Source organism: Streptomyces sp. L-9-10, assembly GCF_004151105.1.
GTDB lineage: Bacteria > Actinomycetota > Actinomycetes > Streptomycetales > Streptomycetaceae > Streptomyces.
Genome location: NZ_PHRF01000161.1, coordinates 172113 through 227613 on the forward strand (window position 1 = coordinate 172113; position 55501 = coordinate 227613).

Here is a 55501-nt window from a genome sequence, read left to right on the forward strand (position 1 = left end):
ACGCCCGACGCGACCAGGCCCTGGGCGGCGAAGCCTCCGGTGCCGCCGAGGCCGAGCAGCAGTACACGGGCCGAGCGCAGCCGGGCCTGTAACTCCCAGGCGGTCGCGTGCGGTTTGAGATCCATCCACCGCAACAGCGTCACACCGCGGCTGTACCGCACGCGGTCCTCGTCGGTGAGGGTGTCCGGCGGCTCCGCCCCGGCGTCCTCCAGGAACCCGGCCTCGTACAGCTCGGCGATCGCCTGGACGACCGCGCCCCCTTCGACGGCCGGATGCCGGGCGAGCACCTCGTCGACCGACTCGGCCTGGCCGCGGGTCCCGTCGAGCGCCTCGGTCAGCGTCCAGATCCAGCCGTCGGGGTCGGCGACCTCGGCGCCGATCCCGTACACCACGCTCCCGATGCGTACGTTCCCGTCCACGGTGCGGTAGGCGCGGTGTTCGGGCTTGACCCGGGGGCGCCGTAAGCCGGAAACCGGCGGTGGCGGCCGGTCCGGTTTCACGCCCGTACCGCCCTCGGCTCCCTGAACCGGGCGGCCAGCTCGGAGGCGGCCAGCACGATTCTGAACTGATGCTCCACCTGGTCGTGGACCGGGATCCAGCGGGCGCGGCAGTCCGCTTCGAACGCGTCGCAGCGCCGGGTGAGGAACACGTCCAGGGAAGCGCGTACCTCGGTCGCCTCCGCAGCGCCGGCGCCGGCCGCACCGCCTGTGCTGCCGGGGTCATGACCGGGCTCCGTGCCGTGCCCGGCGGCGAGCATCTGGTGCAGCATCCCCGCCGTACGGACCACGAGCCGCCGGGCGGCGATCCGGAGCGCCATGATCCGCGCCCGGTTCAGCGGCGGCAGTCCGCCCGTCTCGCGCAGGGCCGCCTCCGGCGCCCATTCGTCCGCCAGCCCGCCGCAGATGGCGAGGTACTCCTCGACCGGTGCGAGCAGCGGTGCCACGGTGGCGGGCAGTCCCGGCCGCACCCGCTCCAGCAGTCCCGCGAGGAACAACGCGTCCTGCCGGAGCGTCCGGCTGATGGTCTCCAGAGCGCCGGACGGGTCGGGGTGGGCCAAGGTGTCACCGACCTCCTCGACCCCCCACATCGGTGCTTCGACGACGGCCGTGACAGTGCCGTACGCATACGGATGGAACCAGGTGGAGGTGGCGGTGGCGGCGGGCAGCGAGTGGAACTGATCCGCTTCCTGGGGCCGTGGCATGTCATAGACGCCCGGTCCCGGGCTCGGCCAGAAGAAGGCGTCGTACGGCCCCAGCTCCACCGGTATCCGCAGATCGGCGGCGGACCTGCCGAGCCGTTCCGGGAGGCCGGGCAGCCGGCGGGTCAGCTGGACGAAGCTGCCGCCCACGTCCACACCGTGCAGTGAGCACTGGAGGTAGGGGCGCAGCTCGTCCTGGAGGTCGAGCAGGGCCCGGGTCTCGGGCATCGGTTCCGCGCCGGGCTCCGTGGGCAGCCACTCGGGCTGCGCCGCGAAGCCGGGACGGAAGAAGTGGCGGTAGTGCTGGGCGAAGGTCATCGGGCCCTTGAGCCACCGCTCGTTGCGGCGGGCTCCGTCGGGATCGAGGCAGAGGACGAAGTGCCAGGTCGTGTCCATGGCCCGGCCCGGCCGCTCGGGGCGGGCGAGATACCGGGCCAGTCGCAGGGCCGTCATGCCGCCCACCGGTTCATTGGCATGCGGCCCCGCGACCACCAGCGCGTGCCGGCTCCCCCGCCCTATGGACAGCAGCCGTATCGGCTCCCCGGCCCGTGAGTAGCCGATACGCCGCAGGACGGCACGGTCCGGGTGCGCCGCGGCCAGGCCCCGGGCGCGGGAGGTCAGTTCGTCGACGGTGAGATAACGACCCGGCACAGCGGCCCGTTCAGGAACCGGTCGAGTTGCTGTCGCCCGTGGTCTCTCTCCGGTCGAGACGTCGGATCTTGATGGTGGTCGGCTTGGGACGGGATGTGCTGTCGCTCTTGGCCGTTTTCCGCATGGAACGATCCCCCTTCGACACCGCGGTGCCCAACTCCCCGTTGAACACCCTCATGTGATGGTCCGTCACGGATTAGGAGCACGTCAACAGCTGGGGTGACGTGGAATGTGATATGGGGATACCTGTCGGATGAACCCGTCCGACGAATACTCACTGTCCGTCAGCGAGCCCGTCAGGCAGATCCGTCGGGATCCGTCAACAGGGCCTCGATCGCGGCCAGTTCCGGTTCGTCGAGCGCGGTGGCGGTCAGCACTTCGAGGTTCTGGTCCAGCTGCCGGACGCTGCTGGCGCCGATGAGGACGGAGGTGACGCGCGGGTCGCGCAGCACCCAGGTGAGGGCCAGCTGTGCGAGGGTCTGTCCGCGCTCGCCCGCGAGCTTGTTGAGCGCGTGCAGCAAGGCCAGCTTCCGCTCGCTGAGCGCGTCCCGCTTCAGGAAGTGGCCCACGGCCATCCGCGAGTCGGCGGGCACACCGTTCAGGTAACGGTCCGTCAACTGCCCCTGGGCCAGCGGAGAGAAGGCGATCACTCCGGCGCCCGCCGCGGCGGAGGCGGCGATCAGGCCGTTGTGCTCGATGCCGCGGTCCAGGAGGTTGTACGGGTGCTGGTTGATCAGCAGCGGGGTACCGAGGTCCCGGAGTATCCCGGCGGCCCGCTCCATCCGCTCGGGCGGGTAGTTGGACAGCCCGGCGTACAGCGCCTTGCCCTGCCGTACGGCCGAGTCCAGCGCCCCCATCGTCTCCTCGAGCGGAGTGTCGGGGTCGAACCGGTGGGAGTAGAAGAGATCGACGTGGTCGACGCGCATCCGCGTCAGTGACTGGTCCAGGCTCGCCAGCAGATGCTTGCGCGAGCCGAACTCGCCGTACGGCCCCGGCCACATGTCGTAGCCGGCCTTGGTGGAGAGGAACAGTTCGTCGCGGTAGGGGCGGAAGTCCTGCGTGTAGAGCGTGCCGAAGTTCTCCTCGGCGCTGCCGTAGGGCGGGCCGTAGTTGTTGGCGAGGTCGAAATGGGTGACGCCCCGGTCGAAGGCGCGGCGCAGCACGGCGCGCTGGTTCTCCAGCGGCGCGGTGCCGCCGAAGTTGTGCCACAGGCCGAGGGAGACCTGCGGCAGCCGTACGCCGCTGCGACCGCACCGCGTGAAGCGCATGTCGTCGTAGCGGTCGGCGGCGGCGAGACAGGGAGGCTGCTTCAACGAACTCTCCTGCTTTCGTGTACACGGCGAAGGTCGAGGTCACGGCGTGGCCGGGGTCCAGACGTGTCGCGGTCACGACGTGTTGCCTATGATCGCGCGGCCCTGAGGGGCGGGATCCGGCCGGGTCTCGTTTCCGCCGCTCCGGCGCTGTCCGCCGCCGGCCCGTCACGCACGGTGGTGCGACGGAATCGGCACTTCCGGGCAGGTCACACGGTGGGGATACCATCTGAAGTATGGCCGTACGCGCCGTATGTCCCGTCCGGCCCGTTCATGACCCGGTCGACGGCCCGGTCACGCGGTTCGGCAAGGAGGTACCCCACCATGGCTCCCGCGACGCGTTGGTTGACGGTGCTTCCCACCGGCCACAGCGAACTCCTGATGCGACAGGCCCGCTATGTCTCCTTCCCCCAGGACACCAGGATCTTCGAGGAGGGCGATCCGGCGGACCGGTTCTGGGTGATCCGCTCGGGCGCCGTCTCCCTGGACATGTACGTACCCGGCCGCCGGCGGGTGATGGTCGAGACGCTCGGGGTCGGGGACCTGCTCGGCTGGTCCTGGCTGTTCCCGCCGCACCGCTGGCACTTCGGGGCGGAGGCGTTCAGTCCGGTGCGCACCCTGGAGTTCGACGGGCACGCGGTACGGGCCATGTGCGAGGCCGATCCTGCCCTCGGCTACGCGCTGACCCGCTCCATCGCGGAGATCCTCGCCCGCCGTCTTGAGGTGTCGCGTACGAAACTGCTCGACCAGTACATGCGCCATGGCGGCCCGGGGCTGTGAGCCGTCGCCGCAGCCGCGCGCGGCAGGGGCCGTCAGGGAGGGCCCGGGTCGGCGCCTCCCGGGCCCTGGCGCTAGCCTGGGAGCCGGTGGTGGCCCGGCGGGCGACCACGCGGCGGTGGGGCCCGCCGTACCCAACCGCGGAGAGCTTCCGCCAACGGTCCCTACTTGCGGAGGAGCGCGTCCGCGTACGGGCGCCCGGCGAGTAGGAGACGTATGCCCATGGGAAGCCCGCGGCCCCGAGTGGTGAACGAGCCCGAAGAACCCACCGGACCCGATTCCGGTACCGCCATGTCCGGAGCGGGCGCCGGAACCATGCCCGGGGCCGGGGCCGGGCGGCGGCGTGCGCGGGCCGGAGCGCTGTGGCCGGTGCTGGCCGTCGTGTCGCTCGGCGGTTCGATCGGCGCGGCGGCCCGCTACGGCGCGTCCCTCCTGTGGCCCACCGCGTCCGGCGCCTTTCCGTGGACGACGCTCACCGTGAACGTGGTGGGGTGCGCGGTGATCGGCGCCTTCATGGTGGTGATCAGTGAGGTGTGGGCCGCGCACCGGCTGGTGAGGCCGTTCTTCGGGACCGGCGTGCTGGGCGGGTTCACCACGTTCTCCGCCTACGCGGTGGACATCCGGCTCCTGGTGGCCTCGGGCAGGCCCGCCGCGGGCATGGCGTATCTGGGACTGACGCTGGTGGCGGCCCTCGCCTCGGTGTGGAGTGCGGTGTGGCTGACGCGCCGCGTAGTCGCGTGGAGGCGGACATGAACGGGCTGATGGGCAGTGCCCTGCGGCTGACGGTCCTCATCGGCGAATCCGATGTGTGGCACCACAAGCCCCTCTACACCGAGATCGTGCACCGCGCGCACCGGGCGGGGCTGGCGGGCGCGAGCGTGTTCCGCGGGATCGAGGGGTTCGGCGCGTCCTCCCTGATCCACACGCAGCGGCTGCTGTCGCTGAGCGAGGACCTGCCGGTGGCGATCGTGATCGTGGACTCGGAGGAGAAGATCCGGGACTTCCTTCCACGGCTGGACGAGCTGGTCCGCGAGGGGCTGGTCACGCTGGAGAACTGCGAGGTCGTCCGTCATGCCGGCCGGCGGGAGGCACGGTGAACTGGGTGCTGGTCGTGGCCGGGGCCGCCATCGGAGCCCCGCTGCGTTTTCTGACCGACTGGAGCGTGCAGCGCAGACACGACAGCGTCTTCCCGTGGGGGACGTTCGCGGTCAACATCGTGGGGTGTCTGGTCCTCGGGCTGCTGACCGGCGCGGTCGCCGCCGGGGCCGCCTCCTCGCGGACCCAGTTGTTCCTCGGCACCGGCCTGTGCGGCGCGCTGACGACGTACTCGACCTTCAGCTACGAGACGCTGCGGCTCGCCGAGGACGGTGCGAAGCTCTACGCCGCCGTGAATGTCCTCGGCAGCGTGGCGGCCGGGCTGGGCGCGGCCTTCGCCGGGGCCGCCCTCGCCGGGGCGCTGTGGGCGTGAGCCGCCACCGGTACGGTGCGGTGGTGGTCCCCCGGGACGGCCGGCGACGGCGGCTCGGCGGGTCCGCTCCGGACGGCCGATCGAGGAGTACGTACAGGCGATGCTCGAAGCAGACGACAAGGCGACGCCCGCGGCGGACGAAGCGCCGGTGATCCTGGGCGACGAGCCCGGCTCGTTCGCCCGGGGAGTACTGACCGACCGCCATCCGGCGCTGATCCAGCAGGTGCGCGACGCCTTCCCCTGCACCCCCGAGCGGCACCGGGCGCTCGACGCCCTGCTGCGCTCGGTCACCGACGGGGTGATCGAGCCGCTCGCCCCGGACGCGCACGACCGCGCCCAGTGGGAGGTCTGGGGGCGTGACGGCGCCGGGGGTTCCTGGTTCGGCCGGTCCTGGTTCGACGTGCCGTTCCTGTGGGCCGAGAGCTACTTCTACCGTGTGCTCCTCGACGCCATGGGCTACTTCGGCGACGGCCCCTGGCGGGGCGTCGATCCGTTCGCCCCCTTCAAGGACGCCGAGCTGCGCGGCCCGGCGGTGGACGACGAACTCGCCGCACTCGACGGGCTCGCCGGACGGCCCGCCGACGAGCAGGCGCTCGCGCTGGCGCACGCCTCGCTCTGGGGCAACCGCGCGGACCTCGGCTTCCGGATCGCCTCGGGAGCCGTCGGAGCCGACAGCGGTACGGACCCGCGCCTCGTCGCGGACGACGGCCCTCTGCTGTGGTCCCTGCTGCCCGTGGGCGCGGCGGCCACGGTGCATCTGATCGCCGACAACGCCGGCCGGGAACTCATCCCCGATCTCGTGCTCCTCGACCATCTGCTCCACACCGAACGCGCCTCTCGCGCCGTCCTGCACGTCAAGCCGTATCCGTACTACGTGTCCGACGCGACGATGACGGACGTCATCGACGGTCTGCGGCGGCTGGGCGCGGCGTCCGGATACGCGGCCGGGACCGGCGAACGGCTCTGGGCCGCGATGGCGGGCGGGCGGCTCGCGGTGCGCGCGCACGACTTCTTCCGCGCGCCGCTGCCGTACGGCGCGATGCCCGACGATCTGCGCCGGGAGCTCGCGGGCGCCACCGTGACGCTCCTCAAGGGCGACCTCAACTACCGGCGTCTGGTGGGCGACCGGTACTGGGCGCCGACGTCCTCGTTCGCCGGCCGTACCGCGTACTTCCCCGGCCCCGTGGCCGCACTGCGCACCCTCAAGTCCGATGTCATCGTCGGTCTCGACGCCCGCACGCTGGACGGCCTGGAGGCGAGCGGGAAGCCGTGGCGTACCAGCGGCACGCACGCGCTCGTCCAGGCCCGCCGCTGACAACCGCGCCGCCCTGTTCCGGAGCGGGAAAGGGCCGCCGACGGTGTCGGCGGCCCTCCTGACGGCCGGTCCACGGGTCAGCCGTGACGCGCGTCCCGTCGCCCGTCAGCGTGCCGGACCGGTACGGCGCGGGGTGACCGTCAGTGCTCCCAGACGGCCAGCCAGATGTCGTTGTCGGCGCCGGCGCAGGTGTACTGGATCAGGGCGTTCCCCTTGCCGACCCCGCCCTTGACGTTCAGACACTTCTGGCTGGACTTGACGACCAGTTCGTAGCCGATGCCCTTCCGTACGAACTTCCACAGGGCGTTGGCGTCGTTGCCGCAGGTCCATTGGATGACCTCGGTGCCGTTGGCGTTGCCACCGCCCTTGACGTTCAGGCACTTTCCGCTTTCCTTCGACGCGAACTGGTAGTAGCCGCCGCCCTTGGCGGTGGCCTCCCAGCGTTCGTTCGGGGTCCCTGACCAGGGCCACTGGATGACCGGCGTACCGTTCGCGCTGCCGCCGCCCTTGACGTTGGCGACCTGGCTGGGGTTGGCGGCCAGCCGCAGGCTGAGCTGCTGGACGGTGACCGCTCTGTCCGTCTCGGGCTGCGCCGAGGCGGTCGGCGTCATCGAGGCGACGAGCATCGTTCCCGCGAGAGCGGCGGCCGCGGCGGCCCAGTTCAGCTTGTATACCGACATGGCTTCTCCTGACACGATTCGGGCCGGACTGTCCGGCACCGGGAGGAGACTGCCGGATGCCGTCGCCATGGGAGCGGGGCGGCAACGCCAAACCACCTCTTCGGGTACTCGGTGTGGGCCGGACGAGTGAGGCGACCGTGTACACCCGCCCCAACCGCCCCAATCCGAACGCGTGTTGCCCGGTTCTCGTCCAGGAAGTTCACCGGGTACCGGTCAGCCGGGCCCTCACGAAGGGGTACGCCACGGCGTATCCGACGGCCACGCCAGCGGTCACAACGGACGCCCACGTCAGAGCGGTGCCCCACGTCTGCCCGAAGAGGTGCCCGAGGGAGGACAGCACCAGCAGCGACAGCACCGTCATGACGACCGCGGAGAGCACATACTCTCCGCGCGTCTTCACCTTGCCGGGCAGGAAGTTGGTCAGTAACTCGGCCAGCAGCAGCACGCGGTGAACTCCGTCTCCGAGACGTCACGGACTCCGGCCGGTGGCCCGGCCGGTCGTCGGAGTGTCCCAGCGCCGCACTCGCCCGCATAACCGGCGCGGCCGACGCGCCCAGGGCCTCGCCTTCCCTTAGGTATGAACCTTTGGCTCCATACGCCCTTGACCGGCCATGACACAGCTCCTACGGTCCCTCGGGAGCCCGAAGTCATTGTCAGGTGCTCGTCAGACACGGCCGGACACCCACGGGCCGTGTGACGTTCCAGCCGTACCGACTCCATCAGGAGGGCCCTCCCATGGCACGCCACCCCCACACCGCCCGAAGGCTCCTGCCCCCCGCGCTGACCGCCGTCGCCGCCGCGACCGCGGTGACCGCCGGTCTGCTCGCCTCCGCCGGCGCGGGAAACGCCGCGGCACAGACCGACAGCGGTATCGCGTCCGTCCCGTCGGCCATCCGGACGGTCTCGTCCGGATGGACCGTTCCCTGGGGCCTCAGCTGGCTCCCCGACGGGGCCGCGCTCGTCACCGAGCGCGACTCGTTCAAGGTCTTCAAGCTCACGCAGTCCGGCACGCGGACCCAGGTCGGCACCGTGCCCAACGTCGTGACCACCGGCGGCGAGGGCGGGCTCCTCGGCATCGCGGTCTCGCCGAACTGGAACACCGACCACTACATCTATCTGATGCACACCTCGTCCAGTGACAACCGCATCGTCCGGATGACATACGACGGCTCCTCGCTCGGCGGCTACACCGTGCTGGTCAGCGGCATCGCGAAGAACCGCTATCACAACGGCGGGCGGATCAAGTTCGGCCCGGACGGCTACCTCTACGCCACCACCGGCGACGCGCAGAACGCGAACCTCTCGCAGGACGCGAACTCCCTCAGCGGGAAGATCCTCCGGATGACGCCCCAGGGCAGGCCCGCGCCGGGCAACCCCTTCGGCACGCTCGTCTACTCCCTCGGCCACCGCAACCCCCAAGGGCTCGCCTGGGACGCGCAAGGCAGGCTGTGGGAGGCCGAGTTCGGCAACACCAGGTTCGACGAGCTGAATCTGATCGAGCCCGGCAAGAACTACGGCTGGCCGGTCTGCGAGGGCAACTGCACCACCGCCGGCATGACCAACCCCGCCCGGCAGTGGCCGACGAACGAGGCCTCCCCCAGCGCGGTCGCGTACGCCGACGGCGCGCTCTATCTGGCGGCGCTGCGCGGCGAGCGACTGTGGCGGATCCCGGTCACCGGTACGAGTACGGGCACGCCCGTCGCGTACTACGCCAGTCAGTACGGCCGGCTGCGGACGGTGGAGCAGATCCCCGGCTCGAACGCCCTGTGGCTGGCGACGACCAACGCCGACGCCAACGGCGGCGAGCCGGCCGGCGCGGACAAGGTGTTCCAGATCGATCTGCGGTAGCGGCTCGGACGTTCACACCTCCCTCGGCCGGGCGCCGGGCCGAGGGAGGTGCCCATGCCGTGATCACACGTGTGCTCCGCGCCGCTCGCGGGCCGGAGGGCGCGGCCCGAAGGTGGGGGGAGAGCCCGACGGTGAAGGGAGCGCGGTGTGGCCACCAGGGCCGACGAGCCTGCGGATCCGGACCGCCCCCGGGCACGCCGGCCGTCGAACGGTGCCGTACTGCTGTGGGTCGTGGGACTGACCGGGCTCATCCTGGTGATCGGCCTGCTGACCGGCACCGGCGTACGCCTGGTCAGCCTGCTCGTCTTCCTCCCCGCGTTCGCCGCCGCCTTCGCCGACGTCCGGCAGACCGTGTTCACCGCGTGCTGGTCCATCGCCGCGATGGCGCTGTCCCTGGCCTACCACCCGGCGCCGGACCAGGGCGACGACATCGCGGCACTGACACTCACCGTGATCTTCGGCGTGCTGAGCGTGCTGGGCTGCCGGTACCGGATCGGGCACGAGAACGAGATGCTGCGGCTGCGGTCGACCGCCACCGCCATGCAGCGGAGCATCCTCCGGCCGCTCCCGCTGCTCACCGACCAGGTGCTGATGGACGGTGTGTACGAGCCGCTCCAGGAGGACAAACTCGTCGGCGGCGACATCTACGACCTGGCGGCCTCGCCCTACGGCACCCGCGTGCTGATCGGTGACGTCCAGGGCAAGGGGCTGCCCGCCATAGGCACGGCCTTCGCCGTGATCGGCGCGTTCCGCGAGGCGGCGTACCGCGAGACGACGCTCCCCGGTCTCGTGAACGCCCTGGAGGAGGCCGTCGTACGGCACAACGCCATCGCCGCCGAGGCCGACGAGCCGGAACGGTTCGTGACCGCGCTCGTCCTCTGTATCGACGACTCCCCGACGGTGCAGGCCATCTGCTGCGGACACCCCCGCCCGTATCTCGTCGGACCGGGCGCGGCCGTCTCCGTACTCCTCGATGAGGCCGATCTCCCGCTCGGCCTCGGCTCGCTGGCGTCCGCGGCCCGCACCGTCGGCCGGTTCGACTTCCCCTTCGACACCACACTGCTGCTCTGCACCGACGGCCTGACCGAGGCCCGCGCCCCCGACGGCACGTTCTTCCCGCTGAGGAAGCGTCTCGCCGAGAACGCGGAGCTGCCCCCGAACCGGCTCGCCCGCTCCCTCCACACGGTTTCCCGGGCCTTCGCCGCGGGACATCAGCAGGACGACATCGCTGTGCTCGCGCTGCGCCGCGCCACCGCCGAGGGCCGGTCCCCGGCCGCATGACGCCGCGTGCCGCCGGCAGGGCGTCCAGGCCACGGTCAGGGCGTCCAGGGCGCGGTCAGGCCGGCCGGCTTCCCGCGCTCGCTTGCGCGGGCTCGGCCGCCGGGGTCGCCGCCACCGGTCCCGTACGCAGGATCCGGGCGGCCGACGCCGCGATCACACAGAAGACCACCGGCAGGAAGAAGGTCAGGTTCAGCGGGATGAAATGGGTCATGGGCCCGATGATCGCGGGCCCGGCGAGCATGCCCAGATAGCCGAGCCCGGCGACGCGGGAGACATTCACCCCGGCGTTCCCCTGATCCGCGTGGCCCGCGGCGCTGAAGAGCTGCGGTACGGAACCGGACAGCCCGATGCCGAAGACCGTCCAGCCGGCCAGGGCGAGGGGAATCCAGGGGGAGAGTGCGACGACCGTCAGCCCGAGCGCCCCCAGGGCCGTGCCGTAACGGACGATCGCGACCGGGCCGAAGCGCGCGGCCACCCGGTCGGTGAGCAGCCGTCCGATCGTCATGGCGGTGGAGAACGCGCCGTAGGCGAAGGCGGCGGTGGCGGCGGGCGCGTCGAGGACTTCCCGCAGGCCGAGCACGCTCCAGTCGTTGGCGACGCCCTCGCAGAGCATCAGCATGAAGGCGAGCGCGGCCAGCGCCCAGATCCGCGAGGGCGTCTTCACGCGCGGAGGCTTCCGACCCGCCGGGGACGACAACCGGTCCGCCGGGGACGGTTCCTGGTCCGCCGGGGACGGCTTGCGCCCCGCGCCGGTCTCGTCGGCCGTGCCGTCTCGGCTCTCCGGGGCGTGGGCGGGCTCGGGCCGCAGCAGCGCCGGGGTGAAGAGTACGGTGACGACCAGCCCGAAGACGCTGACCGAGGTGAGGGTCAGTGCCGCGCTCCAGTCCCAGCTGAGGGTCCGCGCGCCGACCAGCGCGGCCAGCACCCCGCCGACCGAGAAGAAGGCGTGGAAGGCGGACATGATGGGCCGTTCGTAGCCGCGTTCGACTTGGACGGCATGGGTGTTCATGCTGACGTCCAGACAGCCGTTGCCGAAGCCGAACACCAGCATGGCCACGGCCAGCGTCCACGCCTCGGTGGCGAGGCCGGGCAGGATCAGCGCGGCGCTGCACAGCGCCGCGCTCGCGGGTACCACCTTGCGCGCGCCGAGACGGTCGGTGAGCGGCCCGACCAGTTGCATTCCGGCGAACGCGCCGCCGCCGAGCAGCAGCAGGAGCCAGCCGAGCACGGCATGGCTGATCCCCGCGCGGTGCTCCACGGTCGGGATGTGGACGACCCACATGCCCATCACGAACCCGTTGAGGGTGAAGAAGCCGAAGGTGGCGATCCGGGCGGCGCGCAGTGATTTCTCCATGCGTGTTCTCTCCATGCGAGCGAACATAGCAAACATGGAATACGTTCGAAACATTGCCCAACGGTCGCCAACCATGTTCAATATGCGGTATGGCGCGCACAGAACGACTGAGGCTGATCAGCGATGCCGTACGCGAGGCCGGGCAGCTGAGCGTGGCCGGACTGGCGGAACTCACCGGGGCCTCCGAGATGACCATTCGCCGCGATCTGGAGACCCTGGGCGCCCAGGGTGTACTGGAGCGCTACCGCGGCGGCGCCAGAAGCCTGCTGCTGCGGGGCGTGGAACCGCCCTTCGCGTTCCGGGCGCGGGAGGACACGGGGACGAAGCGGCGCATCGCCGCCGCCGTCGCCGGACTGATCGCCGACGGGGAGTCGGTGCTCATCGACAGCGGCACGACCTGTTTCGAGGTGGCCCGCGCCCTGGAGCACCGCAGGCTGACCGTCATACCGCTCTCCCTGCACGCCGCGAACGCGCTGACCGGTGCCCCCCGGCTGAAACTGCTGCTGCCCGGCGGTGAACCGCGTCCGGGCGAGCTGGCGTTGACCGGCCCGCTGACCGAGGCGTCGCTCGCCGCGCTGCGCTTCGACACCGCCGTCATCGGCTGCTGCGGGCTCACCTCCAGGGACGGTCTGACCGCGTACGACCTGGCCGACGCAGCGGTCAAGCGCGCCGCGATCGCCTCGGCCCGCCGGGTGATCGCCGTGGCGGAGGCCGCCAAGCTCTCCCGTACGGCGCTCGCCTTCGTCGCACCGGTCTCCGCGCTCGACGCCGTCGTGACGGACGGGACGGCCCCGGAGGAGGAGACGGGCGCGATGGCCGCGGCCGGTGTGGTCGTACGGACGGTATGAGGGGCCGCCGGGGGTGAGGGGGCGCCGGGGGTGGGCGGGGGCCGCCCGAGCCCGGCATGATCCAAACGAGAGGCCCTAGCTAGAGCTGCCTGAGGTGATCGCGCAGGCTTCGGGCGACCTGCGCCATGAGGGCGTCGGCCCCGGGCTGGGTACCGGCCGGGACGAGTGACTCGGTGAGGACGGCGATGGCGAAGGCCTGGCCGTCGGAGTGTTCGACCACACCGATCTCATGACGGAGGTTGAGAAGGGTGCCGGTCTTGGAGGACCAGGTGGTGGCGTCGGAGCTGAAGTCCGGGGTGAGCCGGTGCCGTAGCACGTTGTGGCTCATGAGGCCGCGCACCCGCCCGGCCACTTCGGGGTGGATCGCCGAGGGTGTCCACAGGGCCTGGAGCAGTTCGACGTAGGCGCGTGCGCTGCCGGTGTTGGCGCGAGTGGTGTCGAGTTGCGGCACCCGGTGTCCACGGCCGCTGGTGCCCGCGTCGATGGCGAGGGAGTGGGCGAGATGGGCCTCGGCGGCATCGAAGCGTTCCACGGGGGTGTCGGACAGTTCGAGCATGCCGTGCCGGACGGTGAGACCGCGGACGCCGAGTTCGTGGAGGATGCCGGCGACCCGGGCGGGCGGGGTGAGGGCGAACAGCGCGTCGGCGGCCGTTCCGTCGCTCACGCAGGTGCTCAGATAGAGCAGGTCGTCGATCGCGATCCGGGCGGGGTGGCGGAACCGGCTCAGCCCGGTGGGTCCGGGCGTGGTGATCCGCCCGGGTTCCACGTCGAGCGTCGTCGCCCCGTCGAGCTCGCCCCGCCGTATGCGCTCCGCCGTCGCCAGCGCGAGCGGCACCTTGACGAGGGAGGCGGCGGGCAGCCGGGTGTCCGGGTCGATCCCCAGCTCTTCTCCCGTGTGCAGGTCCCGCACGAGCAGGCAGCCGTGCAGACCGCCGTCGCGCAGTTGCCGGCGCATCTCGCCGAGCAGTGCCTCGGTGTTCATGCCGCCGCCCCTCCCGAGGCGCCCGCCCGGGTGCCCGCGCCCAGGAGACGGGCGAGGGCGTCGCCCAGGCGCGCTTCGATGTGCTGGGGATTGCCGTCCGCCGCGGCGGCGAGGGCGAACCCCCGGCTGAGTGTGATCTCGCCGATGGGCCGCCAGTGCAGGGCGAGTTCCCCGGCCTGCGCGGGGGAACACAGCAACAGGTCGTGCGCGCAGAGGACTTCCGCGGCGGCGGTCGTCAGGTCGGCCGCCGCGACGAGCTGTGCGGGCCGCAGGCCCACCGCGTCGCGCAGTCGCGTCAGCGGGTCACGGATGTGCGGCACGTCGTCCTCCGGCTGGATCCAGACACGGCGGGCCGGGCCGGCGGAGGCCCGTCCCATCCGCAGCGTCTCGACGTACACCCGCTTGACGCCGGGATCCCGCGCACCGGCGAGCCCGAGCGGGACGGACCAGGTCGCCTCGTCCTCGGGCACCGCGAGCACGGCGGCACGCACCTGCTGGGCGTGGATCAGCTCCCTGCGCTCCGCCGGCGCGGCGACGCGGAGATCGAGCGTGACACCGTACCCGCGCGCCTCGGCGACGAGACGGGCGAGACCGGCCGTGGAGCAGATGCCCGGCACCGCGAGCCGCCAGGGTTTGCGCTTGGCGGCGGCCGCCTCGTTCAGCAGCACCTCGGCCGACTGTACGAGCTGTCGGGCGGCCGGCAGCATGTCCCGGCCGAAGGGGGTCAGGACGGCCCGCCGTGACGTGCGCTCGAACAGCTGCTCACCGAAGCGTTCCTCCAGCGCGGCGACACGACGGCTGGCCACCGACTGGGACATCCGTGCAGCTGCCGCTCCGACGGTGAAACTGCCGTGTTCGCTGACGCTGACAAACGCGTGACACGCTCCCACCAGATCCACACGCCGCACTCTATGCCAGATCGGCATGGAACAGCGCATGAGCGTATTGGACCGCATGGCAGTCCGAAGGTGAGGGTGGTCCCGGCACCGATGACCACGACCACGCACCGGGATGGGGCCGTGTCACCCCATCCCCTATGCCGTCCCCGCGCGCCCACCCGCGCGCGGGGCGCCCCGGAGGTTTGGACCATGCAGTACACCCGTGCCCGGCGCGCCGTTCTCGGCGCACTCGCCACGCTCGCCCTCGTCCCGATCGTGGCCTGTGGCCAGGGGAGTTCCGCGGCCTCGTCGTCTCTGTCCGCGGCGTCGTCCCCGTCCGCCGCGGCGACAGGGCCGGGCGCGGCCACGAAGCCGTTCGCCGGCGAACTCAAGGAGCTTGAGCGCACGTTCGACGCGCGGCTCGGTGTGTACGCCATCGACACCGGCACCGGGCGCGAGGTGGCGTACAGGGACGGCGAGCGGTTCGGCTACGCCTCCACGTTCAAGGCGCTGGCCGCCGGCGCCGTGCTGCGGAAGTACTCCCTGAGCGGCATGGACCGGGTGATCACGTACTCCAAGGAGGATCTGGTCGCCAACTCTCCCGTGACCGAGAAGCATGTCGAGACCGGGATGAGCCTGAAAGAGCTGTGTGACGCCACCATCCGCTACAGCGACAACACCGCGGCCAACCTGCTCTTCGACCAGCTCGGCGGCCCCAAGGGTCTCCAGGCCGTGCTCAGGGGCATCGGCGACGATGTCACCCTGATGGAGCGCCGCGAGCCCGAGCTGAGCCGATGGGTCCCCGGCGACACGCGGGACACGAGCACACCGCGGGCGCTGGCCAAGGATCTGCGCGCGTTCGTGCTCGGAGATGTCCTCGGCAAGGGCGAACGCGCCCAGCTCACGGAGTGGCTGCGGACCAACACCACCGGGGACGAACTCATCCGGGCCGGGGTGCCCAAGGGCTGGGTGGTCGGCGACAAGACGGGATCCGGCAGCTACCACGGCGCCCGCAACGACATCGCCGTGGTGTGGCCCCCCGACTCCGCTCCCATCGTCATGGCGATCATGTCGAACCGCCCTGACAAGGACGCCGCCTACGACAACAAGCTGATCGCGGAGGCCGCTTCCGTGGTCGTCGGCGCGCTGTCGTAGCGGAAGACACGCTGTCGTAGCTCGTAGCGGAGGACACACTCCGCGGACACGCCCGTGGGTGGACACCTGGCTGTACACCAACCCGGTGTTCGTGGAGGTGATCCGCTGATCCGCCGACCGGGGGCGGAGGCGCACCCACGGACGACCGGGCGGTCGCTCAGCTGTAGTAGGCGATCTTGCCGTCGAGGACCTCCATGGCCCGGCGCAGCGCCGCCACTCGCTGCTCCAGGGTGGCACGGTGCTCACGCAGGAAGGTGACCTTGTCCTGTGGAGGCTGCTCGGATCGCAGGATGGCGACGAACCCGCGCAGGTCGGCGATACCGAGGCCGGCCTCGCGGAAGCACGTGACCAGGCCGATCCAGAAGATGTCGTCATCGGTGTACTCCCTGCGCCCGCCGGCGGAGCGACCGATCGGGCCGATGAGCCCTTCGCGTTCGTAGTAGCGCAGTGTGTCGATGGAGACGCCGGTGCGGTCGGCGGCCGCTGCCGGGGTGATGGTGGTCATGGAGCTCCTTTGGCTGTCGCCGCTACCGCGCTTCGGCGAAACGCGCCAGGTGCTCGTCACCGAGCCGCACATGGCGTGCGCCGAGCGCCTCCTCGATCTGCTCCACGCGGCTCACGCCGACGAGGGGATCGATGCCCTGCCGCATCAGCCATGCGAGGACGATCTGGTTCCTCGTGGCCGAGAGCTCACCGGCGACATCGTCCAGGACCGCGAGCACCCGGGTGGTCCCGGGGTGATCATAGGTCTGCGGAAGCGGCTTGTCCGCGCGTACGTAAGAACCCCACATCAGCGAGGTGTACGACCAGACGGCGAGCCCCTCCGACCGCGCGAGGTCCAGGTCCTCGGCGGTGAGCATGCGGTGGGCGGACTCCGCGAGGGGGGTGAGCGGGCGCGGCTGGACGAGTGAGTGGCGCAGTTGCAGGGCCGTCAGCGGTTCCACGTGCTGCTGTCGCGCGAGCGACCGGGCGCGTTCGACGCGCCAGGCGGGATGGTTCGCCGCCCCCACCCGCAGCGTGGCTCCCTGCCCGACCAGTTCGCCCAGGGCTCCGACCGTTTCCTCCAGTGGCACGGTGCGGTCCTCGGCGTGGGCCCAGAGCAGATCGAGGTGGTCGACTCCCAGACGGCCCAGACTCTCCTTCACGCCGACGTGGATGGCGCGGGCGGAGAGTCCTTCCGCGCTTTCCGGCCAGGAGTGCGGGATGAGGGGGTTCTGCCGGACCTTGGTCGCGATCCGCACCGCGTCGCGCGCACCCGGGCGGGCCCGGAGCCATGCCCCGATGAGACGCTCGCTGGCGCCGCCGACGCCGCTCGGGTCGGCCCAGAAGGAGTAGGCGTTCGCGGTGTCGAGCCAGACACCGCCTGCGGCAACGAAGGAGTCGAGGATGGCGAAGGCCCGGTCGCGGTCGACGCGGGTGCCGAAGTCCATCGTTCCGAGGACGATCTGAGGGTCCGTGGTGTTCATGCGTCCCATGCTCGGATCTGGAGCGCGCTTCAGATCAAGGGCTTTACGGCGAACGGTCCGGACTGGTTCCGGAGGCCGCCACCGCCTACGGCACGGGAGGGCAGTCCGGTGATGGACATCGCGGATCCCGGACGCCGGGGGATGTTCACGCTGGGCGCGGTGGTGCTGCTCGCGGCTTGTACACCGACTGCGAAGAGCGCGGATGGTGTCAAGGTCCGCACAGACCTGGAGCCTCTGGAAGGTCGCTCGTCGGCTTCACGGGCAGGTCGCGGGCCGGCGGCCCTGTGCCGGGGCTCAGCCGGGAGCGCCGAGCCCGGCGTCCCTGGCCAGCAGAGCGGCCTGGACGCGGTTTCCGGCGTCGAGTGCCGTGAGGATCCGGCTGATGTGCGCCTTGACGGTGCTCTCGCGCATACCGAGCGCCGTCGCGATCTCCGCGTTGGAGCAGCCCAGCGCGAGCCGTGACAGTACGTCCGTCTCGCGCGGTGTGAGCCGGGCGACCTTGGCGCGCGCCGCCAGCGCCGCGGGCCGTTCGGCGTGGTGGTAACGGTCGATCAGCCGGCGGGCCGCGGCGGGGTGCAGCATGCCCTGGCCCGCGGCCACCACGTGGACCGCGCGGATGATCTCCAGCGGATCGGTGTCCTTGAGCAGGAAGCCGTCCGCGCCCGCGGCGAGCGCGTCGTAGACATACTCGTCCAGGTCGAAGGTGGTCAGGGTGATCACTCGCGGCGGGGCCGGGAGCGCGCGCAGCCGACGGGTCGCGGCGATACCGTCCATACGCGGCATCCGTATGTCGACGAGCGCGATGTCGACACGGTGCCGGCCCGCCTGCTCGACGGCCGCCAGCCCGTCCGCCGCCTCACCCACAACGGCCAGTTCCGGGTCGGTGGTCAGCAGATCGACGAGACCGAGCCGCACCAGGGCGTCGTCGTCCACCACCAGGACGTTGATCATGACGCCGCCGAGGACAGGTCGGCGGACAGGTCGGCGGAGGCCACGGGCAGCCGGGCGGACAGCCGCCAGCCGCCCGCCGTGGCACCTGTGTGCAGATGGCCGCCCAGCGCGGCGACCCGCTCCGCCAGGCCGATCAGACCGTACCCGCCCGGTGTCCGCGCCCCGGGGTCCTCGGACGCCGGAAGGGCCTCCCCCGCGGGCCCGTTGACCACCTCGACCGTGGTGGCCGGCGGCCCGTAGTGCACGCGCACCGCGACCGGCGCCGCGTAGGCGTGCTTGCGGGCGTTGGTCAGGGCTTCCCGCACGAGCCGGTGCACCGCCAGCCGGTGGGTGGTGGAGGTGCTGCCCGCGTCCCCGGACACCGTCGACTCGATCAGCTGTCCCGCGGCCCGTGCCTCGGCGAGCAGCTCGGCCAGATCCTGGAGCGCCGGGGCGGCCACGGCCACCGTGCCGTCGGCCCCGGCGGTCCCCGCCGCCCCCGCCGCCCCTGCCGTCCCGTCGGTCCCACGGGGCCCGTCGTCGGAGCGCATCGCCCCGAGCACCTCGCGCAGATCGTCCAGCGCCTGTCCTGCGGTGCTCCGCAGCAGGGCGATCCGCTCCACGGTGGCCGGGGGCATCCCCTCCCCGCGCAGCTGGAGCACCCCGGCGTGCAGCATGAGCAGGCTCAGCCGGTGGGCGAGTACGTCGTGCATCTCCCGGGCGATCCGCGACCGTTCGGCCAGTCTCGCCTGTTCCGCGCGGAGTTCGCGCTCCACCCGCAGTTGTTCCACCTGGTCCGTCAGCGCCTCCAGCAGCCGGCGCCTGCTGCCCAGCCACATGCCGAGCGCCAGGGCGAGACCGATGAGTACGGAATTGCCGAAGCTCGTGTTGGTCCAGTTGCTCAGCCGCCCTCCGGTGAGCGGCTCGCCCCGGGTCAGCGCGACGGCGAGCCACGGCAGCCCGGCGGTCAGGACGATTCCCAGACACACCCACACCTCGCGCAGCCTGCCCCGCGAGGAGAGGTGGTACAGCGTCACCAGCAACGGCAGCAGGGCGCCGAGAACCGCCGACACGAGCGCGGCGCCCGCCGCCGCGCGGGGATACCGGTGGCGGCCGAGGGCCGCCACCGACGCGATGACCGCCACCCACGGCGCGGGATCCGCCAGCGTGTCGCCGGCCGACCGGTAGCCCTCCAGTACGGACATCAGGGCGAGCGCCACCGCCGACGGTGCCTCCACCCACAGCGGCATTCTGCGTCCGGACTCGGATTTCACCTCGTCATCCTAGAGACGTCCATACGCGGGGCACCCCCGCCGGACAGCCGTCGCCACCCCCGACTTTCGTCGGAGACCGCCGTCGCACAACAGCGGATTCCCCGGCGCCGCCCGCTGCCTAGCGTCGCTCGCATGGCTCTTCCACCGCCCCGTACCCCGCTGGTCCGCACCCCGCCGGCCGGCACGTCCCCCTCCGGCACCTCACCCTCTGGCGCCGCACGCACCGCCGCACCCCCGGCCGGGGGTGCGCGGGCCCGGCGCACGCCCGCCCGGCGGCTCGCCGACCGGGGGCTGTTCTTCGCGGAGACGCTGCGGACGTTCCGTACGACCGGCGCCGTGACGCCCAGCGGGCGCCCTCTCGCCCGGGCCCTCGCCGCGCCGCTGGCAGAGCGGACCGGGCGTCCCCGCGCCGTACTGGAGGTCGGGGCCGGCACCGGCGCGGTCTCCCGGGTGCTCGCCGGCCTGCTCGGGCCCGAGGACACCTTGGACCTGGTCGAGTCCAACCCGCGCTTCGCCCGCGTACTCGCGGCCGATCTGCGTACCGATCCCCTGTTCACGGCCCTGGGGGGAAGGGCCGGGCTCATAGCCGCACCGGTCCAGGAGCTGGACCCCGCGGCACGGTACGACGTGATCGTGTCGGGGCTGCCGTTCACCAACTTCCGCCCCGACGAGGTGTCCGATCTGCTCGCGCGCTGTCTGACCGCGCTCAGACCGGGCGGCCGGCTGACGTACTTCGGGTATCGCGGCACCACCAGGCTGCGTGCGGTGTTCGGCAGCTCCCGGAGCCTGGCCCGGCACAGCGGAGTCGTGCATGTGCTCGACTCCTTCCAGCGAGCCCATGCCGTCGGCTGCCGCACGGTCTGGGGCAATGTGCCCCCGGCGCGCGTCTGGCAGCTGAGCGCACCGGCCCACGCACACCGGCCGGACGGACCCTAGATGCGCGGGACGTCCTTGACGAACACGATGCCGTCGCTGTCCGCCAAGTGGGCCGGGTCGAACGGGGCGTAGCCGAACCAGGGGGATACGCGGGGCGCGGGGCGTGTGTCGCCGAGGGCGGCGGCCAGCCGCCGGGCGTCGACGACGCAACGGTCCTCCGGGAGCGCGTACAGGAGTCCCTCGACGGTGTCCGGCGGCGGCGTGTCCACTCCCTGGTGCCGGATCGTGCCGAGGGCCGTGGCCACGAAGGCGTACTCCTCGCCGAGCCGGACGCTCACCAGCGCACCGGCGCTCCACCACTCCAGCGGCATGTCGCCCATCCGCATCGAGCTCTTCGCCCGCTGGAAATGGGAGTTGTGGGCGTGGACGAGTGCCGGGCCCCGGGCGGCGAGGGCGAGAAGGTTGTCGGCCATCATCTGGCCCCGCAGGCCTATCAGCCGCGTCATACGGCCCGGTGAGGTGTCGGCCATCCAGAAGTGGTAACGCAGCAACCCGACGGCGGTGCGCCCGTACAGGCGGGCCCGGTCCCGGTCCTCTCGCGATGTCGCCGTGATCAGGTACGGCGTCTGCGCGTCGAGCAGCGCGGCCAGATCGTCGGCGAGCAGCCGCAGTTCCCGGGCCTCGGCCGACTGCCCCGCGGACCGGGACGGGTCCATCATCGCGGCGGGCTCGGTCCACCGGTCGTCGGCGCCGAGCAGGCGGTCGAGTGTGTCCGCGGTACAGGGGAGCAGATGCGCGTCCACCCGGGCCGCGAGGTAGCCGTGGAGTGCGGTGAGGGCCTGCCGGGGACTCGCGGCGTGGGTCATCTCCAGCGGGCCGTCGAACCCGGCGAAGCGGAGCCGCTCGGACGCGGGCCGGCCGTCGTCGTCGGCGCGGACGTTGTAGGCGCGCATCCAGCGAACGAGTTCGCGGTTGGCCGCGGAGGCGCCCCAGCCGTGGCTGATTCCCCGTTCCATGACCTCGTCCAGGGTGCCCGTGCCCGAGGTGACGTAGTCGTCCACGACCAGACCCATCAGGCAGTCGCTCTCGATCGCGATCGTCCGGTAGCCCTCCTGTTCGACGAACTGCCGGAAGAGCTCGTTGCGCACGTCGAGCAGGAGGTCCTCGCCATGGGTGGGCTCGCCGAGGGCGAGCAATCGCGGCCGGGCCGGAAGCGGCTTCAGGACGGCGGCAGCCGTGACGGCGTGGACGGTGTCCTTGATGTCGGTAACCATGCCTTCAACGGTATCGTTGAACCCTCGGTGGAAGCTTTTCCGCGATATCGTCCGTCCCGTGGCACGAAACCTTCAAAACGGTGGTCAGCTCAGGCCGATCGACCTGGCGCGCGGGCACGGTCTGTCGACGCAGGCCGTCAGGAACTACGAGGCGGCCGGCATCCTGCCGACCGCCGGTCGCACGGCCCACGGCTACCGCACCTACACCCCGCTGCACGCGCGGGCCCTGGGCGCGTTCCTCGCGCTGGTGCCCGGTCACAGCCACCGGACGGCGACGTCGATCATGCGGGCCGTGCACCAGGGCGCGGTCGACGAGGCGTTCCGTCTCATCGACGAGAGCCACGCCCAGCTGCTCGACGACCGGCGGACCCTTCAGGCCGTGGAGAACGCCCTCCGCGACCTGGCACACACCACGGCGTCCGAACCCGCCGCGGCGGTGTCCCGGTCCGCGCGGGCGTCAGGGCCGGTGTCCAGGCCGGTGTCCAGGCCGGTGTCCAGGCCGGTGTCCGGGCCCGGCGGCACGTTCATCGGGCCGCTGGCGGAGGAGCTCGGAATCCGGCCCGCGACGCTGCGGAAATGGGAGCGGGCCGGGCTGGTGCGCCCGCGCCGTGACCCGCTGACCGGGTACCGCGTCTACGACGAGGCCGACGCACGGGACGTCCGGCTGGCCCACCAGCTCAGACGGGGCGGCTACCCGCTGGAGCGGATCGCCCCGCTGCTCGCCCAGGTACGGGCGGCCGGCGGCCTGGAGCCGCTGGAGGCCGCACTGCACGACTGGCACGGGCGGCTGTCCGCTCGTGCGCGGGCGATGCTGACCGGGGCCGCCGAACTGGAGGCGTACCTCCGCGAGCGCGGATGAGACTCCGGCCGCATGCCGGGGAGAGGTATGGCCCCGGGGGGGGTGTCGCGGCGCCCGCTTGCCGCGGGTCGGCGAGCGCCGCAGGCTGGGTTCATGGCTGTTCCCGCGTCCGCCGTCCCCGCCACGGAGACCTACGGCGGCTGGGCCGTCGAGACCCCGGGGCCGATCAGCACCGGGCGGCCCCTGGTCCGTGTCAGCCGCCGCGTGCCCGCCCCCGGGCCGGGCGAACTGCTGCTGCGGGTGGAGGCGTGCGGCGTCTGCCGTACGGATCTGCATCTGACCGAGGGCGATCTCGTCCCGCACCGCCCGGCGAGCATCCCCGGCCACGAGATCGTCGGCCGGGTGGCCGCCGTCGGCGAGGACGTGACGCGGTTCCGTAGCGGCGACCGGGCCGGCGGGGCCTGGCTGCGCGGGACCTGCGGGACCTGCCGCTACTGCCGGGCGGGACAGGAGAATCTCTGCCCCCGGTCCCTCTATACGGGATGGGACGCGGACGGCGGCTTCGCCGAACTGGCCGTCGTCCCCGAGGCGTTCGCCTACCGGCTGCCGGAGAACCAGGACCCCGCGCTCCTCGCGCCGCTCCTGTGCGCCGGGATCATCGGCTACCGCTCGCTGCGCCGCAGCGCGCTGCCCCGCGGCGGGCGTCTGGGGCTGTACGGTTTCGGCGCCTCCGCGCATCTGGCCGCGCAGGTGGCGCTGGCCGAGGGCGCCACGGTCCATGTCCTGACCCGGTCGGCGTCGGCACGTGACCTCGCCATGGAACTCGGCGCCTCCTCGGCCGGTGACGCCCGGGACCGGCCGCCGGAGCCGCTGGACTCCGCGATCCTGTTCGCCCCGGTGGGTGACCTGGTGCCGGTGGCGCTGGAGGCCCTGGACCGGTCGGGCACGCTCGCGATCGCCGGAATCCATCTCTCCGACATTCCGGTGCTCAACTACCAGCGCCATCTCTTCCAGGAACGGAATCTGCGCAGCGTCACCTCCAACACCCGCCAGGACGGGTACGACTTCCTCGCCCTGGCCGAGCGCATCGGCATCCGCGTCACCGTCAGCCGCTATCCGCTGAGCCAGGCCGACCGGGCGCTCGCCGACCTCGCGGCCGACCGGGTGAACGGCGCCGCGGTGCTCGTACCCGACTGACGCCGCACGTGGCCGGCTGACGCCCGTACCCGACCGGCGCGCACCGCCGCCGCGCGCCCACCCGCCTGCCCGGCTCATCCACCGGGCAGTTCGAGCCGGCGCGCGGTGCCGGGAGCGATGACGGACTCGACCCCGCCGAGCACCACGCGTACCGGACCGTCGCTCCCGTCCGGCACGGCGATCCGTACCCGCTGGGCGCGGATCCGCAGATCCACGTCCCAGTGACTGCGGTAGCGGATGCCGACCCCGAACTTCGACAGCTGGGGCAGCGGCGCCGGATCCAGCCACAGCGCGTCGTCACGGGTCTCCAGACCCGTCAGCCCGCGCTGTACGAAGTCCAGGGTGCCCGCCATCGCGCCGAGGTGGATGCCCTCCGCCGTGGTGCCGCCCTGGACATCCGCCACGTCCCCGGCGAGCGCCTCCTCGGCGAAGACCCACGCCTCCTCACGGCGGACCCGGGCCAGCACCCACGCGTGGACGAGGGAGCTGAGCGTGGACCCGTGGCTGGTGCGGGCGAGGTAGTAGTCGACGGTGGCCCGCCAGGAGTCGTCGTCGAGGCGGTGACCGAGCTGTCGGAAGAGCCCGGCGAGTTCCCGGGGCGAGAAGAGATAGCCGAGCATCAGCACATCGGCCTGCTTGGACGCCTGATAGCGGTTGGCCGTGTCGCCCTCCGCCTCCAGGATCCGGTCCAGCCGCCGGATGTCGCCGTACCGCTTCCGGTATCCCTCCCAGTCGAGTTCGGCGAGATCCCCGTATCCGGCGAACTGGCTGATGATCCCCGCGTGGTACGGCACATGGAGCCGGTGGGCGATGTCGTCCCAGCCGTCCTGTTCCGACGGCGCGAGCCGGATGCGGTCGAAAAGCTGGTGGCGGTGCGCGGGGGGCAGGGTCCGGCAGAGTTCGAGGGCCCGGGTCAGTACCCACGCGGCGGTGACGTTCGTGTAGGCGTTGTCGTCCAGGCCCGGCACCGTGGCGTCCGGGTAGCCGTCGTGGTACTCGTCGGGACCGACGACACCGCGGATGCGGTACCGCTCCAGCGCCGGGTCCCAGACCGCGCTGCTCGCCCAGAACCGCGCGATCTGGAGCAGTGTCTCCGCGCCGTCGGTGTGCAGGAACTCCGTGTCGCCGCTGGCCTGGCAGTACTGCCACACGTTGTACGCCACCGCCGAGCCGACATGGTGCTGCAACCGGGAGTGGTCGGGCAGCCAGCGGCCCGAGCGCGGGTTGAGGTGGACTTCCTGGGTCTCCTCGCGCCCGTCGCTGCCGCTCTGCCAGGGGTACATCGCGCCCCGCCGGCCCACACTGCGCGCCGCGTGCACGGCCGCGGGCAGCCGCCGGTAGCGGTAGCCGAGCAAGGACCTGGAAACCTCCGGGAAGTGCAGGTTGAGGAACGGCAGGACGAACAGCTCGTCCCAGAAGACATGCCCGCGGTACGCCTCGCCGTGCAGCCCTCTGGCCGGTACGCCGGCGTCCAGTCCCGCGGTGTGCGGGGACAGGGTCTGGAGCACGTGGAAGAGGTGCAGCCGCAGGATCCGGCCCGCCTCGCCGGGCACGTCCAGCGCGGCCTCCCGCCAGACGCGTTCCCAGGCACGGTGGTGCGACGCCAGCAGCCGGGGGAAGTCGGCGGCACGCCGTACCTCCTGGACGGCGGTGGTCAGCGGGCCGCTGATCGCCGGGTCGCGGGAGGTGTACAGCGCGACCGTCTTGTCGACGGCCACGGTCTCGTCGCGCCCCACGGGGATCAGCAGCGTCTGGACGGCCTGTCCGGCGGTGAGCCGCGCACGGGGTGGGAGGGCGCGGCGGTCGGTGACGCGGACACGCGCGGCGAGCGCGATCCTGATGTCGGAGGTGACGGTGCGGCACCGCAGCCACACCACGGTGTCATCGTGCTCGGCGCCGGTGCGCACATGGGTCAGATGCCGGTTCGCCAGCTCGCTGTAGCGCTCCACTCCCGCGTTGCGCACATCGCCGTCGAGCCCCGACTCCACCTCCACCGTCCCGGCCCAGCCCTCCGCGGTGAACGAGGTGCGCTGTGCGGCGAGATGCGGCTCGCCCATGTGCACCAGCCGGGCCTGCTCCACGCGCAGCCGCCGCCCGGCGTCGTCCTCGTACACCGACCAGCGGGTCAGGGTGCCGTGCCGCAGGTCCAGGCTCTGCCGATGGGTGAGGAGGTGGGGGCCGTCGGGTGAGAGCCACGGTCCCGGTGCGGCTCCCTCGGGGTGTACGCGGTAGCGCAGCGGCAGCCAGTTGGGCAGATTGACCATGTCCTCGTTCTCGACCTGACGGCCCGCCACGGTGGAGATCAGCCGGTTGTAGCAACCCGCCGCGTACGTGCCGGGGTAGTGCGCGGGTCCCTCGGAGGTCTCCGACGCGGCGCCGCGGGTGCCGAAGTAGCCGTTGCCCAGCGTGCAGAGCGCCTCGCGCAGGCGCTCCGCCTCGGGGTCGTAACCCTCGTAGGTCCAGGTCCAGGCGCGTGAGGTCACCCGCTGCTCCTGTTCGCGCCGCTCCGGCACGCTTCCGCGATCAGCAGCTCTCCGGGGTCGGCGACCACCACATCGGCGCCGTGCCCGCGCAGGTCGGCCGCGCTCGTCGGCCCTGCCGTACGGTCGACACCGATCACCACGCCGAACCCGCCGCGCCGGCCCGCTTCGACACCGGCGAGCGCGTCTTCCACGACGGCCGTGTCCCGGGGCGGGAACCCGAGACGGCGGGCGGCCTCCAGGAAGAGCGCGGGGGCGGGCTTGCCCGGCAGCCGCAGCCTGCGCGCCTCGTCGCCGTCCACCACGGTCCGCAGCAGACCGCGCACACCGGCCACCGTCAGCAGCTCCGTCGCGTGCCGGGACGCCGAGACGGCGGCGCACGGCACGCGCAGGGCGGTCAGCGCGTGGAGCAGGCGTACGGTCCCGGGCCAGGCGTCGACGCCGTGCTCGCGCAGCCGGCGGTTGAACAGCTGCTCCTTGCGTGCCGCGACGGCCCGGACGGTGGCTGTTCCCGGTCCGTCGCCGGGGTCGCCGAGGGGCAGATCGAGCCCGCGCGCGCTCAGGAACGCGACCGCCCCGTCCTCGCGGGACTTGCCGTCGGCATAACGGCGGTAGTCGTCCACCGCGTCGAAGGGCTCCCGCGCGCCCGCGGCGGACAGGCACGCGTCGAACGCGCCCTTCCAGGCCGCGGCGTGGACTCCGGCGGAGTCGATGATGACCCCGTCGGTGTCGAAGACCACGGCCCGCACGGAGCGCAGGCACGGTGCCAGGGCCGGCGTGGCGGTCATGGCCCGATCCGTCCGTGCCCGGCCCCTGCGAGGAGATGCCCCATGGACCCATGGCACCACGGCTCACGGTCGTGAGCACGGCGGGGCCGGGGTCGTTTCCGCCCGGCACGCCCTACGGCAGAAGCCTCCAGACCCAGGGGAGCCGGGTGAAGCGGATGGTGTCGTGATAGGTCCGCTCCCCCGTCTCGTACAGCAGGCCGACGGTCCCTCCACCGGTCTGCACCAGGTCCGAGTAGCCGGCCCGGTCCTCCGACACCGTCCACACGGGTCGCCATGACCGCCCGCCGTCCGCGCTGGCCCGCACCTGCATCCGGAGCCGTTCCACGGCGTCCGAGGGGCCGGAGTACAGCAGCGGCTCGTACCGTGTGAGGCCGCGGACCTGGAGCACACTGCCCTGAACCACGGGCCCCTCGATCCGCGGCTGCGGACGGAACGGGACGGAGAGGGTCAGGCCGCCGTCGGCGCTGTAGGCGTCGGCCCGGGAGCCCTCGGTCGTACGGTCGTGATCACGGGCGTTGATGTAGACGCGGCCGTCCGGCAGTTCCGTCAGCGTGCTCTCGTTGAGCGCGAGCGGCTCGTCGGCCCCGGGGCTGAGGTAGCCGACGCGCCAGCTGTGACCGCCGTCGTCGCTGATCAGGGAGTGCGCGCCGCTGCGGGCCTTGGGGCCCGCGCTGTGGTTCGCGGGGACCAGCAGCCGTCCCCGGTGCGGGCCGTGGCGCAGCGCCACCGCGTGCCCGGGGCCGACCGCGTACCAGCGCCAGTCCGCGGCTTTGACCGACGCCGTGATGTCCCTCTGCGGTGACCAGCTCAGGCCGCCGTCCGTGCTGCGCTGCACGTACACCCGGCGGACGGATCCGGCGACCGCTCCCACCACCACCTGGCGCTTGGTCGCGCCGTCGATCGTCCGGCAGGTCACGAGCACCACGTCCCCGCTGTGCGGGTCGATCATCGGCGCGGGGTTGCCGACGGTGTCCTTCCTCGCGTCGGCGACCACGTGGAGCGGCTGCCAGGTGCACCCTCCGTCCAGCGAACGCCGGAGGACCAGATCGATGTCGCCGTCGTCCGCGGCAGAGTCGCGCCGCCCCTCGGCGAACGCGAGCAGGGCGCCGCCCGGCACCTGGAGAGCGGCCGGGATACGGAAGGTGTGGTAGCCGGAGGTCCCGGACTCGTACGGGACGGAGGGCTCGCAGGACTCCGGCCGCGCGTGTGCCGGGGCTGCGGGCCACAGCGCCATCGCCGTACTGATCAGGAGAGCGAACAGGAGCGCCGGCGACCGGCTGATTCTGACGGCACGGAGTCTCATCGCGTCCCTCGGCTGGCGTGGCAGGTGCGTGGGCGGTCCGGGAGGAACATAGCGGGATGATCAGCACGCTTCCCGATCGCCACGCGTGCCGGGCCGCCCGCCTGTTGGAGATCGCGGCCCCGTGACCCTTCCCGCTCCGGCCCCCGCTCTCGATGGGGGCCGGAGGGGGGACGCCTGGAGGAGCGCCTTGAGAAGCGCCTTAAGACGTCTCCCCTGCCCCGTCCACCTCCCCCGACTCCCCCGACTCCCCCGCCCCGTCCGGGTCGGCAGCGGTACGGTCGGCCAGCCGCTCGTACCGCTGCCTCGCCGCCTGCGGAGTGCCGAGGCCCAGACCGAAGGCGATCTCCTGCCAGGTCATCTCGCGCCCGCGGGCCATCTTGAGGAGCCCGGCCTCCAGTTCGTCCATTTCGCCGCGTGCCAAGGGGATGAGGCTCAGGGCTGCGGTGATGTCCGCGTGGTCCACCTCCGGCTCGCCGTCATCGGGCCGCGCGGCGCCACTGAGCAGGAACGACACCAGCCTGATGGCCTCGTGCGGCGCGAGGACCGAGGGATGGACCTGCCGGCGGCGCTGTTCGTCACTGGCCGCGTGCCGCTCGGCGATGCGGAACAGCGAGGCGGCGACGCGATGCGCGCGCGCCTGCTCGGGATGCGGGGGCGTGAAGGGGTCGGCGGGCCGACCGGACGTCGATGACATGCGACCAGTTTCGGCAATACACGAATCGATGTCAACTATCCGTTGTAAACAATCCGTTCACATTCATCGCGAACTTGTTCGTGACGAACATGTTCGCTACCCTCGGCGGTCAAGCACCACCACGCCCGAAGAGGAGTGATCGACATGCCGACCCACCAGGCCCACCGAACCCACCACCCCATCACCGTCGTCGGCGGCGGACTCGGCGGACTCGTGCTGGCCCGGGTTCTCCATCTGCACGGGATCGAGGCCGCCGTGTACGAACGGGACGCCTCACCCGACGCCCGGCCGCAGGGCGGCATGCTCGACCTGCACGAGGACTCCGGTCAGGAGGCGCTGCGCGCCGCCGGTCTCTTCGCGGAGTTCCGCGCCGCCGTCCACCCCGGCGGCGAGGCCCTGCGCATCCTCGACAAGCACGCCACCGTCCGCTTGGAGGAGAGCGACGAGGACAGCACCGGTGGCCGGCCCGAGGTCAACCGCAACGATCTGCGTGACCTCCTGCTCGCCTCACTGCCCGGGGACACCATTCGCTGGGGTGCCAAGGTGACCGCCGCCCGCGCGCTCGGTGCGGGCCGTCACGAGGTCACTCTCGGCGACGGCACCACCTTCACCACCGACCTGCTGATCGGCGCGGACGGCGCCTGGTCGAAGCTGCGTCCGCTGGTCTCCGATGCCGTGCCCCGCTACTCCGGCGTCTCCTTCGTCGAAATGGATCTCCACGACGCCGACACCCGCCACCCCGGCAGCGCCGCCGTCGTCGGAGGCGGCATGCTGTTCGCCCTGGCCGAGGGGAAGGGCTTCCTCGCCCACCGGGAAACCGACGGCAGGCTGCACTTCTACTGCGCGCTCAGGGCCCCGGCGGACTGGATCGCCTCCAGCGGTATCGACTTCGCCGACACGGAAGCGGCCAAGTCCCGTCTCCTGGAGTACTTCGACGGCTGGGACGAGCGGCTGCGCGCGTTCATCGCCGACGCCGACGGCCCACTCGTACCGCGCGCCGTCCACGCCCTGCCCATCGGCCACCGATGGGACCGGATCCCCGGTGTGACCCTGCTCGGTGACGCCGCGCACCTGATGTCGCCCTTCGCCGGTGAGGGCGCCAACCTCGCCATGCTCGACGGCGCCGAACTGGCCGCCGCGATCGTGGCCCATCCCGGTAATACGGAGAAGGCGCTGACCGTCTACGAGGAGGCGCTGTTCCCGCGTGCCGAGGCATCCGCCGTGGAGTCCGCCGACAGCCTCGCCCTCTGCTTCGGTCCCGACGCGCCGCAGGGCCTGATCGACCAGTTCGCTCACCACCTCGGCCGCGCGGACCGATCAGCGGACTGATAGCGGCCTCCCGACCCGATACGCCAGATGCACCGGATGCACCGGATGCACCGGATTACCCGCCCGCCGGCGGTCGGAGCGTGCGCGCGGCTGTCAGCCCGTCTTCCCGTCCAGCCGGAACGCGTAGATGTCCGTCCCCAGGGCGACCGTGTAGACGGCGCCGCCGAGCGTCATCGGGCGGCTCTCGCCGGCGCCCCCGGCGGTCTTGCCCTTCGGTTTCGCGGTCCACAGCGGGCTGCCCGTGGTGGCGTTGAGCACCGCCACCCTGCCCTCGCCCACGGGTACCAGAAGCCGGTTCCCCGGTGCGGTCGCGGGTGCGGCGAAGCCGACGCCCTTGGGCAGCGCACGGCGCCACATGAGCTTGCCCGTACGCAAGTCGTAGGCGTACGCGGCCGATTCGTCGGAGCCGTAGAAGACATCGTCGGCGAACGTGCCGGTGCGGAACGTACCGTCGACGTCGACGCGTTCGGGGTCGGTGCCCTTCGGCTTCTTCAGGTCCCACCGCAGGGCGCGGCGCGGTCCGTCGTCCCCCTCGCCGACGAGGAAGTAGATCGCGCCCGCCCGCACGTCGCACGCGAGGAGGGAGCCGACGAAGTTGGTCCGCCGGAGTTCCTCGCTGCTCTCCGCCCCGTACGCCGCGGCGATGGTGCTCTCCCCGTACGCCTCGGTCGTGACGAGGAAGCCGTCCCCGGCACACAGCACCTGCCCCACACCGGGTGACGGACCGTCGATGGTCCACTTCTCCTTGCCGGTGGCCGCGTCGAGTGCTCTGAGTACCGTCGGCCGGCCTTCGGGGGCGTCGGCCATGAATACTGTGTTCCGGCCGTCGTAGGCGGGGATGGCGAACTGCCTGTAGTGCTTGGCCCAGCGTGACCCGCCGTCGGCGGTGGCGAGGCCCGTGAGCCGGGACGGACCACGGGAGATCCCGACCGAGGTCCAGCCGATCACGGTGTCCCGGCTCACGCCGGCGATGCCCCGGTAGACGTAGCCGTGGCCGTCGGGGTAGTCCTTCTTCCAGCCTTCGGCGCCGGTGGCGGGGTCGAGCTTGACCGCTTGGCGGTAGGAGGTCGCGCAGTAGACGCCGCTGCTCACCGTCGCACAGCTTCCGCTGCCCAGCTCGTAGCTGCGCCCGTCGAGCGTGATGCGGCTGGTCCAGCCGCGGAATCCGCCGGGCGGGTCGGGGACGGGGCCGAGGGCGTCGGTTCTGGGCGACGGGGAGGGCGTGGCGGGGAGTGAGGCGCGGGGCGTGGTGGTTCCGGCCGGCCCGCCCTTTTCGCCGGCCTGTTCGTCCTGGCCGCCCCCCTGGTTCACCACCCAGAGCGAGCCCGCCACGACGGCCGCCAGTGTGACGAGGGCGAGGGCGGTACGCCGCTTGGGGAAGCCGCCTCCGGCTCGTTCCGGGGAGGGGGGCAGATCTGCGGGTGCGGGTGCGGGTGCGGACGCGGGTGCCGGCGCGGGTGCGACGTGTGTCTCGGCCCGTGCGAAGGCGGTGAGCCGCGGCGCGGGTCCGGGCTCGGCGACCGGCGGAGCGGGCTGCCGGGCGGCTGGACGGGCGGACTCGGTGTCCGGCTGAGCGGCAGGCTCGGTGACCGGCGGAGCGGTGGGTTCGGTGACCGGCCCGGACGCCGGACGGGCAACCGGTTCCGGCTCCCGCGCCGGTGCGCTCGCGGTGATGACCTCCGCCTCGGGCCGTACATCGGGCCGTACGTCGGGCCGTACATCGGGCCGCGCCTCCGGCTGTGCCGGGGATTCCGTACCCGCCGCTTCGGTGGACGTCGTCCCCGTCTCGACCGCGGGGACCGTCCCGGCCGTCCCGGCCGTCGCGACCGCCCCCGACATCGCCGCCTCCGTGTGCTTCAGGAGGTCCCCCACCGTGGGGCGCGCGCTCGGCTCCTTCGACAGACAGGGAGCGATCAACTCCCGCAGCTCGTCAGGGAGTCCGGTGAGGTCCGGCTCCTCGTGCGTGACCCGGTAGCCGCACACGAACGGATCCGTCGCGTCGAAGGGGCCGTGCCCGGTCGCCGCGAACACGAGCACCGAACCCAGCGCGAAGACATCCGTGAAAGGCCCTGTGGCCTCACCCGCCCGGAATTGCTCGGGCGCCATGAACGGCGGTGTGCCGACCACCAGACCGGTGCGGGTCAGCGGATCGCTGTCGACCGCCCGCGAGATCCCGAAGTCGATGACCCGCAGACCGTCCTCGGCGAGCAGCACATTGGCGGGCTTGAGGTCGCGGTGTACGAGACCGGTGCGGTGGATGTCGCGCAGTGCCTCCGCGAGGCCCGCCGCGAGGATCCGTATCTCGCCCGGGGGCAGCGGACCGTCGTCCGCCACCCGCGCGTGCAGCGTACGCCCGGGTACGAACAGCGTGGCCAGCCACGGCTGTTCGGCCTCCGGATCGGCGTCCACCACGGGCGCGGTGAAGGCCCCGCTGACCCGCCGCGCCGCCTCCACCTCGCGGCGGAACCTGCTGCGGAACCCGTCGTCCTCGGCGAACTCGGGCCGGATCATCTTCACCGCGACCTGGCGTCCGGAGACGGACCGTCCGAGGTAGACGACGCCCATGCCGCCCGCGCCCAGCCGTGACACGAGCCGGTACGCGCCGACGGAGCGTGGATCGTCCCCCCGCAAGGTCACCACTGGCCCCCATGAGTCGTTCGCCGCGGTAGCGAGGCCGGTCGTGACGGCCGGTCCCAAGCGAATCCACCCTACCGGTGGGCGAGTCGGACGAGGGCGGGAGGAGTGCACCGTCATCGACGGCCGGCTCGCCTCGGCCCTGTCCGGCCGGTGTCGCACGCGGTGCCGTCAGGGTCCGGGCGGGCTCCGTCGGCTGTTCACCCATCGATATCGTACGGACGCGGACAGCCGCCCGCGGAGTGCGGTGTTGCCCGGCCAGGGGCGAGGAGCGAGCGATGGGTACGTCGGCGGGGCCCGCCGGAGCGGGAGAGCTGAAGCGGCGTCTGGGCGTGTTCGACGCCGTGGTGATCGGGCTCGGAGCGATGATCGGCGCGGGGATCTTCGCCGCGCTCGCCCCGGCCGCCGAGGCGGCCGGGTCCGGGCTGCCGCTGAGCCTGGCGGTGGCCGCGGTGGTGGCGTACTGCAACGCCACGTCCTCCGCGCGGCTGGCCGCGCGCTACCCGACGTCCGGCGGTACGTACGTCTACGGCCGCGAGCGGCTCGGGGACTTCTGGGGTTATCTGGCCGGCTGGGGCTTCGTGGTCGGCAAGACCGCCTCCTGCGCGGCGATGGCCCTGACGGTGGGCGCGTACGCGTGGCCCGGCCGGGCGCACGCGGTGGCGGTGGCGGCGGTGGTGGCGCTGACCGCGGTGAACTATGTCGGCGTGCGGAAGTCCGCGTGGCTGACGAGGGGCATCGTCACGGTCGTGCCGGCCGTCCTGGCCGCCGTGGTCGCGGCCTGTCTGACCGGTGGGACGGCCGAGCCCGCGCGGCTGGACATCGGCGCGGACGCCACCTTCGGCGGGGTGCTGACGGCGGCCGGGCTGCTCTTCTTCGCCTTCGCGGGCTACGCGCGCATCGCCACCCTCGGCGAAGAGGTCCGCGACCCGGGCCGGACCATTCCCCGGGCGATCCCGCTCGCGCTGGGCATCACGCTGGCCGTGTACGCGGCCGTCGCCCTCGCGGTCCTCGCGGTGCTCGGGCCCGACGGCCTGGCCGGGGCCGCCGCGCCGCTGGACCAGGCGGTCCGAGCCGCCGGGGTCCCGGAGCTGGTCCCGGTGGTGCGGGCCGGGGCCGCGGTCGCGGCGCTCGGCTCGCTGCTCGCGCTGATCCTCGGTGTCTCCCGTACCACGCTTGCCATGGCCCGTGACCGGCATCTGCCGCACGCCCTGGCCGCCGTCCACCCGCGCTTCGGGGTGCCGCACCGCGCGGAGCTCGCGGTCGGCGCGGTCGTCGCCGTCCTGGCCGCCACCGCAGATGTGCGCGGCGCGATCGGTTTCTCGTCCTTCGGCGTGCTCGCCTACTACGCCGTCGCCAACGCCTCCGCCTGGACGCTCACGCCGGCCGAGGGGCGCCCCGCCAGGATCGTGCCGGTCCTGGGCCTGGCCGGTTGCCTGGTCCTGGCCTTCGCCCTGCCGACGGCCTCGGTCGTGTGGGGAGCCGTGGTGCTCGCGGTGGGCGCCGCCGCGTACGGCCTGCGCAAGGCGGTCGCCCGCCGCCGACCGCCCGGTCGGCACGGACCATGACACGGGGGAAGCCGAAGCGGCTGCCCGTAGTCGATGGCGACGGCATGCTCCGGGGGATCGTCGAGCCGTGGTGATCTGCTCAGCGCCCCGACACGTCGGCCCTCGGACCCGGCGGCGTTTCACCGGGGAATCCGCTGGTGCGCCACGACCCGCCGTCCGGTGTCACCGCGAACCCTTCGTAGCCGTCCAGGGATTCCAGCCAGTCCCGTGCCCCCTCCCCCATGGCGAAGGCAGCGGTCGCGTACGCGTCGGTCATGGTGAGCCGGGCACCGACCACCGTGACGGACGCGGGGCCGCACGCGGGCGTGCCGTGGTGGGGGTTGAGGATATGGGCTCCGCGTTCCGTCTCGCCCGAGGTGGCGATGGCCAGGTCGCGGCCGGTGACGACCGTACAGAACTCCCCGGGGCGCAGGGGGTCCGCGATCCCGACGCGCCAGGGTGAGCCCGGCGCCGCCTCTCCTCCGAGTTGCAGGTCCCCGCCGCCGTTGACACAGGTGTTGTACGCGCCCGCCTCGCGCAGGATCCGCGAGGCGCGTTCGACCGACCACCCCTTGACCAGCCCGGACGGGTCGAGGACACCGCCCGCGAGATGGCTGAACCAGCCGCCGGTGTGCCGTACGGCCCTCTTGCAGAGGGCGAGGACCTCGCGTACCTCGGAGGAACACGCGTCGAGTCGGATCTCTCCGCGTGCGAGACGGCAGATGATGCTCTCGGGCCGGTACGTGGAGTACACCTCGTCGACGTGGTGCAGCCAGCGCACCGCCTCGCGCAGCGCGGCCTCGACGGCGGGCGTGCGCGGGTCGCGCATGTCGAAGGAGAAGACGGTGCCCATCGCGTGCTCGACGTGGCGCCACCCGCCACGCCCCGGCGCCTCACCCGGACCCGCACGCGTACCTGTTTCCCGATCCGTGTCGGACACCGTCAGACACCGGCCTTGTCGAGTGCGCTCTGCAGGGACTGGATGTAGCCCTGACTGGTGTAACTCGCGCCCGAGACCGCGTCGATGTGCGCGCTGTGGGCGGTGAGCGCCTCTTGCGTCAGCCGGGGCACCGCGTAGGCGGTGATCTGCTGGTCGCGGCCGGATCCGGACGGTACCTGAACCACCTTGACGTCGGTGAGCTTGCCGCCCTGGACGGTCGCGGCGACCTGCACCGTCCCGTACCGGGTGTCGACGGGATCACCTGTGTAGGTGCCGCTGACCAGGTGCGAGCCGCTCGCGGCGGGCTCGGACCGCGTCGGCGAGGGGGCTGTCCCGCTCGGGGGTGTGCCGCCGCCGGGCGCGGAGATCGCGGCTGTGTGGTGCGGCTTGAGCGCGAGCAGCAGGACGACCAGGGAGCAGGTCGACGCGGCGGTGAGAACGGCTCGTCGCACGGTGGGTCTCCTCAGAACTCGAACGACTCGTGATGGATATGACGGCGCGGCACCCCGGCGCCGCGCAGCGCGCGGGTGGCGGCGGCGGTCATGCCGGGCGGGCCGCACAGATACACCTCGTGCGCGGCGAGGTCGGGCACCAGCCGGCTCAGCGCCCGGGCCGTCAGCGGCCAGGAGTACGCGGCCGGTTCGTCGACGATGTAGTGCACGGCGGCGCGGCGGGCAGCCGCTATCGCGTCGAGTTCGGCACGCAGGGCGAGGTCCTCGGGGCGGCGGGCCCGGTAGATCAGCGTCACCTCGCCGGGGAGCGTCTCGAACAGCGTCCTCAACGGCGTGATCCCGACACCGCCCGCCAGCAGCAGCACCTTCCGCGACGCGCTCCGGGCCGCGGTGAAGGAACCGTACGGCCCCTCGGCCCACACCCGGGTCCCCGGCCGCAGCCCCGCCAGCGCGGCGCTGTGACCGCCTGCCTCCTTCACCGTGATCCGCAGCCGGTGGTCGAGTGGCGGCGCGGAGAGCGAGTACGGGTTGGCGGTCCACCACAGGCCCGGCGCCAGGAAGCGCCAGCGGAAGAACTGCCCAGGCCGTGCGCCCAGTTCGTCCAGACGTTCGCCGCTGAGATGGACGGACACGATGCCGGGCGCCTCGTACCGGAGGCCGGCCACACGCAGCCGGTGGCGCAGCGCCCGCCGTACCGGGACCAGGAAGCGGTACCAGCCGGTGAGCGCGGCGACTCCCAGGTACACCGTGTACCAGGCCGCCTGGGCCGGCCTGTCGGCGACGAAATCGGCGCCGTTGCTCAACTGGTGGAAGAAGGCGAGGAAGACGGCCAGATACGTGGCGAAGTGCAGGTAGTGCCAGGTCTCGTAGCGCATCCTGCGCCGCGCGGCCCGCGCCGAGACGATTCCGGTGCCCACCAGCAGCAGGAAGGCGGCGGTGGCCTTGAGCATGTCCGGGTAGGCGCGCAGGAGTGTGGTCGTCTGGTCCACCGCGCCGGCGTGTGCGGTGAGGGAGTAGCCCCAGATGATCAGCAGGGTGTGGGCCAGCACCAGCGAGACGGTGTAGCGGCCGCCCATCGCGTGCCAGCGCGCGAGCCGATCGGTGCCTACGCTGTGGTCCAGGAGCGGTATGCGCGCCATCAGGACCACCAGCACGGCGCAGGCGTACCCCGCCAGGAGCCCGGTGATCCGGCCGGCGTCGGTCAGCCACCCGCCCGCGCCCACGACCGAGGCCGTGTCTCTCCACCACAGGGCGAGGACACCGGCGGCACCTGCCCAGATCGCTCCGAGCGTCATCGCGGGGACGGCGGAACGCGGCCGCCGCGGCCCCAGCGCGCGGTCCGGGATGCGGCGCGCGTGGGTCGCGCTGGTCATGGGGCCCTCTTTCCGCCGGTGGCCGCCGGCATCGTTTCCACCGGCCGCCGCCAGCCTGGCAACCCAACCTCTGAGATCTCTCTGAGCGCCCTCGTTCCGGGCGTATTCAGAGGGAACTCAGAGCAAGCCCTGAAGCACACACCCCGTGTCGCGGGAGATGCTGTGAGGACCATGGAGAACCACAGCCACCCACCCCGTCTGTACGGCAGCGACGGCGGCCCGGTGCGGGTCCTCGTCGTCGATGACGAGCCGGACCTCACGGAGGTCCTCTCCGGCGTGCTGTCGGGCGAGGGCTGGGAGGTGCGCACCGCGGCCGACGGCGCGTCGGCCGTCGCCACCGCCCGCGCGTTCCGTCCGCACGCCGTCGTCCTGGACTGGATGCTGCCCGACATGGACGGTCTGAGGGTGCTGCACGAGCTGCGCGGAGAGCTGGAGCACGTGTGTGTGCTGTTCCTGACCGCGCGCGACTCCGTCGAGGACCGGATCGCCGGAATCACCGCGGGCGGCGACGACTATGTGACCAAACCCTTCAGTCTGGAAGAGGTGCTGGCCCGGCTGCGCGGGCTGCTGCGACGGGCCGGCATGGCGCGCGAGACGGACAGCGACCGGCTGCTGGCCGTGGGAGACCTGGTGATGGACGAGGAGGCCAGGGAGGTCACGCGTGGTGGTGATCTCGTGGAGCTGTCCCGCACGGAGTTCGAGCTGCTCAGGTTCCTGATGCGCAACCCCCGCAGGGTGCTGTCGAAGGCGCAGATCCTCGACCGGGTCTGGTCCTACGACTTCGGTGGCCGCGCGCATGTCGTGGAGCTGTACATCAGCTACCTGCGCAAGAAGATCGACGCGGGGCGGCCCGCGATGATCCATACCGTGCGCGGCGTGGGCTACGTACTGAAGCCGGAGTCCTGATGGCGGCTCCGCCGCGACGGCTGCTGTCCCGCGCCTCGCCTCCATCGCGACGGCCGCTGTCCCGCGCCTCGCTGCCGCCTCGTACGCTGCGCGGTCAGCTGACCGCCGGGCTCGTCGCGCTCCTCGCCCTGGCCTGCCTCGCGGTGGGCGTCACCACGGCCTTCGCACTCGAAGGATTCCTCGTCCGCCGCCTCGACCAGCAGCTTTCCGCGTCCGGGGGGAGGTTCCCGGCGAGTCTGGAACACGAGGCCGCTCCGGACCGCGACAACCGCGCCGACACCAGGGGCCAGTCGAAGGGCACATTCGGAGCCCGGCTGCTGCGGGGCACCACCACACAGGCGGCTGTCGTCAGGAACGAGGGCGACTCGGCGGTACGGCTCACGGCGGACGACCGGCGCGCACTCGCCGCGCTGCCCGTCGACGGAGAGGGTCATACGCTCCGGCTGTCCGCGCTGGGGCACTACCGGCTCGCCGCCGTCAAGGGCGACGACGGGGATGTGCTGATCACGGGACTGCCACTGCGCCCCGTCGAGGAAACCGTGCACCGGCTGGAATGGGTGGAGGCGGCGGTCTTCGGCGCGGCCCTGATCGTCACGGGAATCCTGGCGGCGCTGTGGGTACGGCTGTCGCTGCGCCCGCTGCGCCGGGTGACCAGCACCGCGGCGAACGTGGCCGAGCGCCCCCTCGCCAGCGGAGAGGTCGCCATGCCGGACCCGGTACCGGTCACGGACCCGCGCACCGAGGTGGGCCAGGTCGGGACCGCGCTCAACCGCATGCTCGGGCATGTCGGCAACGCCCTGGAGCGACGGCAGGCCAGTGAGGAACGTCTGCGTCACTTCGCGGCGGACGCCAGCCATGAACTGCGCACGCCCGTGGCCAACATCAGGGGCCACGCGGAACTGGCGCTCCGGCACACGGGTCCCGTACCGGGCGAGGTACGGCGGGCGCTGGACCGTATCCAGTCCGAGTCGGAGCGCATGAGCCGCTTGGTGGACGACCTGCTGCTGTTGGCCCGTATCGACGCCGGACGCGCCCTCGGCCGCGGCCCCGTGGACCTCACGCGGCTCGTGCTCGACGCCACGGACGACGCGCGGGCCGCCGGCCCCGGCCACCGGTGGGTGCTCGATCTGCCGGAGGAGGCCGTGACCGTGACGGGCGACGAGCACCGACTGCACCAGGCCGTCGGCAACCTCCTCGCCAACGCCCGCGCCCACACACCGCCCGGTACGCGGGTCACCGTCCGGCTGGCGGCCGACGGGGACGGGATCCGGCTGAGCGTGGCGGACGACGGCCCCGGTATCCCGGAGGAACTCCAGCCGGAGATCTTCGGCCGTTTCGTACGCGCGGACGTCAGCCGCTCGCGGGCGGCGGGCAGCACGGGGCTGGGGCTCGCCATCGTGTACGCCGTGGTCACCGCGCACGGCGGCACGGTCGGCGTGGAGAGCGCCCCTGGACGCACCGTGTTCAGGATGGTTCTCCCCGCGTCGGCTCGCCCCGCGTCGCCGCCCGGGGATCACGGCGCGGACGACGACCGTGACCGTGGCCCCGGCGCCTGACGGAAGAGCCCGCGATGCCCGTACTCGCTCTTCGTCCAGGGACGGTCGGGGCCCTGGCAGAGCGCTCCGGGGACCTGGACGGCCCATGCGCGGGCCCCGTTCGGCCCTGGTACGCCCACCGGAGCCCGCGCCACGATGGGGAGGTGGCGCCACGATGGAGGCCCTGGCCGGATACCGGGGCGGGGCCCACGACGGCGCGGAGGTCGGGCATGGACGAGGCACGGGACGTGGACTTCTCGGAGCACGAAGCGGCGCGCGGACCGGCGCGCGAACCCGCGCGGAAGCCGATCCGGGTGTTCCTGCTCGACGATCACGAGGTCGTCCGGCGCGGGGTGCGGGATCTGCTCGACGCGGAGCCGGACATCGAGGTGGTCGGGGACGCGGGCTCGATGGACCACGCCCTGGCCCGGGGTCCGGCGCTCCGGCCCGATGTCGCCGTTCTCGACGTACGGCTGCCGGACGGCGACGGGATCACGGTCTGCCGGGAGCTGCGGTCGCGGATGCCCGGTCTGGCCTGTCTGATGCTCACGTCGTTCGATGACGACGACGCGCTGCTCGACGCGATCATGGCCGGGGCGGCGGGCTATGTGCTGAAGGAGATCAAGGGGTCGGATCTGGTGGACGCCGTGCGTACGGTCGCCTCGGGCCGCTCCATGCTCGACCCGGCCACGACGACCCGGCTGATGAGCAGTCTGCGCGGCGAGGACGCGGAGGAGGAGCGGCGGGAGCCCGACGCGCTGTCCGGGCTGTCACCCCGCGAGCGCGAGATCCTCGGGCTGATCGGCGAGGGGCTGACCAACCGGCAGATCGGCGAGCGGCTCTATCTCTCCGAGAAGACGGTCAAGAACCATATCTCGCGGCTGCTGGCCAAGCTCGGTGTGGAACGGCGTATCCAGGCCGCCGTCCTCGCCACCGAGGCCGCCCCGCACTCCGCGGGACCGCCGGACCCCGGCCATGGGAGCCACTGAGCTCCGCGGCCCCGCACCCGGGGCCGGGGTCGGCGGCACACGGGGTGGGTCAGCAGGGGTCGACGGGCACGGTCCATACGAGGCGGGTACCGCGCTGACCGGCTCCGCCGTGATCAGCCGCCTCGACCGGCATGACCGTCAGCCGGCCGCCCAGCGTCTCCGCTCTCCCGGCGAGGTTGTCCAGGCCGCTTCGGGGACAGTCCGGCGCCAGGCCGACACCGTTGTCCGAGACGGTCAGGGTCAGCCGGTGCTCGCGGACGACGAGGGACACCTCCGCGCCGGTGGCGCGCGCGTGACGGGCCACATTGCTGAGCGCCTCGCCCAGGACGGCGACGACATGGTCGGCGACCGCCGACGGGACATCCGTGTCGATGAGCCCCTCCATGCGCAGCGACGGTGTGAAGCCGAGGGGGCGTACGGCCTGTTCGACCGCCGCGGTGGCGCGGACGCGCAGCCCCTGCCGGGTACGTCCCGTGTCATGGGCGCGCAGACCGAAGATCGTCGAGCGGATGATCTTGATGGTCTCGTCGAGATCGTCCACGGCGCGCAGCAGCCGCTCGCGCGCCGCGGGATGGTCCACGAACCGCAGGGTGCTCTGGAGGGTCATGCCGGTGGCGAAGAGCCGCTGAATGGCCAGATCGTGGAGGTCACGGGCGATCCGGTCACGGTCCTCCAGCAGGGTGAGCTGTTCGGCGGAGCGCCGGCGCCCGGCGAGTTCCATGGCGAGCGCCGCCTGTCCCGCGAAGGCCAGCAGTGGCGCCGTCTCGGCCTCGGTGAACGGGACCTTCCCGCGGAGCCTGGCCAGCAGCAGGACGCCGCGCACGCCGTCCCGCGCGACCATGGGCACCGCGACGGCGGGCCCCAGACCGTCCCACCCCGGCGGGCCCGCGGTGCTCCTCGGGTCGGTCTCGATGTCCAGGCTGATCAGCGGCTTTCCCGCGTGCAGGGCGGCTCCGACGAACGAGCCCTCGCGAGGGAGCACCAGTCCGTCGTGTGCTTCGGCGTCGACTCCGGTGGCGAACGCGACGCGCAGGACATCCCCGCCCTCGTCGGGCAGCGCCAGCGCCCCCAGGTCGACGGAGAGGACACGGCGCGCGTGGTCGACGACCAGGGGGAGCACCTGGGTCTCGTCCGCGCCGGACAGCAGACTGGCGACGATCTCCGCGTTGGCCTCCAGCCAGCGCTGCCGGTCCCGGGCCTTCTCGTACAGCCGCGCGTTCTCGATGGCCACCCCGGCGGCCATGGCGAGCGTGGAGAGGACGGTCTCGTCCTCGTCGTCGAAGTCCTTGCCGCCCCTCTTCTCGGTGAGGTAGAGGTTGCCGAACACGGTGTCGCGCACGCGGATCGGCACGCCCAGGAACGAGTGCATGGGCGGATGGCTGGGCGGAAACCCGTACGACTCCGGATGGTCCGAGATCTCGGAGAGCCTCAGGGACTCGGGGTGGCGGATCAGTTCGCCCAGGATTCCATGGCCCTCGGGCAGCCGGCCGATGGTGTCCATCTCGTCCGCCGTGAGGCCGACGGGCAGGAAGCGGGAGAGCGTCATCCCCTCGCCGATGACGCCGAGCGCGCCGTACTCGGCGTCCACGAGCACCACCGCGGCCTCCACGATGTGCCGCAGCACCTGTGAGAGATCCAGCTCCCGCCCGACCGAGAGCACGGCCTCCAGCAGGCTCTGCATCGATTGCGGCGTCCCGTGCCGGACAGCGTCGAGCTGCGCCTGCAACTCCTCCGGGAGGACGTCCAGCCGTCTCGGGGCGCCCTCGGCCCACGTGTTCCCGTCGTCGCCCACGGTCCCTCCGTCGCGGCCGGGGCTTCGGACCGCCGCCCGGCCGCACTTCCACCGTAAGTGCTGCGGGGGAGGATGGCTCAGGCGGGAGACCGGGGGCTGTGGTGCACCTGGATCCGGCGCCCGGTGACCTGCGCCGGGCTGATGGCGATCCACAGACCGCGGTCGCCTCCGGCCCAGGCGGTGGTGTGCGCCAGTTCCTCCAGCCGCAGCACCCGGTCCGGGTCGGTGACCCGCTGTGCCTCGCCGACGACGAGCACGCTCCAGCCCTGGCTGAACGCGTCGTCGATGTGGTCCGCCTCGAAGGCGACCTCGTGCCCCGCGGCTGCCGCCGGCGCGGCGTCCGGAGAGGTTCTGTAGGCGACCAGATCACCGTCGACCGTGTAGTTCACGGGAAAGATCGCGGGTTCGCCGTCCCGCGTCACCGCGACTCTGCCCACCCCGTGGGTGGACAGCAGCGCCCGGGAGTCCGCGGCGTTCAGCGTGATCAGCTCGGGGTGGTACCCGGCCGCGCCGAGTCCGGGCGGGAGGTCCGTCGTGGCACCGGTCAGCTCCGTGACCGTGGTCTCCAGCGCGTCGGCGAGGCGCAGCAGGAATCCGGTTCCTGGCGACGCCGAGTGCTCCTCCAGATACTGGATGTAGCCGGGTGCCGAGCCGGCCCGTACGGCCACGTCCTCGCGTGTCAGTCCCAGTTCCTGGCGCCGTGCGACGACCCGGCGCCCCAGGTCCGCGCGGTGCGGGACCGGGTCTCCCGGCCGGTAACCGTCTTCCGGTCCTCCGCCCGTGGTCCCGTCTGTCGTCCTGTCCGTCATGGTGGCTCTCCCGCGAGTCGGGGATGCTCCTCGTACGCCCCGGCCTGTGGCACCGGGGACTGTCCGCGCCGGCGTCTCAACGGTCGCTCCGGTGGGACCACTTGGGCTCGACCAGGGACCATTCCTTCTCCCACCGCGCGTCGAGCCGCCGGTCGAGCGACCGGTGGAACCCCGCCCGCGCGCCGCTCACGAGCGCGCCGGCCGTGGCCGCGGCCACGATCCCGGCGGACACTCCGGCGGTGAGGCCCGCGGACGAGTTCTCCGGGGGCATGGTGATCCGGTCCGCCCGGTCCACCCAGACGCGGATGGACGACCCCTTCTTCTGGCCCTCGAAGGCGACGGTCCGGCCGGTGTGTTTCCCGCTCGCGTCGGTCCAGGTGACCGGCGCGCTGCCCACCGCGCCTCCCGGGAGGGCGACCGGTACGAGATGGCTCGTGTCCGCGGTCAGACGGGCCGTGACGCGGTGCTTTCCCAGGTTCTGGGAGTGCGTGACGCCTTGGTAGTGGTCGTAGGTCAGGCTGCCCGCCCCCCATCCCGCGAGCGGGAGGCCGATGATCAGTACGACCATCAGGAGTATGTCGACGAAGAACCGCAGCCGGTCGGCCGGCCGGCGCAGCGGATTGCCGTTCCCGGCGGCGCGCGGATGTCCCGGCCGATGCTTCCGGTGATTCCGGTGATTCCGGTGTTTCCCGTGATTCGGGTGGTTCCTGGGGTCCCGTGGGTCCGGCGTCCGCATGGTCCGCCCTCCTGAACTCGACTCGATGAGTTCCCGAGTTCCGCGCGGTGTCATCCGCGTGGTGTCATCCGCGCGGTGTCAATGGCCCGCGCGCTGCGCACTCGGGGACAGATGCTCCGTGAGCCATTCACGGGCCAGATCCGCCACGGCTTCGAGAGCGCCCGGCTCCTCGAACAGATGGGTCGCCCCGGCCACCACGTCGAGACGGTGCTCGCAGTGCAGACGTTCGGCCGCCCGGCGGTTCAGGTCGAGCACCTGCGTGTCCGCGCCGCCCACGATGAGCAGGGTCGGTGCCCGTACGTCCGCGAGCGCTTCGGCGGCCAGGTCGGGACGGCCGCCGCGGCAGACCACGGCCTTGATGTCCGCGTGCGGCTCGGCGGCGGACAGGAGCGCCGCCGCCGCTCCCGTACTGGCACCGAAGTAGCAGACCGGCAGGGCGTGCTCGGCTCCCAGCCACGCGGTGACCAGTGTGAGCCGCCGGGCCAGCAGCGGGATGTCGAAGACGTTGGCCCGGTCGCGTTCCTCCTCTGGGGTGAGCAGGTCGAACAGCAGGGTGCCGAGACCCGCTCGGTTCAGCCGCTCGGCCACCGACCGGTTGCGGGGGCTGTGCCGGCCGCTGCCGCTGCCGTGGGCGAAGACCACCACGCCCGGCGCGCCGTCCGGCAGTGTCAGGCTTCCGGGCAGCACGCGGCCGTCTATGGTCATCCCGACGTCCGTTTCGACGGCCTGGAGGCGGCGGGACGGCAGGTCCGCCGCGTGGCCACCACCGGCCTCCGTACCCTCCGCGATGCTCCCCGCACCCTCCGTGGTGCTCCTCGTGGCGCCCCCGGACGAGGCCAGGCGGTCGTTCAGCAGCTCAACGACCTCGGTGTCGCCGGTCTGGGCGAAGTCCGTGTACCACTGGCCGACCGAACCGAAGTAGTCCGGCGAGTACAGGCACACCATGTCGTCGGCCTCTCCGCTCAGCTCCGCCAGCGCTCCCGGTGGGGCCACGGGTACGGCCAGCACCACCCGGGCCGCCCCGCGTGCCCGCGCCACCTGGCAGGCGGCGGACGCGGTGGAGCCGGTGGCGATGCCGTCGTCGACGATCACCACCGTCCGCCCGGTGAGCGCGGCGGGCGGTCGCTCCGCGCGGTAGGCACGGAGGCGCCCCTCCAGCGCGGTCCGCTCGGTCAGCTCCACCGCGGCGCGCTCGCGCGGCCCGAGCCGGGCGGCCCGGACCACATCGTCGTTCAGGATGCGTACCTCGCCCTCGCCGATGGCGCCGAACCCGAGCTCGGGCCTGGACGGCACTCCGAGCTTCCGGACGGCGATGACATCCAGCGGTGCGTCGAGCACCCGGGCGACCTGGTACGCCACCGGTATCCCGCCACGCGGCAGGCCCAGCACCACAGGGTCGTCGAGGTGCAGCCGCGCCACTTCCTCGGCGAGCTGTATCCCGGCGGTCGTTCGGTCGGCGAAGCGCATGCCCGCCTCCTCTCCCGGAGCCCCTCTTCCACCGGACCACGTGGTCCGTACGCGCCGATAGGGGCCAAGAGACCCATGGCGGTACCGTCCGGCCCTATCCCCCGCCACGGGCGCCTCGGGACCGGCTCGGCGGCCTGACCCGCGGTCGCCGACCGCGGTTGCCGATGGGGAACCGCTCCCGGATGCTCGGACTCAGGGGCGCCCGCGCGGCGGGCCGGGCCTGGGGACCTGCCGGGAGCGAAGCGGTCATGGAGGCAGGGAGGCGGGACGCCATGAACGACACGGACGGGCTGGCGCGGTACCGCGCCAAGCGGCACTTCGACCGCACGGACGAGCCCCCCGACGAACCCACCGCCGAGGGCGACCGCCCCGGGGAGGAGCCGTCGTTCGTCGTCCAGATCCACGACGCGAGCACCACGCACTTCGACTTCCGGCTCGAAGTGGACGGCGTACTGAAATCGTGGTCGGTGCCGAAGGGGCCGTCCGACGATCCGCACGACAAACGGCTGGCGGTGCCCACGGAGGATCACCCACTGGAGTACCGGGAGTACGAGGGCGTCATCCCCGGCGGCCAGTACGGCGCCGGCACGGTCATCGTCTGGGACCAGGGCACCTACCGGCCGCTGAAGGACACGGACCCGGGCGCCTTCGCGCGGGCGCTGGAACGCGGCCACGCCTCCTTCCGGCTCAACGGGACGAAACTGCGGGGCGGTTACGCGCTCACCCGGTTCAGGAGCGGCGACGACGGAGCGCGCGAGGCCTGGCTGCTGGTCAAGGAGAACGACGCCGGCGGCGCCCGTCACGGGCGGGCCACGCCCGATCCCCGGCGGGCACGTTCCGCGCGTACCGGCCGTACCCTCCGCCAGGTGGCCCGGGAGGACGTGCCCGGAAGGGGCGTGCGGTGATGACCGGAATCCTGGAGACGCTGCCGGCCGCCGAACGCCGGAGGCTGGCCGACGCGCGGCCCGGCGTCGAGCTGGCGTCCCGGCCGATGCTGGCCACCCTGAGCGACCGCCGGGAGTTCGACGACGAGTGGATCTTCGAACGCAAGCTCGACGGGGTCCGTGTGCTCGCGGTGCGGGACGGGGGCGGCGTACGTCTGCTGTCGCGCAACGGCCTACGGCTGAACAGCACCTACCCGGAGATCGTGGACGCCCTCGCCGCGCAGGACCGCGCCGACTTCACCGTGGACGGCGAGATCGTCGCCTTCGCGGACGGCCGTACCGACTTCGCCCTGCTCCAGAAGCGGATGGGGATCTCCGATGTCCGTAGGGCCCGTGCCACCAGGGTCGCCGTCACCTACTGTCTCTTCGACCTGCTGCGGCTCGACGGCGCCGATGTCACCGCGCTGCCCCTGCGCTCACGCAAGTCCCTGCTCCGCCGAGCCCTCGTCCACCGGCCCCCGCTGCGGTTCATCACACACCGCAACCACGGCGGACAGGAGCTGCTGGACGAGGCGTGCGCCCGGGGCTGGGAGGGGCTGATCGCCAAACGGGCCACCGGCCGCTACCAGCCCCGCCGGTCCCCCGACTGGCTGAAGCTCAAGTGCCTGCGCGCGCAGGAGTTCGTCATCGGCGGCTTCACGGAACCGTCCGGTTCGCGCACCGGCTTCGGAGCGCTGCTCCTCGGGTACTACGAGGGCGGCCGGCTGCGCTACGCGGGCAAGGCGGGTACGGGGTACGACCGCGCGACCCTGCGGGAGCTGCGCCAACGGCTCGACGAACTGGCCGTGGACCACACGCCGTTCGCCGACCCGGTCCGTGAACGCGCCCCGCACTGGGCGCACCCCCGGCTCGTCGCCGACATCGAGTTCACGGAATGGACGCGGGACGCGATGCTGCGCCACCCCCGGTTCCGTGGGCTGCGTGACGACAAGGATCCGGCCGAGGTGGTACGGGAGCGAGCCGCGTGACCGGCGACGCCCCCTCACGCCCGCCGCGCCCCTCCAGTCACGTCCGTCCCACCGGTCACACCAATCCCACCAGTCACCTCACCGCCGACAGCGGCTCCGCGATGTCCTCCAGCGCCCGGCGCTCGGCCCGTACCGCGAGGAACGCCGCCACCAGCCCCGCCGCGCACATGAGCCCGGCGCCGATCCGGAAGGCCAGCGCCGTGTCCCCGACCACCCCGGACGCCGTGAGGTCCGCGAAGACCAGCGGGCCGCTGATACCGCCCGCCGCCGTACCGAGCGCGTAGAAGAACGCGATCGCCATGGCGCGGGTCTCCATCGGGAAGACCTCGGAGACCGTGAGGTACGCGCTGCTGGCGCCCGCCGACGCGAAGAAGAGCACCACGCACCAGCACGCGGTGAGCGTCGTGGCCGTCAGTGAGCCGCGGTCGAAGAGCCACGCGGTGCCGAAGAGCAGGACGCCGGACAGCAGATAGGTGCCGGAGATCATGATCCGGCGGCCGACCGTGTCGAAGAGCCTGCCGAGCAGCAGGGGGCCGACGAAGTTGCCGGCGGCGATGACCGCGAAGTAGTAGCCGGTGTGTCCCGTCGCGACGCCGAAGAACGTGGTCAGGATCGTGCCGAAGCCGAAGGTGATCGCGTTGTAGAGGAACGCCTGCCCGATGAAGAGCGACAGGCTCAGCACAGCCCGCTTGGGGTACCGGCGGAAGACCGTCCTGGCGATGAGGCCGAAGCCGACGCTCTCGCGCTCCTGGATCGTGATCCGGCGGACCGGCGGAGGGAGTTCCCGTTGTTTCTCCTCCTCGATGCGCCGTTCGACGGAATCGACCAGCTTCTCCGCCTCTTCGCCGTACCCGTGGATGAGCTGCCAGCGGGGGCTCTCCGGTACGTGCCGTCGTACGAGGAGGATGACCAGGCCCAGGACGACACCGAGTCCGAAGGCGAGCCGCCATCCCACGTTCTCGGGGAGGAGTTCGGTGTTGAGCATCACGATGGACAGCAGCGAGCCGCCCACGGCCCCCAGCCAGTAGGTGCCGTTGATGATCAGGTCGACACGTCCCCGGTAGACGGACGGGATCAGCTCGTCGATGGCCGAGTTGATGGCCGCGTACTCACCGCCGATGCCGAATCCGGTGAGGAAGCGGAAGACGAAGAACCACCAGGCGTCGAAGGACAGCGCGGTCATCGCGGTGGCACTGAGGTAGACCGCGAGGGTCACCATGAACAGCTTCTTGCGGCCGTAGCGGTCGGTGAGCCGGCCGAAGAACAGCGCGCCCACGCACGCGCCGGCCACATAGAGAGCGGCGGCGACGCCCGTGACCTGTGCCGAGGTGATCGCCAGACCGCTGCCCGGCTCGGACAGACGTCCGGCGATATTGCCGACGATCGTGACTTCGAGGCCGTCCAGGATCCAGACCGTGCCGAGACCGATCACGATCATCCAGTGCCAGCGCGACCAGGGCAGCCGGTCGAGCCGTGCCGGCACGGCCGTGGTGATGGTGCCGGGCTCCGGTGCGGCAGGCGGCGTCATCGCTTCCCTCCCGCCGTCGCGTTCGTCCGTGCGCCGCGTCGCGTGGGGCGCACGGCACCACTATCCGACGGCTCTGCCCGCCGCGCCGGTTCACCTGCGGGCGGACAGCCAGCGCAGGGACGCCAGTCCGAGCCCCGTCATCATGCCTTCCAGCCTCGGGTCGCCGGTGGAGTCCATGGAGCAGGCCGCGGCCAGGAGGAAGCCCGCCTGCGCCGAAATGAGTACGTCGACCGCCTCGGGGTCGACACCGGCCAGCAACGGATGGCGCGCGGCGTACGGTTCCGGATCGATCCCGGAGAGCGCCACGCTGCCGAGCAGCATCACCACATCGGCGTGTGCGGGCCCGATCCAGGCGTGCGGCCAGTCCACGACGACGACACGGTCGTCGGTGAGCAGGACGTTGAACGGGTAGAGGTCCCCGTGCGTGAGGGTGTCTCCGGCGGTCGCCTCGCCGAGCCGTGCCTCCAGCGACAGGTGCGTCTCCAGTTCGCGGGCGGCCCGGGGTGCGATCTCCGTCAGCTTCGCCAGCGCGCGGGGATGGTTCGTCAGCCGCTCCCAGCCGCCCAGTCGTGGCGCCGGAAGGGGCACCGCGAGAGAGGGCGCCGGGGTGAGCCGTCCGGCCAGGTCGGTGAGGGCGTCGAGGACCCGTTCCAGTTCGGTCGGGCGCCATGGCTGCGCGGGCAGTGTTCCGTCGATGTCCTCGAAGACGAGCGCCACCCACCCGCCGTCGTCGTAGGTGCCCAGCAGCCGCGGCACGGGCACCCCGGACGGCAGCCCGGCCGCCACCGCGCCCTCCCGGCGGTGGAACGCGCCCACGGCGGTCGCGGCGACCGTGTCGACGGCCTTGGCGAACGCCCTGCGCCCGTCGGACAGTTCCAGCCGGACCGCGAGGCCGTCGGAGAATCCGCCCTGCTGGCTGGTGGCCGCGGTGACCGTCCCCTGGAGTACGTCCTCGATCCCCGCCTTCACCGTTCGCGGCAGGCGCTCCCAGGAAATGCGCCGGCTGCCGGTGTGCGAGGGAAGAGACACAGGGGTGCCCCAGGAAGTGTGGTGGGTTGGCATGTGTGGAGCTTAGCGGGGCGGCCGATGCTGTCGGAAGGGCCGGGGCGCGGGCGGGCAGGGAGGCCGGAGGTCAGACGGGCCACCGGCTGCTCGCCCGGTGGCGCGACAGAATCGTGGCGATGGCGACCTGGGCCGGTTCCAGCGCGGCTCTGCCGTCCTCGATGTCCCACAACGCGTTCTGCAGGACGCGGCCGAGTGTCCAGCCGGTCGCGCGTTGCCGGTCGAGGCCGAGTGCCTCGGTCAGGATGTCGAAGCGGCGCAGCACCACGCCCGTGACGTCGCCGGTCGCCACCACCTCGTCCCATCGGTTGTCCAGCCCCGGCAGCAGGTCGAACCCGGGGTCGCCGGCCAGCGGTTCGGGGTCGATGGCCAGCCATGGTTCCCGCTCACCGGCGAGGATGTTGTCGTAGTGCAGGTCCCAGTGCAGCAGACGGTCGCCGGGCTCGCGGACCAGCTCGGCCACCGCGGACGCGCAGGTCCGTACGAGCCGTTGCTCGGCCGGGTCGCGCAGTGCCGGTGCGGCGCGCGGTGCCTCGTCGACCATGGCGGCGGCGATGTCCGCGAGTCGCCGTACGCCCTCCGGCGCGGGCACCGCGACCAGCCGCGCCAGCAGACCGGCGAGCACGCGCATGGCGGCGGTGTCATCGGCCACGGACGACAGTGGCCGCGCGGCGTCCAGCCGTTCGAGCAGCATGACGCCGGTGTCCTGGTCGTGGTCGAACAGGCGGACCACGCCGTCGCCGTTCCACACCCGGAGACCGGTCGCGGCGTGGGCGTTGTCCTCGCTGACCGGCTGGAGTTTCAGCGCGGCGGGCGTGCCGTCCGCGCGGGTCACCGGCAGTACGAGACCGGCCATGCCGTGTCCGGCGGGACCGTCCGGCCGGAGCGTCCAGCGGTCCAGGGAGTCCGCGACCAGTCCGGGCAGCGCGGCGATCCAGGCACGGCCGTTCACGTCGCCCGGTTTGCCGTAGGACGCGGCCAGCGCGTCGGGGATGTCGATGCCTCTCATCGAAGTCGAGGTTATGTCACGGCCGTTCGCCGGTGAGGCCCGGCCCGGCTCGCGATGCCGTGGTCGTCGCCGTCACGACACGGGTCTGCGGCCGACCACGCTGATCAGGGTGAAGGAAGCGAAGAACGGCCCCTCGGAGAGGGCGGCGAACCAGCGGCGGCCACGCGTTTCGTCGATGACACCGTCCTTGATCGCCCGCTGTACGTTGCGGCCGAGCCCCAGCGTGTGATCGGCGTCCTGGAAGTCACGGAAGACCGAGGTCGTGGCGAGAACGGTCTCGACGGTGAAACCCGCCCGCGCGGCCAGGCGGGCGAGGCCGCGGCCGACCGTGGCGTGCCGGACCAACCGCGAGGTGGTGTACCGCGTGAAGGCGCGGCTCGTCTCGAGGTCCTCCGCGTCGACGGCCAGGGTGTCCCAGTCGGGTTCTGTGAGACCGATCAGCCCTCCCGGCCGGGTGACCAGGTGGAGTTGGGCCAGGACATCGGCGGGTTCTGCGACATGCATCAGGACCCGGTCGGTCTTCACCCGGTCGACTGTGCCCGGTTCGACGGGAAGGGCGTGGGCGTCCCCCTCGCGGATCTCGACCGCGGGGAGAGCGTCCGTACGCAGCCGGGCCTCGGCGAGCATGGCCGGGTCACGGTCCACGCCGAACACCGTGCCGTCCGGGCCGACGCGTTCAGCCAGCGCCGACAGGTCGGTGCCCGGACCGCAGCCCACGTCCAGCGCGGTGTGGCCCGGCCGTACGTCCAGCAGATCGATCAGTTCCCGCTTGTAGGCGCGGCCCGCGTCCGCGGCGGCGGCGCGCAGCATGTAGGCGGCCTGGTCGGGGCGGGACACACCGAGAGTCATGGACATGGGAAGAGTCAAACATCCGGTCCGGGCCGTGTCAGCCGGTCGGGTCAGCCGCTCTCCTCCTCTCCCTCCAGCGGCCTCAGTCTCGCCATCTCCGCCGGCGCGAGCCGCTCCACCACCTCCGCCAGCGCCTCGCACGCCTGCTCGATCTTCAGCCGGATGTTCTTCTGCTCGGTGACGACCGCCGCCACCAGCAACGAGGTCAGCGCCACCGACCCGTTGAGCGCCTGAAGGCTGATCAGTCGCTCCGTCAGGCTGTGATGGGCGAAGGCACCCTCGCGTTCGGTCGCCTCCAGGACCGCCACGACGGACACGAACAGCGCGTACGGCGCGCTCCCGGCGAGCTGGAAGCGCAGCGCCGCCCAGATGAGCACCGGAAAGAACAGGAAGATCAGGGTGAGGGACATCGTGATGGCCAGCGGGGTGATGATGACGGCGGCCACCACCACGGCCGTCCCCTCCACCCAGCGGTCGAGCGGCAGCGGCAGCCGGATACGGCAGATGAGGAGCAGGAACGGCGTGACCAGCAGCACCCCCATGGCGTCACCCGCCCACCACGCCAGCCAGGTCGGCCAGAAACCCACCGGGAGTTTGCCGTGGAGCAGCAGCATGGCCGTCCCCACCGTGGCGCTGATCAGCATTCCGGCGAGGGCGCCCAGGAACACCAGCGCCACCCCGTCCCTCAGCCGGTCCAGCTCGACACGGAAGCCCACGCACCGCAGCAGCAGATAGGAGCAGAGAGGGGCGAGGGTGCAGCCCGCCAGGACGCCGGGCGTGACGGCGCTCAACGGGTCGAGCGTCAGCAGGTGGAAGAGGACGCCCAGCGTGATCCCCGGCCAGATCCCGGCGCCCATCAGGAACAGACAGGTCAGGGCGATGCCGGTGGGCGGCCAGAGGGGTGACACATCGGCGCCCTCGACGCGCACGACGCCCTCCATCGTCCCGATGCGCGTGCCCGCGTAGTAGGCGACGGCGACGCCAAGGATCCGGAGAGAAGCTACGAACAGACCCCGGACCTTCTCGCTGCGCGCCACACAGCCATCAGACAATGCCCGCCGCCCGCTCGGGCCATGACACGCACCGTCGGAGCGCAGACATCACCCTCTCCCGGCCGGACCGCCTGTGCTGTCGGACAAGCACAGCTGGTCCGACAGCACAGGCGGTCCGACAGCACAGCTGGTCGGATCGCGGGGGACGTCGGACCGCCGAGGAGGTCGGGCTCGTCGGGTCAGCTCGGCTCGAAGAGCCGCTCGTCCTCGTAGACGAGACTGTCCGAGTCGGTGCAGGTCGCCACCGTGGCGGTGGACACGACACGCAGCCCCATCTGCTCGGCGCGCTCATCCAGTCCGTCGCCGCCGCAGTCCGCGAGCACCAGCGTGAACGCCTGCCTCTCGTTCATGATGTACGGCTCTCCGTAGCCCAGTTCGGCGGCGGCCTCGGGGTCGCACCGCGCGATCTGCCACGCGCGGTGCATCAGCAGTCCGGGATCCTCGATCACGAGGTGACGGGTCTCGGTGACGGTGACGGCCAGCCGCGCCACGCCGGAAGCGGCGGTACGGGCAGGACGGGCAGGAGGACAGGTGGTGCCGCCGCGGACGGCGACAGGGGCGGGGCCGGGACCGGGGGTGACGGCATGGGCGGGGCCGGGGAGGCTCGCACCCGCATCGGAGAGAGGGCGTGACAGAGCGGACATGGGTGGCTCCTGTCGAGGGGATCAGCGGTCGCCCGTGGTGACGGTGGCCCAGGACCGGGCCCGGTACGGGCAGGGCAGCGCGGTGGTCCGCCCGTGGTCGGCCGCCAGCGCGGCGATGACTTCGAGGCCCCTGCCGTGGTCGCCGGCCAGTTCGTGCGGACGGCTGCTCGTGGCCGGTCCCCCGTCGTCCACGGCGATATGGACGCTGCCGTCCGGACGCCGTTCCAGATGGGCGCGGATGGGGCCGCGGGCGTGCAGTACGGAGTTGGTGACCAGCTCCGACATGACCAGCAGGACGTCATCGGCGATCTCGTCGGCGATCTCGTCACCGGCCGGACAGGACCAGTCGGCCAGCGTGGCGCGGGTCCACTGCCGGGCGCGCCGGCACGAGTGGTCGGCTCGGTCGAGGCTCAAGGAGGTCCGGAGGGCCTCGTTCCGCGAGGTCCGACGGGCGTCGCTCGGCACGATCCGACAGGTGTCGCCCCGGGAGGACCGGTCGTCCCACGAGGCCTGGCGCCCGACCCAGGCGGTCGGGCGGGCGGTGACACCGTCGAGAAGCCGGAGGCTGGTCATGCGGGCCTCCGCGAACGCGGGGGAAGGTTCCTGACGCGAAACCCGCCGGGGGCTCCGATCGGTCCCTTCCCGGAGGATGCGGCTCGGGCAGATGCGGACATACTCATCACTGTCGGAGCACTGTGCCCCATATGCAACGTGCGGAGTGCGCACGGTGCGCAAGGTGCGCACGGTGTCGCATAACCGTGAGATCAGCACAACCGCGACATCAGCCACAGCCACAGCCACAGCCACGAGATCAGCACAGCCACGGAGATCCGGGGGCGTTCCGGAGAGGGGCAGATCATGAGACCGAGGTCCGGGCCCACGGTGCACCACGCGGTCCTGGCCGCCCGGCTCGTGTCGCTGCGCGTGGGCGCCGGTCTGTCGCTGACCCAGGCGGCGACGGCGCTGGGCGCGCACCGGACGACGGTCATGAGAATCGAACGGGCCGAGACGGCGCTCGACGCGGGCCAGGTACGGACGCTGCTGGAGCGCTACGGGGCCGGCCAGGAGGAGATCAGGCAGTTCCTCGGCGAACTGGCCACCGCCAATCTGCCGGGCTGGTGGCATCCGTGGCGGGACGTGATGGACCCATGGGCCCTGGACCTGATGAACGTGGAATCCGCGGCGCGCATGGTCCGTGTCTGGCACCCGGCGCTCGTGCCGCCACTGCTGCGCACCCCGGCGTACGCCCGCGCGGTGGAGGAGGCGCTCGGCACCGACCGTTCACCGGCCGACCGCGCCAGGCGCGTCGAGCTGCTGACCGAGCGCCGGGCACGGCTGACGGAGCGGGGGGCGCGGATCTGGGCCCTGATGACCGAGGCGGCGGTGCGCACGCGCGTGGGCGACGGGAGCATCATGGAGGAACAACTCGCCGCGCTGCGCGATGCCGCCGCCCGTCCGGACGTCACCCTTCAGGTCGCACGGCTCACCGATCCACCGCATCCGCTGACCGGAGTGGCCGGTCTGACCCTGTACCGGGTGGATGTGCCCGAGATCCCGGACCATGTGGTCCGCGAGAGCCCCGTGGGTCCTGCCGACGTCTGGAGCGACACCGGGACCGTGACCGCGTACCGGACGCTCATCGACCAGGCGTGTGCCGCCGCGCCGCATCCGTCCACCCCGCTCCCCTACCGCGTGCCCCTCGCCTGACGGCCTTTACGTGCTGCCGTCGCCCGACGACCCTTACCCGACAGCTGACCAGTGACCGGACCAGTGACCGAAGGGATCTACCGTGCCGGATGAGACTCCCCGTCGTATCGACACGACCGTGCCGCACTCCGCGCGCATCTGGAACTACTGGCTGGGCGGCAAGGACCATTTCTCGGCCGACCAGATCGCCGGGGACGCCTACCGCGAGGCCTTTCCCCTGATCGAGACGTTCGCGCGGGAGTCGCGTGGCTTCCTGCGGCGCTCCGTCACCTATCTCGCGGCGGAGGCGGGGATGAGGCAGTTCCTCGATCTCGGCGCCGGACTGCCGACCGTCAACAACACGCACGAGGTCGCGCAGCGCATCGCGCCCACCGCGCGCGTCGTGTACGTGGACCACGACCCG

At 72.3% G+C, this 55501-nt stretch carries 54 protein-coding genes (2 of these 54 only partly in view); 21 read left to right on the top strand and 33 right to left on the bottom strand.

The genetic code is table 11. From position 1 onward, the window contains the following. The 4 genes from CU044_RS33140 to CU044_RS33150 all read right to left on the bottom strand — a co-directional run. Positions 1–419, bottom strand: the start of a protein-coding gene (locus CU044_RS33140; protein ID WP_129772434.1) for a ThiF family adenylyltransferase. Its footprint begins 661 nt before the window's first position; 419 of the gene's 1080 nt are visible here — the first part of the coding sequence; it begins with the start codon at positions 417–419; its stop codon lies off the left edge, out of view. A gap of 77 nt (positions 420–496) precedes the next feature. Further along, on the bottom strand, positions 497–1849 hold the full coding sequence (locus CU044_RS33145; RefSeq protein ID WP_165372039.1) for a M14 family zinc carboxypeptidase: 1353 nt from the start codon (positions 1847–1849) through the stop codon (positions 497–499). Between the two features lie 10 nt (positions 1850–1859). Beyond that, positions 1860–2027: a hypothetical protein gene (locus tag CU044_RS38920; protein ID WP_165372040.1), complete on the bottom strand. Its 168-nt coding sequence runs from the start codon at positions 2025–2027 to the stop codon at positions 1860–1862. A 118-nt stretch (positions 2028–2145) separates the two neighbouring features. After that, positions 2146–3117, bottom strand: coding sequence for an aldo/keto reductase (locus CU044_RS33150; RefSeq protein ID WP_129772506.1), 972 nt, complete (start codon positions 3115–3117; stop codon positions 2146–2148). Between the two features lie 366 nt (positions 3118–3483). On the opposite strand from CU044_RS33150, the gene CU044_RS33155 reads away from it, so the two are divergent. The 5 genes from CU044_RS33155 (at position 3484) to CU044_RS33175 (ending at position 6719) form a co-directional block, all read left to right on the top strand. Next, positions 3484–3939, top strand: a complete 456-nt coding sequence (locus CU044_RS33155; protein ID WP_129772436.1) for a cyclic nucleotide-binding domain-containing protein — start codon at positions 3484–3486, stop codon at positions 3937–3939. A 312-nt stretch (positions 3940–4251) separates the two neighbouring features. Next, a complete protein-coding gene (locus CU044_RS33160; RefSeq protein WP_240045991.1) occupies positions 4252–4689 on the top strand; it encodes a CrcB family protein in 438 nt (145 codons plus the stop codon). Next, the gene (locus CU044_RS33165) at positions 4686–5033 is read left to right on the top strand and encodes a DUF190 domain-containing protein (RefSeq protein WP_129772438.1); all 348 of its coding nucleotides are present in this window, start codon (positions 4686–4688) and stop codon (positions 5031–5033) included. Before CU044_RS33160 ends, CU044_RS33165 begins: the two co-directional genes overlap by 4 nt. Continuing rightward, positions 5030–5404, top strand: coding sequence for a fluoride efflux transporter CrcB (gene crcB / locus CU044_RS33170; protein ID WP_129772439.1), 375 nt, complete (start codon positions 5030–5032; stop codon positions 5402–5404). Before CU044_RS33165 ends, crcB begins: the two co-directional genes overlap by 4 nt. A gap of 100 nt (positions 5405–5504) precedes the next feature. After that, entirely contained in the window at positions 5505–6719 is a 1215-nt protein-coding gene (locus tag CU044_RS33175; protein WP_129772440.1) for a damage-control phosphatase ARMT1 family protein, read from the top strand. A 140-nt stretch (positions 6720–6859) separates the two neighbouring features. Here CU044_RS33175 and CU044_RS33180 read toward each other — a convergent pair whose 3' ends face one another. Both CU044_RS33180 and CU044_RS33185 read right to left on the bottom strand, forming a co-directional pair. Continuing rightward, a complete protein-coding gene (locus tag CU044_RS33180) occupies positions 6860–7399 on the bottom strand; it encodes an RICIN domain-containing protein (protein WP_129772441.1) in 540 nt (179 codons plus the stop codon). 199 nt (positions 7400–7598) lie between these two features. Continuing rightward, positions 7599–7844: a hypothetical protein gene (locus tag CU044_RS33185; protein ID WP_129772442.1), complete on the bottom strand. Its 246-nt coding sequence runs from the start codon at positions 7842–7844 to the stop codon at positions 7599–7601. A gap of 290 nt (positions 7845–8134) precedes the next feature. Between CU044_RS33185 and CU044_RS33190 the strand changes: the two genes are divergently transcribed. Further along, complete coding sequence (locus tag CU044_RS33190) at positions 8135–9247, top strand: PQQ-dependent sugar dehydrogenase (RefSeq protein ID WP_129772443.1); 1113 nt, start codon at positions 8135–8137, stop codon at positions 9245–9247. Positions 9248–9394: 147 nt separating this feature from the next. Next, positions 9395–10528: a PP2C family protein-serine/threonine phosphatase gene (locus tag CU044_RS33195; RefSeq protein WP_129772444.1), complete on the top strand. Its 1134-nt coding sequence runs from the start codon at positions 9395–9397 to the stop codon at positions 10526–10528. A gap of 55 nt (positions 10529–10583) precedes the next feature. On the opposite strand, the gene CU044_RS33200 is transcribed toward CU044_RS33195, so the two are convergent. After that, positions 10584–11882, bottom strand: coding sequence for an MFS transporter (locus CU044_RS33200; protein WP_129772507.1), 1299 nt, complete (start codon positions 11880–11882; stop codon positions 10584–10586). Positions 11883–11971: 89 nt separating this feature from the next. Here CU044_RS33200 and CU044_RS33205 point away from each other — a divergent pair, with 89 nt between their 5' ends. Then, positions 11972–12730, top strand: coding sequence for a DeoR/GlpR family DNA-binding transcription regulator (locus CU044_RS33205; RefSeq protein ID WP_129772445.1), 759 nt, complete (start codon positions 11972–11974; stop codon positions 12728–12730). Positions 12731–12809: 79 nt separating this feature from the next. Here the strand turns inward: CU044_RS33205 and CU044_RS33210 are convergent, their stop codons facing one another. Further along, the gene (locus CU044_RS33210; RefSeq protein ID WP_129772446.1) at positions 12810–13712 is read right to left on the bottom strand and encodes a serine hydrolase; all 903 of its coding nucleotides are present in this window, start codon (positions 13710–13712) and stop codon (positions 12810–12812) included. Continuing rightward, positions 13709–14638: a LysR family transcriptional regulator gene (locus CU044_RS33215; protein ID WP_240045992.1), complete on the bottom strand. Its 930-nt coding sequence runs from the start codon at positions 14636–14638 to the stop codon at positions 13709–13711. The genes CU044_RS33210 and CU044_RS33215 overlap by 4 nt, the downstream gene beginning before the upstream one ends. Before the next feature lie 162 nt (positions 14639–14800). On the opposite strand from CU044_RS33215, the gene bla reads away from it, so the two are divergent. Then, positions 14801–15745: a class A beta-lactamase gene (gene bla / locus CU044_RS33220; RefSeq protein ID WP_129772448.1), complete on the top strand. Its 945-nt coding sequence runs from the start codon at positions 14801–14803 to the stop codon at positions 15743–15745. A gap of 157 nt (positions 15746–15902) precedes the next feature. Here the strand turns inward: bla and CU044_RS33225 are convergent, their stop codons facing one another. From CU044_RS33225 to CU044_RS33240, 4 genes are all read right to left on the bottom strand, one after another. Then, positions 15903–16250: a MerR family transcriptional regulator gene (locus tag CU044_RS33225; protein WP_129772449.1), complete on the bottom strand. Its 348-nt coding sequence runs from the start codon at positions 16248–16250 to the stop codon at positions 15903–15905. Between the two features lie 22 nt (positions 16251–16272). After that, a complete protein-coding gene (locus tag CU044_RS33230) occupies positions 16273–17211 on the bottom strand; it encodes an aldo/keto reductase (RefSeq protein ID WP_129772450.1) in 939 nt (312 codons plus the stop codon). Positions 17212–17505: 294 nt separating this feature from the next. After that, positions 17506–18162 carry a response regulator transcription factor gene (locus CU044_RS33235; RefSeq protein ID WP_129772451.1) on the bottom strand — a complete coding sequence of 219 codons (657 nt, stop codon included), beginning with the start codon at positions 18160–18162 and terminating at the stop codon, positions 17506–17508. After that, complete coding sequence (locus CU044_RS33240; protein WP_240045986.1) at positions 18159–19415, bottom strand: histidine kinase; 1257 nt, start codon at positions 19413–19415, stop codon at positions 18159–18161. Before CU044_RS33240 ends, CU044_RS33235 begins: the two co-directional genes overlap by 4 nt. Before the next feature lie 132 nt (positions 19416–19547). Between CU044_RS33240 and CU044_RS33245 the strand changes: the two genes are divergently transcribed. Then, positions 19548–20351 (top strand): methyltransferase domain-containing protein, encoded by an 804-nt coding sequence (locus CU044_RS33245; RefSeq protein ID WP_205124131.1) that lies wholly within the window; start codon positions 19548–19550, stop codon positions 20349–20351. Here CU044_RS33245 and CU044_RS33250 read toward each other — a convergent pair. Then, positions 20348–21565 carry an erythromycin esterase family protein gene (locus CU044_RS33250; protein WP_129772452.1) on the bottom strand — a complete coding sequence of 406 codons (1218 nt, stop codon included), beginning with the start codon at positions 21563–21565 and terminating at the stop codon, positions 20348–20350. The two genes, CU044_RS33245 and CU044_RS33250, sit on opposite strands and share 4 nt — an antisense overlap. Before the next feature lie 58 nt (positions 21566–21623). Between CU044_RS33250 and CU044_RS33255 the strand changes: the two genes are divergently transcribed. Further along, positions 21624–22424, top strand: a complete 801-nt coding sequence (locus CU044_RS33255; protein ID WP_129772453.1) for a TioE family transcriptional regulator — start codon at positions 21624–21626, stop codon at positions 22422–22424. Between the two features lie 93 nt (positions 22425–22517). Next, a complete protein-coding gene (locus CU044_RS33260) occupies positions 22518–23561 on the top strand; it encodes a zinc-dependent alcohol dehydrogenase family protein (RefSeq protein WP_129772454.1) in 1044 nt (347 codons plus the stop codon). Between the two features lie 74 nt (positions 23562–23635). Here the strand turns inward: CU044_RS33260 and CU044_RS33265 are convergent, their stop codons facing one another. From CU044_RS33265 to CU044_RS33280, 4 genes are all read right to left on the bottom strand, one after another. Then, positions 23636–26044 carry a glycosyl hydrolase family 65 protein gene (locus CU044_RS33265; RefSeq protein WP_129772455.1) on the bottom strand — a complete coding sequence of 803 codons (2409 nt, stop codon included), beginning with the start codon at positions 26042–26044 and terminating at the stop codon, positions 23636–23638. Beyond that, positions 26041–26829, bottom strand: coding sequence for an HAD-IA family hydrolase (locus tag CU044_RS33270; RefSeq protein ID WP_129772456.1), 789 nt, complete (start codon positions 26827–26829; stop codon positions 26041–26043). The genes CU044_RS33265 and CU044_RS33270 overlap by 4 nt, the downstream gene beginning before the upstream one ends. Positions 26830–26941: 112 nt before the next feature. Further along, positions 26942–28132 carry a sialidase family protein gene (locus CU044_RS33275; protein ID WP_129772457.1) on the bottom strand — a complete coding sequence of 397 codons (1191 nt, stop codon included), beginning with the start codon at positions 28130–28132 and terminating at the stop codon, positions 26942–26944. Between the two features lie 199 nt (positions 28133–28331). Then, positions 28332–28826, bottom strand: a complete 495-nt coding sequence (locus CU044_RS33280) for a DNA-binding protein (RefSeq protein ID WP_129772458.1) — start codon at positions 28824–28826, stop codon at positions 28332–28334. 144 nt (positions 28827–28970) lie between these two features. On the opposite strand from CU044_RS33280, the gene CU044_RS33285 reads away from it, so the two are divergent. Then, complete coding sequence (locus CU044_RS33285) at positions 28971–30155, top strand: NAD(P)/FAD-dependent oxidoreductase (RefSeq protein WP_129772459.1); 1185 nt, start codon at positions 28971–28973, stop codon at positions 30153–30155. Between the two features lie 93 nt (positions 30156–30248). Here the strand turns inward: CU044_RS33285 and CU044_RS33290 are convergent, their stop codons facing one another. Then, entirely contained in the window at positions 30249–32792 is a 2544-nt protein-coding gene (locus CU044_RS33290) for a protein kinase (RefSeq protein WP_129772460.1), read from the bottom strand. A gap of 275 nt (positions 32793–33067) precedes the next feature. On the opposite strand from CU044_RS33290, the gene CU044_RS33295 reads away from it, so the two are divergent. Then, positions 33068–34357 (top strand): APC family permease, encoded by a 1290-nt coding sequence (locus tag CU044_RS33295; RefSeq protein ID WP_129772461.1) that lies wholly within the window; start codon positions 33068–33070, stop codon positions 34355–34357. A gap of 79 nt (positions 34358–34436) precedes the next feature. Here the strand turns inward: CU044_RS33295 and CU044_RS33300 are convergent, their stop codons facing one another. The 3 genes from CU044_RS33300 to CU044_RS33310 all read right to left on the bottom strand — a co-directional run bounded on the left by CU044_RS33300 (position 34437) and on the right by CU044_RS33310 (position 37101). Further along, complete coding sequence (locus CU044_RS33300; RefSeq protein ID WP_129772462.1) at positions 34437–35189, bottom strand: FAD:protein FMN transferase; 753 nt, start codon at positions 35187–35189, stop codon at positions 34437–34439. A gap of 89 nt (positions 35190–35278) precedes the next feature. After that, on the bottom strand, positions 35279–35728 hold the full coding sequence (locus tag CU044_RS33305) for an FMN-binding protein (protein ID WP_129772463.1): 450 nt from the start codon (positions 35726–35728) through the stop codon (positions 35279–35281). 11 nt (positions 35729–35739) lie between these two features. Next, a complete protein-coding gene (locus CU044_RS33310; protein WP_129772464.1) occupies positions 35740–37101 on the bottom strand; it encodes a ferredoxin reductase family protein in 1362 nt (453 codons plus the stop codon). Positions 37102–37272: 171 nt separating this feature from the next. Between CU044_RS33310 and CU044_RS33315 the strand changes: the two genes are divergently transcribed. From CU044_RS33315 to CU044_RS33325, 3 genes are all read left to right on the top strand, one after another. Then, positions 37273–38007 (top strand): response regulator transcription factor, encoded by a 735-nt coding sequence (locus CU044_RS33315; protein WP_129772465.1) that lies wholly within the window; start codon positions 37273–37275, stop codon positions 38005–38007. After that, entirely contained in the window at positions 38007–39563 is a 1557-nt protein-coding gene (locus CU044_RS33320; RefSeq protein WP_129772466.1) for a HAMP domain-containing sensor histidine kinase, read from the top strand. The genes CU044_RS33315 and CU044_RS33320 overlap by 1 nt, the downstream gene beginning before the upstream one ends. A 209-nt stretch (positions 39564–39772) precedes the next feature. Then, on the top strand, positions 39773–40531 hold the full coding sequence (locus tag CU044_RS33325; RefSeq protein ID WP_129772467.1) for a response regulator transcription factor: 759 nt from the start codon (positions 39773–39775) through the stop codon (positions 40529–40531). A 49-nt stretch (positions 40532–40580) separates the two neighbouring features. Here CU044_RS33325 and CU044_RS33330 read toward each other — a convergent pair whose 3' ends face one another. The 4 genes from CU044_RS33330 to CU044_RS33345 all read right to left on the bottom strand — a co-directional run bounded on the left by CU044_RS33330 (position 40581) and on the right by CU044_RS33345 (position 45335). Next, complete coding sequence (locus tag CU044_RS33330; protein WP_240045987.1) at positions 40581–42323, bottom strand: GAF domain-containing protein; 1743 nt, start codon at positions 42321–42323, stop codon at positions 40581–40583. Between the two features lie 77 nt (positions 42324–42400). Then, entirely contained in the window at positions 42401–43132 is a 732-nt protein-coding gene (locus CU044_RS33335; protein ID WP_129772468.1) for a pyridoxamine 5'-phosphate oxidase family protein, read from the bottom strand. A 76-nt stretch (positions 43133–43208) separates the two neighbouring features. After that, a complete protein-coding gene (locus CU044_RS33340; protein WP_129772469.1) occupies positions 43209–43868 on the bottom strand; it encodes a hypothetical protein in 660 nt (219 codons plus the stop codon). Between the two features lie 78 nt (positions 43869–43946). After that, a complete protein-coding gene (locus CU044_RS33345; RefSeq protein ID WP_129772470.1) occupies positions 43947–45335 on the bottom strand; it encodes an alpha/beta family hydrolase in 1389 nt (462 codons plus the stop codon). Positions 45336–45607: 272 nt separating this feature from the next. Between CU044_RS33345 and CU044_RS33350 the strand changes: the two genes are divergently transcribed. Beyond that, positions 45608–46240, top strand: coding sequence for a DNA polymerase ligase N-terminal domain-containing protein (locus tag CU044_RS33350; RefSeq protein WP_129772471.1), 633 nt, complete (start codon positions 45608–45610; stop codon positions 46238–46240). Beyond that, positions 46240–47247: a non-homologous end-joining DNA ligase gene (ligD, locus tag CU044_RS33355; protein ID WP_129772472.1), complete on the top strand. Its 1008-nt coding sequence runs from the start codon at positions 46240–46242 to the stop codon at positions 47245–47247. Before CU044_RS33350 ends, ligD begins: the two co-directional genes overlap by 1 nt. Before the next feature lie 73 nt (positions 47248–47320). Here ligD and CU044_RS33360 read toward each other — a convergent pair whose 3' ends face one another. The 7 genes from CU044_RS33360 to CU044_RS33390 form a co-directional block, all read right to left on the bottom strand. Then, on the bottom strand, positions 47321–48775 hold the full coding sequence (locus tag CU044_RS33360) for an MFS transporter (protein ID WP_129772473.1): 1455 nt from the start codon (positions 48773–48775) through the stop codon (positions 47321–47323). A 90-nt stretch (positions 48776–48865) separates the two neighbouring features. Continuing rightward, the gene (locus CU044_RS33365) at positions 48866–49837 is read right to left on the bottom strand and encodes an aminoglycoside phosphotransferase family protein (RefSeq protein WP_129772474.1); all 972 of its coding nucleotides are present in this window, start codon (positions 49835–49837) and stop codon (positions 48866–48868) included. A 70-nt stretch (positions 49838–49907) separates the two neighbouring features. Next, positions 49908–50846, bottom strand: a complete 939-nt coding sequence (locus CU044_RS33370) for an aminoglycoside phosphotransferase family protein (RefSeq protein WP_129772475.1) — start codon at positions 50844–50846, stop codon at positions 49908–49910. Between the two features lie 72 nt (positions 50847–50918). Then, positions 50919–51701, bottom strand: coding sequence for a methyltransferase domain-containing protein (locus CU044_RS33375; protein WP_129772476.1), 783 nt, complete (start codon positions 51699–51701; stop codon positions 50919–50921). A gap of 44 nt (positions 51702–51745) precedes the next feature. Next, a complete protein-coding gene (locus tag CU044_RS33380) occupies positions 51746–52732 on the bottom strand; it encodes an MASE1 domain-containing protein (protein WP_129772477.1) in 987 nt (328 codons plus the stop codon). A gap of 194 nt (positions 52733–52926) precedes the next feature. Continuing rightward, complete coding sequence (locus tag CU044_RS33385) at positions 52927–53391, bottom strand: hypothetical protein (protein ID WP_129772478.1); 465 nt, start codon at positions 53389–53391, stop codon at positions 52927–52929. A gap of 21 nt (positions 53392–53412) precedes the next feature. Further along, a complete protein-coding gene (locus tag CU044_RS33390; protein WP_129772479.1) occupies positions 53413–53964 on the bottom strand; it encodes an ATP-binding protein in 552 nt (183 codons plus the stop codon). A gap of 285 nt (positions 53965–54249) precedes the next feature. Between CU044_RS33390 and CU044_RS33395 the strand changes: the two genes are divergently transcribed. Then, a complete protein-coding gene (locus CU044_RS33395; RefSeq protein ID WP_129772480.1) occupies positions 54250–55098 on the top strand; it encodes a helix-turn-helix transcriptional regulator in 849 nt (282 codons plus the stop codon). A gap of 82 nt (positions 55099–55180) precedes the next feature. Next, on the top strand, positions 55181–55501 hold the 5' end (the start) of the coding sequence (locus tag CU044_RS33400) for an SAM-dependent methyltransferase (RefSeq protein ID WP_129772481.1). It continues 471 nt past the right edge of the window; only the first 321 of its 792 coding nucleotides appear in the window; its start codon is at positions 55181–55183; its stop codon lies off the right edge, out of view.

What these genes read in the sequence shown, in the direction of transcription:
- CU044_RS33360 (WP_129772473.1), bottom strand. Translation starts at nt 48,775, where the DNA reads ATGACGCCGCCTGCCGCACCGGAGCCCGGCACCATCACCACGGCCGTG.
- CU044_RS33175 (WP_129772440.1), top strand. Translation starts at nt 5,505, where the DNA reads ATGCTCGAAGCAGACGACAAGGCGACGCCCGCGGCGGACGAAGCGCCG.
- CU044_RS33165 (WP_129772438.1), top strand. Translation starts at nt 4,686, where the DNA reads ATGAACGGGCTGATGGGCAGTGCCCTGCGGCTGACGGTCCTCATCGGC.
- CU044_RS33160 (WP_240045991.1), top strand. Translation starts at nt 4,252, where the DNA reads ATGCCCGGGGCCGGGGCCGGGCGGCGGCGTGCGCGGGCCGGAGCGCTG.
- CU044_RS33155 (WP_129772436.1), top strand. Translation starts at nt 3,484, where the DNA reads ATGGCTCCCGCGACGCGTTGGTTGACGGTGCTTCCCACCGGCCACAGC.
- CU044_RS33285 (WP_129772459.1), top strand. Translation starts at nt 28,971, where the DNA reads ATGCCGACCCACCAGGCCCACCGAACCCACCACCCCATCACCGTCGTC.
- CU044_RS33365 (WP_129772474.1), bottom strand. Translation starts at nt 49,837, where the DNA reads ATGCCAACCCACCACACTTCCTGGGGCACCCCTGTGTCTCTTCCCTCG.
- CU044_RS33335 (WP_129772468.1), bottom strand. Translation starts at nt 43,132, where the DNA reads ATGACGGACAGGACGACAGACGGGACCACGGGCGGAGGACCGGAAGAC.
- CU044_RS33350 (WP_129772471.1), top strand. Translation starts at nt 45,608, where the DNA reads ATGAACGACACGGACGGGCTGGCGCGGTACCGCGCCAAGCGGCACTTC.
- CU044_RS33385 (WP_129772478.1), bottom strand. Translation starts at nt 53,391, where the DNA reads ATGTCCGCTCTGTCACGCCCTCTCTCCGATGCGGGTGCGAGCCTCCCC.
- CU044_RS33375 (WP_129772476.1), bottom strand. Translation starts at nt 51,701, where the DNA reads ATGTCCATGACTCTCGGTGTGTCCCGCCCCGACCAGGCCGCCTACATG.
- CU044_RS33395 (WP_129772480.1), top strand. Translation starts at nt 54,250, where the DNA reads ATGAGACCGAGGTCCGGGCCCACGGTGCACCACGCGGTCCTGGCCGCC.
- CU044_RS33225 (WP_129772449.1), bottom strand. Translation starts at nt 16,250, where the DNA reads ATGACCACCATCACCCCGGCAGCGGCCGCCGACCGCACCGGCGTCTCC.
- CU044_RS33215 (WP_240045992.1), bottom strand. Translation starts at nt 14,638, where the DNA reads ATGCCGATCTGGCATAGAGTGCGGCGTGTGGATCTGGTGGGAGCGTGT.
- CU044_RS33340 (WP_129772469.1), bottom strand. Translation starts at nt 43,868, where the DNA reads ATGCGGACGCCGGACCCACGGGACCCCAGGAACCACCCGAATCACGGG.
- CU044_RS33230 (WP_129772450.1), bottom strand. Translation starts at nt 17,211, where the DNA reads ATGAACACCACGGACCCTCAGATCGTCCTCGGAACGATGGACTTCGGC.
- CU044_RS33235 (WP_129772451.1), bottom strand. Translation starts at nt 18,162, where the DNA reads ATGATCAACGTCCTGGTGGTGGACGACGACGCCCTGGTGCGGCTCGGT.
- CU044_RS33210 (WP_129772446.1), bottom strand. Translation starts at nt 13,712, where the DNA reads ATGAACACCGAGGCACTGCTCGGCGAGATGCGCCGGCAACTGCGCGAC.
- CU044_RS33320 (WP_129772466.1), top strand. Translation starts at nt 38,007, where the DNA reads ATGGCGGCTCCGCCGCGACGGCTGCTGTCCCGCGCCTCGCCTCCATCG.
- CU044_RS33280 (WP_129772458.1), bottom strand. Translation starts at nt 28,826, where the DNA reads ATGTCATCGACGTCCGGTCGGCCCGCCGACCCCTTCACGCCCCCGCAT.
- CU044_RS33150 (WP_129772506.1), bottom strand. Translation starts at nt 3,117, where the DNA reads ATGCGCTTCACGCGGTGCGGTCGCAGCGGCGTACGGCTGCCGCAGGTC.
- CU044_RS33295 (WP_129772461.1), top strand. Translation starts at nt 33,068, where the DNA reads ATGGGTACGTCGGCGGGGCCCGCCGGAGCGGGAGAGCTGAAGCGGCGT.
- CU044_RS33310 (WP_129772464.1), bottom strand. Translation starts at nt 37,101, where the DNA reads ATGACCAGCGCGACCCACGCGCGCCGCATCCCGGACCGCGCGCTGGGG.
- CU044_RS33315 (WP_129772465.1), top strand. Translation starts at nt 37,273, where the DNA reads ATGGAGAACCACAGCCACCCACCCCGTCTGTACGGCAGCGACGGCGGC.
- CU044_RS33260 (WP_129772454.1), top strand. Translation starts at nt 22,518, where the DNA reads ATGGCTGTTCCCGCGTCCGCCGTCCCCGCCACGGAGACCTACGGCGGC.
- CU044_RS38920 (WP_165372040.1), bottom strand. Translation starts at nt 2,027, where the DNA reads ATGAGGGTGTTCAACGGGGAGTTGGGCACCGCGGTGTCGAAGGGGGAT.
- CU044_RS33250 (WP_129772452.1), bottom strand. Translation starts at nt 21,565, where the DNA reads ATGGTTACCGACATCAAGGACACCGTCCACGCCGTCACGGCTGCCGCC.
- CU044_RS33180 (WP_129772441.1), bottom strand. Translation starts at nt 7,399, where the DNA reads ATGTCGGTATACAAGCTGAACTGGGCCGCCGCGGCCGCCGCTCTCGCG.
- bla (WP_129772448.1), top strand. Translation starts at nt 14,801, where the DNA reads ATGCAGTACACCCGTGCCCGGCGCGCCGTTCTCGGCGCACTCGCCACG.
- CU044_RS33270 (WP_129772456.1), bottom strand. Translation starts at nt 26,829, where the DNA reads ATGACCGCCACGCCGGCCCTGGCACCGTGCCTGCGCTCCGTGCGGGCC.
- CU044_RS33370 (WP_129772475.1), bottom strand. Translation starts at nt 50,846, where the DNA reads ATGAGAGGCATCGACATCCCCGACGCGCTGGCCGCGTCCTACGGCAAA.
- CU044_RS33275 (WP_129772457.1), bottom strand. Translation starts at nt 28,132, where the DNA reads ATGAGACTCCGTGCCGTCAGAATCAGCCGGTCGCCGGCGCTCCTGTTC.
- CU044_RS33245 (WP_205124131.1), top strand. Translation starts at nt 19,548, where the DNA reads ATGGCTCTTCCACCGCCCCGTACCCCGCTGGTCCGCACCCCGCCGGCC.
- CU044_RS33300 (WP_129772462.1), bottom strand. Translation starts at nt 35,189, where the DNA reads ATGGGCACCGTCTTCTCCTTCGACATGCGCGACCCGCGCACGCCCGCC.
- CU044_RS33200 (WP_129772507.1), bottom strand. Translation starts at nt 11,882, where the DNA reads ATGGAGAAATCACTGCGCGCCGCCCGGATCGCCACCTTCGGCTTCTTC.
- CU044_RS33325 (WP_129772467.1), top strand. Translation starts at nt 39,773, where the DNA reads ATGGACGAGGCACGGGACGTGGACTTCTCGGAGCACGAAGCGGCGCGC.
- ligD (WP_129772472.1), top strand. Translation starts at nt 46,240, where the DNA reads ATGACCGGAATCCTGGAGACGCTGCCGGCCGCCGAACGCCGGAGGCTG.
- CU044_RS33390 (WP_129772479.1), bottom strand. Translation starts at nt 53,964, where the DNA reads ATGACCAGCCTCCGGCTTCTCGACGGTGTCACCGCCCGCCCGACCGCC.
- CU044_RS33190 (WP_129772443.1), top strand. Translation starts at nt 8,135, where the DNA reads ATGGCACGCCACCCCCACACCGCCCGAAGGCTCCTGCCCCCCGCGCTG.
- CU044_RS33345 (WP_129772470.1), bottom strand. Translation starts at nt 45,335, where the DNA reads ATGCGCTTCGCCGACCGAACGACCGCCGGGATACAGCTCGCCGAGGAA.
- CU044_RS33205 (WP_129772445.1), top strand. Translation starts at nt 11,972, where the DNA reads ATGGCGCGCACAGAACGACTGAGGCTGATCAGCGATGCCGTACGCGAG.